The sequence below is a fragment of the Corynebacterium sp. HMSC034H07 genome (assembly GCF_001815175.1).
Lineage (GTDB): Bacteria > Actinomycetota > Actinomycetes > Mycobacteriales > Mycobacteriaceae > Corynebacterium > Corynebacterium hiratae.
In genome coordinates this window covers 113333-167586 of record NZ_KV819523.1, presented here as the reverse complement: position 1 = coordinate 167586, position 54254 = coordinate 113333, and the positions used below count along the sequence as shown (strand labels likewise).

Annotated in this window: 56 protein-coding genes (2 of these 56 running past the window's edge); 31 read left to right on the top strand and 25 right to left on the bottom strand. The window is 64.5% G+C overall.

Annotated elements, in window-relative coordinates:
- The 6 genes from HMPREF3009_RS05390 to HMPREF3009_RS05365 form a co-directional block, all read left to right on the top strand.
- On the top strand, positions 1-1288 hold the 3' portion of the coding sequence (locus tag HMPREF3009_RS05390; protein ID WP_070511356.1) for an aspartate:alanine exchanger family transporter. The gene continues 305 nt to the left of window position 1, outside the view; only the last 1288 of its 1593 coding nucleotides appear in the window; the start codon falls outside the window, past its left edge; its stop codon occupies positions 1286-1288.
- Between the two features lie 98 nt (positions 1289-1386).
- Positions 1387-1932 carry a hypothetical protein gene (locus HMPREF3009_RS05385; protein WP_046648423.1) on the top strand — a complete coding sequence of 182 codons (546 nt, stop codon included), beginning with the start codon at positions 1387-1389 and terminating at the stop codon, positions 1930-1932.
- Positions 1932-2624 carry a tRNA (adenosine(37)-N6)-threonylcarbamoyltransferase complex dimerization subunit type 1 TsaB gene (gene tsaB / locus HMPREF3009_RS05380; RefSeq protein ID WP_070680546.1) on the top strand — a complete coding sequence of 231 codons (693 nt, stop codon included), beginning with the start codon at positions 1932-1934 and terminating at the stop codon, positions 2622-2624. Before HMPREF3009_RS05385 ends, tsaB begins: the two co-directional genes overlap by 1 nt.
- Positions 2621-3106, top strand: coding sequence for a ribosomal protein S18-alanine N-acetyltransferase (gene rimI, locus HMPREF3009_RS05375; protein WP_046648421.1), 486 nt, complete (start codon positions 2621-2623; stop codon positions 3104-3106). Before tsaB ends, rimI begins: the two co-directional genes overlap by 4 nt.
- Complete coding sequence (gene tsaD / locus HMPREF3009_RS05370; RefSeq protein WP_049157034.1) at positions 3100-4152, top strand: tRNA (adenosine(37)-N6)-threonylcarbamoyltransferase complex transferase subunit TsaD; 1053 nt, start codon at positions 3100-3102, stop codon at positions 4150-4152. Before rimI ends, tsaD begins: the two co-directional genes overlap by 7 nt.
- 78 nt (positions 4153-4230) lie before the next feature.
- Positions 4231-4659 (top strand): hypothetical protein, encoded by a 429-nt coding sequence (locus HMPREF3009_RS05365; RefSeq protein WP_070527889.1) that lies wholly within the window; start codon positions 4231-4233, stop codon positions 4657-4659.
- A gap of 34 nt (positions 4660-4693) precedes the next feature.
- On the opposite strand, the gene HMPREF3009_RS05360 is transcribed toward HMPREF3009_RS05365, so the two are convergent.
- On the bottom strand, positions 4694-5329 hold the full coding sequence (locus HMPREF3009_RS05360) for a response regulator (protein WP_070521553.1): 636 nt from the start codon (positions 5327-5329) through the stop codon (positions 4694-4696).
- Positions 5326-6456, bottom strand: a complete 1131-nt coding sequence (locus HMPREF3009_RS05355) for a sensor histidine kinase (protein ID WP_070521551.1) — start codon at positions 6454-6456, stop codon at positions 5326-5328. The genes HMPREF3009_RS05360 and HMPREF3009_RS05355 overlap by 4 nt, the downstream gene beginning before the upstream one ends.
- Before the next feature lie 112 nt (positions 6457-6568).
- On the opposite strand from HMPREF3009_RS05355, the gene HMPREF3009_RS05350 reads away from it, so the two are divergent.
- From HMPREF3009_RS05350 to groL, 4 genes are all read left to right on the top strand, one after another.
- Complete coding sequence (locus tag HMPREF3009_RS05350; RefSeq protein ID WP_070521548.1) at positions 6569-7174, top strand: ABC transporter ATP-binding protein; 606 nt, start codon at positions 6569-6571, stop codon at positions 7172-7174.
- The gene (locus tag HMPREF3009_RS05345; protein ID WP_070680544.1) at positions 7158-8432 is read left to right on the top strand and encodes an FtsX-like permease family protein; all 1275 of its coding nucleotides are present in this window, start codon (positions 7158-7160) and stop codon (positions 8430-8432) included. The genes HMPREF3009_RS05350 and HMPREF3009_RS05345 overlap by 17 nt, the downstream gene beginning before the upstream one ends.
- A 141-nt stretch (positions 8433-8573) precedes the next feature.
- Complete coding sequence (groES, locus tag HMPREF3009_RS05340; protein WP_167595557.1) at positions 8574-8873, top strand: co-chaperone GroES; 300 nt, start codon at positions 8574-8576, stop codon at positions 8871-8873.
- An 18-nt stretch (positions 8874-8891) separates the two neighbouring features.
- On the top strand, positions 8892-10508 hold the full coding sequence (gene groL / locus HMPREF3009_RS05335; protein ID WP_070680541.1) for a chaperonin GroEL: 1617 nt from the start codon (positions 8892-8894) through the stop codon (positions 10506-10508).
- Between the two features lie 289 nt (positions 10509-10797).
- Here the strand turns inward: groL and HMPREF3009_RS05330 are convergent, their stop codons facing one another.
- Positions 10798-11097: a WhiB family transcriptional regulator gene (locus tag HMPREF3009_RS05330; protein ID WP_046648418.1), complete on the bottom strand. Its 300-nt coding sequence runs from the start codon at positions 11095-11097 to the stop codon at positions 10798-10800.
- 350 nt (positions 11098-11447) lie between these two features.
- Between HMPREF3009_RS05330 and HMPREF3009_RS05325 the strand changes: the two genes are divergently transcribed.
- Positions 11448-12065 carry a sigma-70 family RNA polymerase sigma factor gene (locus HMPREF3009_RS05325; protein ID WP_049157038.1) on the top strand — a complete coding sequence of 206 codons (618 nt, stop codon included), beginning with the start codon at positions 11448-11450 and terminating at the stop codon, positions 12063-12065.
- 92 nt (positions 12066-12157) lie between these two features.
- On the top strand, positions 12158-13000 hold the full coding sequence (locus HMPREF3009_RS05320; protein ID WP_070680539.1) for a hypothetical protein: 843 nt from the start codon (positions 12158-12160) through the stop codon (positions 12998-13000).
- 89 nt (positions 13001-13089) lie between these two features.
- Here HMPREF3009_RS05320 and HMPREF3009_RS05315 read toward each other — a convergent pair whose 3' ends face one another.
- The gene (locus tag HMPREF3009_RS05315; protein WP_046648414.1) at positions 13090-13464 is read right to left on the bottom strand and encodes a DUF5319 domain-containing protein; all 375 of its coding nucleotides are present in this window, start codon (positions 13462-13464) and stop codon (positions 13090-13092) included.
- A gap of 149 nt (positions 13465-13613) precedes the next feature.
- Between HMPREF3009_RS05315 and guaB the strand changes: the two genes are divergently transcribed.
- The gene (guaB, locus tag HMPREF3009_RS05310) at positions 13614-15128 is read left to right on the top strand and encodes an IMP dehydrogenase (RefSeq protein WP_070680537.1); all 1515 of its coding nucleotides are present in this window, start codon (positions 13614-13616) and stop codon (positions 15126-15128) included.
- A gap of 9 nt (positions 15129-15137) precedes the next feature.
- Entirely contained in the window at positions 15138-16334 is a 1197-nt protein-coding gene (locus HMPREF3009_RS05305) for a GuaB3 family IMP dehydrogenase-related protein (RefSeq protein WP_070680532.1), read from the top strand.
- Between the two features lie 62 nt (positions 16335-16396).
- Here the strand turns inward: HMPREF3009_RS05305 and HMPREF3009_RS05300 are convergent, their stop codons facing one another.
- On the bottom strand, positions 16397-17380 hold the full coding sequence (locus HMPREF3009_RS05300) for an EamA family transporter (RefSeq protein WP_232760977.1): 984 nt from the start codon (positions 17378-17380) through the stop codon (positions 16397-16399).
- Between the two features lie 74 nt (positions 17381-17454).
- On the opposite strand from HMPREF3009_RS05300, the gene HMPREF3009_RS05295 reads away from it, so the two are divergent.
- Complete coding sequence (locus HMPREF3009_RS05295) at positions 17455-18381, top strand: LysR family transcriptional regulator (RefSeq protein ID WP_070545947.1); 927 nt, start codon at positions 17455-17457, stop codon at positions 18379-18381.
- A gap of 24 nt (positions 18382-18405) precedes the next feature.
- Positions 18406-19974: a glutamine-hydrolyzing GMP synthase gene (gene guaA, locus HMPREF3009_RS05290; RefSeq protein ID WP_010189455.1), complete on the top strand. Its 1569-nt coding sequence runs from the start codon at positions 18406-18408 to the stop codon at positions 19972-19974.
- A gap of 548 nt (positions 19975-20522) precedes the next feature.
- On the opposite strand, the gene HMPREF3009_RS05285 is transcribed toward guaA, so the two are convergent.
- The 3 genes from HMPREF3009_RS05285 to HMPREF3009_RS05275 are packed head-to-tail and all read right to left on the bottom strand — an operon-like array spanning position 20523 to position 23845.
- A complete protein-coding gene (locus HMPREF3009_RS05285) occupies positions 20523-21692 on the bottom strand; it encodes an HNH endonuclease signature motif containing protein (RefSeq protein WP_070545949.1) in 1170 nt (389 codons plus the stop codon).
- Positions 21693-21725: 33 nt separating this feature from the next.
- On the bottom strand, positions 21726-22778 hold the full coding sequence (locus HMPREF3009_RS05280; protein WP_070680526.1) for a threonine aldolase family protein: 1053 nt from the start codon (positions 22776-22778) through the stop codon (positions 21726-21728).
- Positions 22779-22789: 11 nt separating this feature from the next.
- The gene (locus HMPREF3009_RS05275; protein ID WP_070680524.1) at positions 22790-23845 is read right to left on the bottom strand and encodes a PspC domain-containing protein; all 1056 of its coding nucleotides are present in this window, start codon (positions 23843-23845) and stop codon (positions 22790-22792) included.
- Positions 23846-23958: 113 nt separating this feature from the next.
- Here HMPREF3009_RS05275 and HMPREF3009_RS05270 point away from each other — a divergent pair, with 113 nt between their 5' ends.
- Together HMPREF3009_RS05270 and HMPREF3009_RS05265 are read left to right on the top strand one after the other, a co-directional pair.
- Positions 23959-25107, top strand: coding sequence for an ATP-binding protein (locus HMPREF3009_RS05270; RefSeq protein ID WP_193394660.1), 1149 nt, complete (start codon positions 23959-23961; stop codon positions 25105-25107).
- Between the two features lie 2 nt (positions 25108-25109).
- The gene (locus HMPREF3009_RS05265) at positions 25110-25763 is read left to right on the top strand and encodes a response regulator (protein WP_070680521.1); all 654 of its coding nucleotides are present in this window, start codon (positions 25110-25112) and stop codon (positions 25761-25763) included.
- A 25-nt stretch (positions 25764-25788) separates the two neighbouring features.
- Here HMPREF3009_RS05265 and HMPREF3009_RS05260 read toward each other — a convergent pair whose 3' ends face one another.
- Entirely contained in the window at positions 25789-26199 is a 411-nt protein-coding gene (locus tag HMPREF3009_RS05260; RefSeq protein WP_070680519.1) for a hypothetical protein, read from the bottom strand.
- A 59-nt stretch (positions 26200-26258) separates the two neighbouring features.
- On the opposite strand from HMPREF3009_RS05260, the gene HMPREF3009_RS05255 reads away from it, so the two are divergent.
- Positions 26259-26942, top strand: a complete 684-nt coding sequence (locus HMPREF3009_RS05255; RefSeq protein WP_070680515.1) for a hypothetical protein — start codon at positions 26259-26261, stop codon at positions 26940-26942.
- The gene (locus tag HMPREF3009_RS05250) at positions 26939-28483 is read left to right on the top strand and encodes a DNA polymerase Y family protein (RefSeq protein WP_070680512.1); all 1545 of its coding nucleotides are present in this window, start codon (positions 26939-26941) and stop codon (positions 28481-28483) included. The genes HMPREF3009_RS05255 and HMPREF3009_RS05250 overlap by 4 nt, the downstream gene beginning before the upstream one ends.
- Positions 28484-28488: 5 nt before the next feature.
- Here the strand turns inward: HMPREF3009_RS05250 and HMPREF3009_RS05245 are convergent, their stop codons facing one another.
- Positions 28489-29142, bottom strand: coding sequence for an AMIN-like domain-containing (lipo)protein (locus HMPREF3009_RS05245; RefSeq protein ID WP_083312713.1), 654 nt, complete (start codon positions 29140-29142; stop codon positions 28489-28491).
- 98 nt (positions 29143-29240) lie between these two features.
- Between HMPREF3009_RS05245 and HMPREF3009_RS05240 the strand changes: the two genes are divergently transcribed.
- Complete coding sequence (locus HMPREF3009_RS05240; RefSeq protein ID WP_070680508.1) at positions 29241-30125, top strand: sucrase ferredoxin; 885 nt, start codon at positions 29241-29243, stop codon at positions 30123-30125.
- 18 nt (positions 30126-30143) lie between these two features.
- On the opposite strand, the gene HMPREF3009_RS05235 is transcribed toward HMPREF3009_RS05240, so the two are convergent.
- Genes HMPREF3009_RS05235 through HMPREF3009_RS05225 form a run of 3 tightly spaced genes read right to left on the bottom strand, consistent with a single transcriptional unit; the run spans position 30144 to position 32867 of the window.
- Positions 30144-30824, bottom strand: coding sequence for a methionine ABC transporter permease (locus HMPREF3009_RS05235; protein ID WP_046648398.1), 681 nt, complete (start codon positions 30822-30824; stop codon positions 30144-30146).
- On the bottom strand, positions 30821-31960 hold the full coding sequence (locus tag HMPREF3009_RS05230; protein WP_369816107.1) for a methionine ABC transporter ATP-binding protein: 1140 nt from the start codon (positions 31958-31960) through the stop codon (positions 30821-30823). Before HMPREF3009_RS05230 ends, HMPREF3009_RS05235 begins: the two co-directional genes overlap by 4 nt.
- A 16-nt stretch (positions 31961-31976) precedes the next feature.
- On the bottom strand, positions 31977-32867 hold the full coding sequence (locus HMPREF3009_RS05225; protein WP_049157071.1) for a MetQ/NlpA family ABC transporter substrate-binding protein: 891 nt from the start codon (positions 32865-32867) through the stop codon (positions 31977-31979).
- Between the two features lie 165 nt (positions 32868-33032).
- On the opposite strand from HMPREF3009_RS05225, the gene HMPREF3009_RS05220 reads away from it, so the two are divergent.
- Positions 33033-36170 (top strand): error-prone DNA polymerase, encoded by a 3138-nt coding sequence (locus HMPREF3009_RS05220; protein WP_070680504.1) that lies wholly within the window; start codon positions 33033-33035, stop codon positions 36168-36170.
- A 5-nt stretch (positions 36171-36175) separates the two neighbouring features.
- On the opposite strand, the gene HMPREF3009_RS05215 is transcribed toward HMPREF3009_RS05220, so the two are convergent.
- Positions 36176-36646, bottom strand: a complete 471-nt coding sequence (locus HMPREF3009_RS05215) for a hypothetical protein (protein ID WP_070680499.1) — start codon at positions 36644-36646, stop codon at positions 36176-36178.
- Between the two features lie 7 nt (positions 36647-36653).
- Positions 36654-36914 (bottom strand): helix-turn-helix transcriptional regulator, encoded by a 261-nt coding sequence (locus HMPREF3009_RS05210; RefSeq protein WP_039673876.1) that lies wholly within the window; start codon positions 36912-36914, stop codon positions 36654-36656.
- Positions 36915-36972: 58 nt separating this feature from the next.
- Between HMPREF3009_RS05210 and HMPREF3009_RS05205 the strand changes: the two genes are divergently transcribed.
- A complete protein-coding gene (locus HMPREF3009_RS05205; RefSeq protein WP_049157078.1) occupies positions 36973-37422 on the top strand; it encodes a PH domain-containing protein in 450 nt (149 codons plus the stop codon).
- A complete protein-coding gene (locus tag HMPREF3009_RS05200; protein ID WP_232760974.1) occupies positions 37419-38903 on the top strand; it encodes a PH domain-containing protein in 1485 nt (494 codons plus the stop codon). Before HMPREF3009_RS05205 ends, HMPREF3009_RS05200 begins: the two co-directional genes overlap by 4 nt.
- On the opposite strand, the gene HMPREF3009_RS05195 is transcribed toward HMPREF3009_RS05200, so the two are convergent.
- The 5 genes from HMPREF3009_RS05195 to HMPREF3009_RS05175 form a co-directional block, all read right to left on the bottom strand.
- On the bottom strand, positions 38881-39144 hold the full coding sequence (locus HMPREF3009_RS05195; protein ID WP_049157080.1) for a FeoC-like transcriptional regulator: 264 nt from the start codon (positions 39142-39144) through the stop codon (positions 38881-38883). The two genes, HMPREF3009_RS05200 and HMPREF3009_RS05195, sit on opposite strands and share 23 nt — an antisense overlap.
- Positions 39144-41078, bottom strand: coding sequence for a ferrous iron transport protein B (feoB, locus tag HMPREF3009_RS05190; protein WP_070680497.1), 1935 nt, complete (start codon positions 41076-41078; stop codon positions 39144-39146). The genes HMPREF3009_RS05195 and feoB overlap by 1 nt, the downstream gene beginning before the upstream one ends.
- A gap of 3 nt (positions 41079-41081) precedes the next feature.
- Positions 41082-41330 (bottom strand): FeoA family protein, encoded by a 249-nt coding sequence (locus HMPREF3009_RS05185; RefSeq protein ID WP_070680494.1) that lies wholly within the window; start codon positions 41328-41330, stop codon positions 41082-41084.
- Positions 41331-41466: 136 nt separating this feature from the next.
- Positions 41467-43371, bottom strand: coding sequence for a pyruvate kinase (locus HMPREF3009_RS05180; protein ID WP_070680491.1), 1905 nt, complete (start codon positions 43369-43371; stop codon positions 41467-41469).
- Between the two features lie 14 nt (positions 43372-43385).
- On the bottom strand, positions 43386-43856 hold the full coding sequence (locus HMPREF3009_RS05175; protein ID WP_049157085.1) for a tRNA (cytidine(34)-2'-O)-methyltransferase: 471 nt from the start codon (positions 43854-43856) through the stop codon (positions 43386-43388).
- A 24-nt stretch (positions 43857-43880) separates the two neighbouring features.
- Between HMPREF3009_RS05175 and HMPREF3009_RS05170 the strand changes: the two genes are divergently transcribed.
- Entirely contained in the window at positions 43881-44735 is an 855-nt protein-coding gene (locus HMPREF3009_RS05170; RefSeq protein ID WP_049157086.1) for a bifunctional methylenetetrahydrofolate dehydrogenase/methenyltetrahydrofolate cyclohydrolase, read from the top strand.
- Between the two features lie 174 nt (positions 44736-44909).
- Positions 44910-45224 (top strand): DUF3017 domain-containing protein, encoded by a 315-nt coding sequence (locus HMPREF3009_RS05165; protein ID WP_049157087.1) that lies wholly within the window; start codon positions 44910-44912, stop codon positions 45222-45224.
- On the opposite strand, the gene HMPREF3009_RS05160 is transcribed toward HMPREF3009_RS05165, so the two are convergent.
- The 4 genes from HMPREF3009_RS05160 to HMPREF3009_RS05145 all read right to left on the bottom strand — a co-directional run bounded on the left by HMPREF3009_RS05160 (position 45221) and on the right by HMPREF3009_RS05145 (position 49979).
- Positions 45221-46420 (bottom strand): homoserine O-acetyltransferase MetX, encoded by a 1200-nt coding sequence (locus HMPREF3009_RS05160; protein ID WP_232760942.1) that lies wholly within the window; start codon positions 46418-46420, stop codon positions 45221-45223. The two genes, HMPREF3009_RS05165 and HMPREF3009_RS05160, sit on opposite strands and share 4 nt — an antisense overlap.
- Positions 46368-47687, bottom strand: a complete 1320-nt coding sequence (locus HMPREF3009_RS05155) for an O-acetylhomoserine/O-acetylserine sulfhydrylase (protein ID WP_046648383.1) — start codon at positions 47685-47687, stop codon at positions 46368-46370. The genes HMPREF3009_RS05160 and HMPREF3009_RS05155 overlap by 53 nt, the downstream gene beginning before the upstream one ends.
- 98 nt (positions 47688-47785) lie before the next feature.
- Positions 47786-48388, bottom strand: coding sequence for an MBL fold metallo-hydrolase (locus HMPREF3009_RS05150; RefSeq protein WP_046648498.1), 603 nt, complete (start codon positions 48386-48388; stop codon positions 47786-47788).
- A gap of 10 nt (positions 48389-48398) precedes the next feature.
- Positions 48399-49979 (bottom strand): redoxin domain-containing protein, encoded by a 1581-nt coding sequence (locus tag HMPREF3009_RS05145; protein WP_070680489.1) that lies wholly within the window; start codon positions 49977-49979, stop codon positions 48399-48401.
- Positions 49980-50148: 169 nt separating this feature from the next.
- Here HMPREF3009_RS05145 and HMPREF3009_RS05140 point away from each other — a divergent pair, with 169 nt between their 5' ends.
- From HMPREF3009_RS05140 to HMPREF3009_RS05130, 3 genes are read left to right on the top strand one after another with little or no spacing between them, the layout of a single operon-like run.
- Positions 50149-50355 (top strand): hypothetical protein, encoded by a 207-nt coding sequence (locus HMPREF3009_RS05140; protein WP_049157090.1) that lies wholly within the window; start codon positions 50149-50151, stop codon positions 50353-50355.
- 7 nt (positions 50356-50362) lie between these two features.
- The gene (locus HMPREF3009_RS05135) at positions 50363-50971 is read left to right on the top strand and encodes a sigma-70 family RNA polymerase sigma factor (RefSeq protein WP_070680486.1); all 609 of its coding nucleotides are present in this window, start codon (positions 50363-50365) and stop codon (positions 50969-50971) included.
- Positions 50968-51600: an anti-sigma factor gene (locus tag HMPREF3009_RS05130; RefSeq protein WP_070680483.1), complete on the top strand. Its 633-nt coding sequence runs from the start codon at positions 50968-50970 to the stop codon at positions 51598-51600. The genes HMPREF3009_RS05135 and HMPREF3009_RS05130 overlap by 4 nt, the downstream gene beginning before the upstream one ends.
- Before the next feature lie 43 nt (positions 51601-51643).
- On the opposite strand, the gene HMPREF3009_RS05125 is transcribed toward HMPREF3009_RS05130, so the two are convergent.
- On the bottom strand, positions 51644-52945 hold the full coding sequence (locus tag HMPREF3009_RS05125; protein WP_070680480.1) for a MocR-like pyridoxine biosynthesis transcription factor PdxR: 1302 nt from the start codon (positions 52943-52945) through the stop codon (positions 51644-51646).
- 81 nt (positions 52946-53026) lie between these two features.
- On the opposite strand from HMPREF3009_RS05125, the gene pdxS reads away from it, so the two are divergent.
- Entirely contained in the window at positions 53027-53929 is a 903-nt protein-coding gene (gene pdxS / locus HMPREF3009_RS05120) for a pyridoxal 5'-phosphate synthase lyase subunit PdxS (RefSeq protein WP_049157099.1), read from the top strand.
- A 5-nt stretch (positions 53930-53934) separates the two neighbouring features.
- Positions 53935-54254, top strand: partial view of a pyridoxal 5'-phosphate synthase glutaminase subunit PdxT gene (pdxT, locus tag HMPREF3009_RS05115; RefSeq protein ID WP_070680478.1) — the 5' end (the start) only. The gene runs 469 nt beyond the window's last position; 320 of the gene's 789 nt are visible here — the first part of the coding sequence; its start codon is at positions 53935-53937; the stop codon falls past the right edge of the window.

Genomic DNA, 54254 nt, shown 5'->3' with positions numbered 1-54254 from the left:
GCTGGCAACCCTAGCGATGCGCCTCTTTGATCTGGACCCCGCGATCAGCGTGGGCACGCTGGCAGGTTCGCTGAGCTCGACGCCCGGTATGGCCGCGGTCGTCGAGGCCCTGGGCGGCGATAGCACCCCGGTGGTGGGCTATTCCTTGGCCTACCCTGGCTGCATTATCGGAACCATCCTGGTGGCCGCCATCGGCGCGAAGGCGCTGCGCGTGAATCACGTTGAGGACGCCCGCGCCGAGGGCATGATTGCGGAGCCGCTGGAGTGGCGGGCGGTGCGCCTGACCCGCGACTTTGACGCAACGGTAGGGGAGCTGCAGGAGGTGACTGGCGAGCGCGTCATCGCTACCCGCCACGTCAACAATCCCCACAACCACAACCTGGCCTACCCGGAGCTGCCACTGCGCGCCGGCATGGAGCTCTTGCTCAACGGCACGGCACCAGCGCTCGATAGTGCGATTTCCCAGCTGGGTGAGGAGATCCACCTCAACCTCCACGAGGAAGATGGCCTGGTCTACCGCCGCCTGACCGTGTCCAGCCCACGTGTTGCGGGCTATCAGCTCAAGGACTTGGACACTGTCAAGGAAGGCTTCCTCATCGCGCGCGTGCGCCGCGGTGACTCCGACGTCGTGCCGAACGAGGAAACCGTCCTGCACTACTCGGACCGTGTGCGCGTCATCACCGCGCCGGGCAGGCTTGACGACGTCCGCCGTTTCCTCGGCGACTCCGAAGCCAAACTCGGCAACGTCGATCTCTTCCCCTTTGCCCTCGGCCTCTTCATTGGTCTGCTCTTCGGTGCTATCCCGATTCCGCTGCCAGGCGGCACGACGCTGTCCTTCGGCTTCGGTGGCGGCCCCATCGTCGTCGGCCTCATCCTGGGCGCGCTGGGCCGCTCGGGCCCGATTAACTGGCAGCTTCCTTTCCACGCCAAGCAGACTATCTCCACGCTGGGCTTGACCTTGTTCCTGGCGGGCGTGGGAACGTCGGCTGGCGGCCAGTTCCGCGACGCCTTGTCGGATCCGACCTCCCTGAAGTATATGGGCGTGGGTATTGTGCTGTCGCTGGTCTCCGCCATCGGCATCGTCGCGGTATCCATGCTGGTGCTGCGCCTGAAGTTTGATGAGTCGATGGGCATCGCCGCAGGCATGACCACGAACCCGGCGATCATGGCCTACCTCAACCCCCAGACCGGCACCCAGCTGGCAGAGCGCGGCTATGCCACCGTGTACCCCACGGCGATGATCGGCAAGATCCTCATGTGTCAGGTCCTTGCCCTGTTGATCGTCTGATCCTTTTCTCGGCACCGGAAGGGCCGGTCAGGGTCGCTGCAGGGCGGTCACGTAGGATATCCCCGTACTGAACTCCCTAATATTAGGAGCACATCCCCATGAATAAAATCGGCCAATTCATCACGACCGTTGTCATCGGCGGCTTTGCCATCGTCCTTGGCTTGCTCATCGCGCTGTCCATGACCCGTTCGCCGGAGGAGCCTTCCTCGACGTTGGGTGAAACCTTGGACACGTACCCGAAGAACCTGAGCTTCTCCGCGCTCTTGGTCCCCGACGTCTACGGCCAGGATTGGATTGCCGGTCTCGTCGTCTGCCCGGGTGCTACGGAGCAGCAGCTTGGGGAAGGCGGCGTGGATGTCGCCGGTATCGACTTTGTCGACGGCAAGGTGGCGGAGGATGAGAACTACTTTGTCACCGTCAGCGTCAATCAGGAGTACCAGGTGGAGAAGCTGAACCGCTCCCAGGTGGACCTCTGCTCCGGCGTCCTCGAGCAGGTGGAGATGGCCAAGGCCCAGGGCCAGGACGCTCCGCCGCTGCGCGGCATCCAGCCGGGCGAGCCGCTGCAGTTCCTGCGCGGTGATGACCAGATGTTGCAGCAGGGCGCTGACAATGAGGACGCTCCTGCCTGGCAGTTCGTGGGCTAATGAAGGTCCTCGCACTCGATACCGCCACCACGGATCTGGTCACGGGCATCGTTGACACCGACACTGGCGACAGCATCGACCGCGTCATCAGCGGTACGCGCGCCCACAATGAGCAGCTCATCCCTACCATCGAGGAGCTGCTTGCCGACGCCTCCCTGACCTACCCAGATCTCTCCGCCATCGTCGTGGGCACGGGGCCTGGGCCGTTTACCGGCCTGCGCGTGGGCATGGCCACCGCCTCCGCGTTGGGCGTGGCCCTCCACCTGCCCGTGCATGGCGTGTGCACCTTGGATGCCATCGCGCATGGTCGAATGGGGGAGTGGCTGGTGGCCATCGACGCTCGCCGCAAAGAGGTCTACTGGGCCACCTATGACGAAGGGGAGCGCCGTAGCGGCCCGAACGTATCGAAGCCGGAATCCCTCGATCTGAGCACCGCCGGACTTTCGAGTCCGGAGACCGCGCGCCTCGTGTTCCCAGAGTCCATCGCCCCGCGTTTGCCGGAAGGTATCGCTGACCTTCCCCGCGAGTGGGCCACACCGCGCGCCGCGGGTTTGGTGGCCTGCGCTGATCTGTCCGCTGAACCCGCGCCACTCGTCCCGCTCTACCTTCGCCGTCCCGATGCCGTGGAGCCACAGGCCAAGCCGCGCTCGGCCGCGCTCGTCGGCGGCATCGAGGACACTCCCGAATCATGAGGCTGCGCCCACTGACCCCCGCGGACGCGCCGCGCTGCGCCGAGCTGGAAAAGGTACTCTTCCCCGGCGAACACCCATGGCCGGCGCATGCCTTCGAGCAGGAAATCGCGGCGGGCCACACCACCTACTGGGCGGTTGACGCAAGCGACGACCACAACGACAACCGCGCGGAAGTTCTCGGTTACGCCGGCGTGGGACGGATGGGGCCCGCTGCCTGGCCGGAGTACGAAATCCACACCATCGGTGTCGACCCTGCCGCCCAACGGCAGGGCATCGCGCGGCTGATGATGGACGCCATCGTCGAGCTTGCAGATTCCCACGACGCGCCCATCTTCCTCGAAGTGCGCGTGGGCAACGATCCGGCCATCCGCCTCTACGAGGCCTATGATTTTGTCATCAACGGCCTGCGCCGCAACTACTATCAGCCCTCCGGCGCGGACGCCCACACCATGTACCGACCACGAAAGAGTGAGAGATGTTAATCCTCGGCATCGAGTCCTCCTGCGACGAAACCGGCGTGGGCATCATCGAGCTGTCTGAGAACGGACACATGGAGATCCGCGCCGACGTCGTCGCCTCCTCCATGGAACAGCACGCGCGCTTCGGCGGCGTGGTTCCGGAGATTGCCTCCCGCGCCCACCTCGAAGCCATGCCGCAGGTGATGAAGGCGGCGTTGGAGGAGGCAGGCGTCGAGAAGCCAGATGCAGTGGCTGCCACCGTGGGGCCCGGACTGGCCGGCGCGCTCCTCGTCGGGGCGTCGGCAGCCAAGGCCTTTGCTTCCGCGTGGGGCGTGCCTTTCTACGGCGTCAACCACCTCGGCGGGCACGTCGCGGTGGCCAACCTGGAGGGCGAGGAGCTGCCGCACTCGGTGGCCCTGCTCGTTTCCGGCGGTCACACCCAGCTGCTTGAGGTCGAGGCCGTGGGCAAACCCATGAAGGAGCTGGGAACCACGCTTGACGACGCCGCCGGCGAAGCCTACGACAAAGTCTCCCGCCTCCTAGGGTTGGGGTATCCGGGAGGGCCGGTCATCGATAAGCTGGCCGCCCAAGGAAAGCCCACCATCGACCTGCCGCGAGGTTTGTCCAAGGCCGAAGACCTGCGCGGGCCCAACCGCCACAATTTCTCCTTCTCGGGACTCAAGACGGCGGTGGCACGCCACGTGGAAAAGGCCGAGCGCGAGGGCACCACGGTCCAGGTTGAGGACCTGTGTGCTTCCTTCCAGGAGGCGGTGGCCGATGTGCTCACCGCCAAGGCCGTGCGCGCCTGCCAGGACACCGGCGCCAAGGTACTGCTGCTCGGCGGCGGCGTGGCGGCGAATTCGCGTCTGCGCGCCTTGGCGGCGAAGCGCTGCGAATCTGCAGGCATCGAGCTGCGCGTGCCGCGCTTCAAGCTGTGCACCGACAACGGCGTGATGATCGCGGCGGTGGCCGCCCAGCTCATCCACGAAGGCGCAGAACCCTCCGGCCTGGCATGCGGGACCGATACACAGCTTGAGGTGGAAGTGCCGCTCGTGGCTGCTGCGCGCTAGCGGATGCGCAACCCCCAGGGTGCAGGTAGTGTGATGAACGATAATTGCCTCGCTCGCACATAAGGAGCTCACACCGCTATGACCACTGGATTCCTCGTTAACCCCGATCTGTCCCGCCGCACCATCGAGTTTGAGCTCGAGCACGCAAATCAATTCCTCGGCGGCACCACCGAGGATCGTGTCTCTGTGGCCTTCCAGGATGATGGCCAGACCTACGCGGCGCTGTTTAACCCGAACGCCAAGGCTGAAGGCGCCGACCCGAACCCGGTGGCATCACTGGCGCGCAATGCAGCTGCGACCGGCAATTCCGCCTTCTTGCAGGACCCAATCCGTTCCATCTGCGGTCCGGTTATCTTCGTTGCTGCCGACGGTGACGACAAGAACATCGACGAGGTCGCCGAGGCCGTGGAGCACGGCATCCGCGCGGTGAAGAACTACCACGAGGACAACCCGGAGGAGTACCAGCTGTGGCGCGCGGCTGTGCTGAACTCCCACCGGCAGGTCTAATTCCAGCCCTTGTTTGTAGGGCCTCAGCGCTTTTCTAGCGCTCGGTGTGGCGCAGCCATGCCAATACGGCCTTCACCCGCCGGTTGGAGTCCTCGGGTCGAAACCCGAGCTTTATAAATACATTGGAGACATGCTTGCTTACTGCTCCGGAGGTAAGGACGAGCGTGTCTTCAATGTCTTTATTGCTCAATCCTTGGGCCATAAGCCCCAGTACCTCCCGCTCGCGAGCGGTGAGCCGGGCTAGACCAGTGTGCCTTGCAGAAAGCAGCGCCGTGACCACCTCTGGGTCCACCACGGTGCCGCCGCGGGCGACATCGTCAAGCGTGCGCACGAATTCTTCAACATCAGAAACGCGCTCCTTGAGTAGGTACCCGAATCCGCCGTGCTCCAGGAGGCGGTCGAGATAGCTTGCCGCTACGTATTGGCTCAGCACCACCACGGGTTGGGTGGGGTCGGCTGCCCGCAGATCGTGCACGGCTTGAAGCCCGTCATCGGTCATCGTGGGCGGCATGCGCACATCGCTGATAATGAGGTCGAAGTCTTCCTGCACTGCGATGGCGCGCAGTGCTTCGGCATCTGTGACCGCCGTGACGCTATGACCGAGAGCACCGAGTAGTTGCTCCAGACCCGCGCGCAGGAGCGCGGAATCTTCTGCGAGTAGTAACTTCATTCCGCCTCCTTCAGCGGTAGTTTGACCAGCAGCTGGCCGCCGCCTTTACCCGTAGCATTGGTGCTATCAGCACCAAAGGTTACTGTGCCGCCGAGTGCAGCAGCACGCTCACGCAGCCCGGCGAGGCCCGTGCCCGAACCCACAGCTGCACTCTCACCGTCCGGCTCTTTGGCCGTGGGGCCCATGCCATTATCTACGATTTCTAGGCGCAGCATATCCCTAAAAGCGACCGTTACCACGGCTTCGGTGGCTGCGCCGTGTTTAGAGGCGTTTGTGAGCGCCTCGGCGACTGCATGATAGGCCAGCAGTGCTGTGGTCTCGTCTATCGAGCTCTCAGCGCCCTCTACGCGAAGTGTGGTCTCAAGCCCGGAATGGGCGAGTAACTCGTCGAGGGCGGGGATAAGCCCGTCGTCGAAAAGCACCTGCGGCGCAATGCCACGCACTGTCGCCCGCAATGAAGCCAGAGCCAAAGAGGCATTATGTTCTGCGTCAGTCAAGGCCTGCTGTGCCTGGGGCGGGGCTTGTAGTTTTGCCGCGGCCAAGTTGAGCTTGAGCGCAGTGAGGTACTGCTGCGGGCCATCGTGCAGTTCGCGTTCGATGCGGCGGCGCTCGCCGGAGAAGGCATCGATAAGCGTGGCACGCGAGGCCGCCATTTCCTCGGCCGAAGGACTCAATGCCAGTCGGGTCAGCGAGACCGACGCTGAGACCAAGAGGCGGTTGAGACCTACCAGTAACAACACAAGCAACAGAGCAGCCAGCCAGCAGGTTAAGAAAATAAGCGGTCGGTTGGAGGTGGACCACTCGCCAACGGAGAACTCGGCCTTAGGTACGAATGGCGCTATCGCTAGCACACCCGCTGTGAAACCCAGGGCCGTCCACGCGGTAAAGCATGCAGTCGAAATCAATAACTGCAACACGAGGTGATAGAACTGCTGCCAATCAAACCATCGATCTGCGCGCCGGGGTGGAATTTCCACGCCCATCCACTGCGCGCCCAACCGGCCGACAAGTTCCGCGGCGCGACCCACCAACGGGATCCACGGCAGCATCAGCACCGAAATCACCAAGGTTGGGATACACAGCATGCCGAGGAGGAGGCTCCACGCACAGGCTTTGAAGGTTCGCATAGTCTTCGACCCTATCCGCCATGCCGGTGGAAGGGCAGTGGAGCTAGCTCCACCATTTTCCGGGCAGCCCGCCCCATGTCATTGTCGTGCGTGGCCGAGTGGAATCAAAGGCATGTTAAAAGCAGAAAATCTTAGTAAGCGCTACGGCCGCCGCACCGTGCTTAATCGCGTCAATGTGTCTATCGCCCCAGGCGAATTCGTTGCCATCATGGGGCCATCGGGAAGCGGCAAAACCACGCTCCTGAACCTGTTATCCGGGCTCGATAAGCCCACTTCCGGCCGAGTCAACGCGCCGGGGCGCAAGCAGCGTGCATTTGTATTCCAAGACTACAACCTGCTGGAATCCCTCAACGCGCAACGCAATGCCACCTTGACGGCGCGCTTTTCCGGCCGGCGCCCTGCACGCGGCCGTGTGGCAGAGGTCTTCGATTCGCTCGGTCTCGCTGGATTGGAGAGCCGCCTGCCCGCACAGCTTTCTGGTGGGCAGCAGCAACGCGTGGCTGTCGCCCGGGCATTGCTGGCCCAAGCGCCCTATATCTTCGCTGACGAGCCCACGGGCGCGCTTGACGACGCCACCGCTTCCACCGTCCTTTCCCACCTTCACGCCGTTGCCCGCGATGGAGCCAGCGTGATCATGGTGACTCACTCGCACCTTGCCGCCGAGGCGGCCGACCGGGTCATTTCCTTGGAGGAGGTGGCCCATGCTGGTGTGGCTTAAGGACTTACAGTCCAATTGGCTATCGTGGCTGGCCGTAGCGCTGACCCTGGTGGTGTCTTCCACCTCGTGCACCCTAGCGCTAGCCATGCTGGTCGCTTCCCCCGGAGCCGAAGAAAACCCCGCTGGGCCTCTGGGCGGCACAGTGCTGGGCATGTCACTGTGCGTGGTAGTGCTGGTGACGCTCTCGCAGATGCGCCTTATCATCGCTGAGCGCGAGCCGGTCTACCGTTCCTGGCGCATGGTGGGCATGCCTGGGTGGATGATCCTGATTTTCATTCTGGGCCAAGTCGCGGTGGTCAGCGCGGCCGCCGGATTTCTTGGTGTGCTGCCGGCCCGTCCACTGCTCGCGCCGTGCGTGCGCGCCCTGCGCAGCGACGGCATCCCTTTGCCAGACATTGCGATTACAGGCCAGGTCGTTGGTATTGCGATAGTTGTCTGCATGTCCGCGGCCCTAGTCGGAGCGCTGCCTCCACTGCGCCGAGTCTTTCGGCCGCACGCCACCGCACACCCGGCGTGGCTCATGGTGAAATTCCTGCTCGCGTCCGTTGCTGTCGGCAGTACGGTCTATGGATGCCTACACATCGATGATCCCGGCGACCTCCTCTCGGCCGAGATGGGCTTGGTCATCCTTGTCGCGCTCTTTTTGACCTGGCTTATGCCCGTCCTGGATCAATGGACCCGCGCGGCCGGCATCGCTGGGGCTAATGTGCGCGTGCGCCGAAGCTTTTCCACCCCGCACATCGTGCCGTGGGTGCTCGTCGGCGGCTTTATCGTCGCCGTCGGCTCGGGCCTGCGCTTTGGGAACGACGCAGGCGCCGGAGGCACCCTGTCCTCGTGGCAGGCCTTCCTCGCCCTTTTGGGTCCAGTCTTCGCACCTAGCATCGTGGGCGCCGTGCTTACCTCGCTGCTTATGCACGGGCGCATCGCGGCCGATATTCGTGGCCTCACCTTGGCGGGCGCCGCCCCCTCGGCCTGGGCGCGCGTGCAAGTGGGGGAGGCGGCGTGCCTCACCCTGACTGCGGCCGGCGTGGTCTGGGCGCTGTGTTTGGCGACGCTCCTGCCCCTCCAGCACCTGCTCACCCCACAGGCTTCCTTCGGTCGAACGCTGGTAGAGGAGTTGTGGTGGCCGTCCTTCGCCGTAATATTCGGCGCAATGTTTATTGCCCTGGGCGTCGTCAAGCTGGCGTTGGCCGGCTTTGTACACACCCGAGCCGCGTCGTTCGCGGAGGGCGAACGGGTTAGCGGCCCGGGCTGTTGAGGGCTAGCAGTCGCGAGGGTAGAGTGCTAGGCAGGTTGTTTTGACCCACAGTTGTTCACCCGCGACGACGGCTGTGCTGGGCTACCCACAACCGGCACACGCGCGTCCACGTGGACGCGCATTAAGAACACTTTGGAGGAAATCATCATGGCAAACATCAAGCCGCTGGAGGACAAGGTCCTCGTCCAGATCGTTGAAGCTGAGACCACCACTGCGTCCGGCCTGGTTATCCCGGACTCCGCCAAGGAGAAGCCGCAGGAGGCCACCGTCGTAGCCGTTGGCCCGGGCCGCACCAACGATAAGGGCGAGGTTGTCCCGGTTGGCGTTAACGAGGGTGACACCGTCATCTTCTCCAAGTACGGCGGCACCGAGCTGAAGTACGACGGCCAGGAGTACCTCCTGCTGTCCGCTCGTGACCTGCTCGCTGTCATCGAGAAGTAAAAGTAGGCGATTAACCCTATGCCAAAACTGATTGCATTTGACCAGGAGGCCCGCGAGGGCATCCAGCGCGGTGTAGACACGCTTGCCGACGCCGTCAAGGTCCCCCTCGGCCCCCGCGGCCGCAACGTCGTGCTGTCCAAGGCCTTCGGTGGCCCGACCGTCACGAATGACGGCGTCACCATCGCCCGCGACATTGACCTCGACGATCCTTTTGAGAACCTCGGCGCCCAGCTGGTGAAGTCCGTGGCCGTCAAGACCAACGACATCGCCGGCGACGGCACCACCACCGCCACCTTGCTGGCCCAGGCACTCGTCTTCGAAGGCCTGCGCAACGTTGCTGCCGGCGCTAACCCGGTGGAGCTCAACAAGGGCATCGCCGCGGCGGCTGAGAAGGTCGTCGAGGAGCTCAAGAAGCGCGCCACCCCGGTGAACTCCTCCGCGGAGATCTCCCAGGTTGCCACCGTGTCCTCCCGCGATGCGGAGGTCGGCGAGATGGTTGCCGGCGCGATGGACAAGGTGGGCAAGGACGGCGTCGTGACCGTCGAGGAGTCCCAGACCATCGAGTCCACCGTGGACGTTACTGAGGGTATTTCCTTCGACAAGGGCTACCTCTCCCCGTACTTCGCAACGGAGGAGGAGACCTACAACGCCGTGCTTGACGACGCCGCAATTCTCCTCGTCCGCAACAAGATCTCCTCCCTGCCGGACTTCCTGCCGCTGTTGGAGAAGATCGCGGAGTCCTCGCGCCCGACGCTGATCATCGCTGAGGACATCGAGGGCGAGCCGCTGCAGGCACTCGTCGTGAACTCCATCCGCAAGGTCCTCAAGGTCGCCGCCGTGAAGTCCCCGTACTTCGGCGAGCGTCGCAAGGGCTTCATGGATGACCTGGCTGTTGTCACCGGTGCTACGGTCGTCGACCCGGAGGTTGGCATCAACCTCAAGGAGGTCGGCCCGGAGGTTCTCGGCTCCGCACGTCGCGTCACCGTGTCCAAGGAGGACACCGTGATCGTGGATGGTGCAGGTACTGCAGAGGCCGTCGAGGAGCGCCGCGAGCAGCTGCGTCGCGAGATCGAGCGCACCGACTCCACCTGGGATAAGGAGAAGCTCGAGGAGCGTTTGGCCAAGCTTTCCGGTGGCGTTGCCGTCATCCGCGTTGGTGCCGCTACCGAGACCGAGGTCAACGAGCGCAAGCTGCGCGTCGAGGACGCCATCAACGCCGCCCGCGCGGCCGTTGAAGAGGGCGTTATCGCTGGCGGCGGCTCCGCGCTGGTTCAGATCTCCCAGGAGCTCGAGGCCTTCGCCGAGGGCTTCGAGGGCGAGGCCAAGGTAGGTGTGCTGGCCGTAGCCCGCGCGCTAACCCGCCCGGCCTACTGGATCGCTGAGAACGCCGGCTTGGATGGTTCCGTCGTCGTCGCCCGCGTTGCCGAGCAGGCCAACGGTGAAGGCTTCAACGCCGCCACCCTGGAATACGGCAACCTGCTGGAGCAGGGCATCATCGACCCGGTGAAGGTCACCCACTCCGCAGTTGTTAACGCCGCCTCCGTGGCCCGCATGGTGCTCACCACCGAGGCTTCCGTGGTGGAGAAGCCCGCCGAGGAGGAACCGGCACAGGCAGGCCACGCGCACGCCCACTAAAAGCGCGGGGAAACAACGTTTCTCCGGGAATAGCAAAGAGCTACAAGAAAAGGCCCGTCGCCCAAGCCCCGTACGTGGGGAAGGGGCTGCGGGCCTTTGTCCTGCATTCACCGGTGACTCACCGGTGAGTAACTGTTCTACGGAGCTAGCCGTGCGATCCCCTGGGATGTGGGCACGGAGTCCGGGGGTTGCCTCGACGCGAAGACTGTCGGTACGAGCGGGAAATGATGCTACCTAAAGAAACCACGCGTCTGGCCCCGTTACGGCTACGAAGCGTGAAGCGAGGGGCTTAGGCGCTGACGGTGGCGTGAGCGTCGCGCGAGCGCAGAGCTACGACGCGCTCAGATTCACTCATGCCACCCCACACGCCGTAGGGCTCGCCGGAGGCCAGGGCATGTTCGCGGCACATTTCGATGACTGGGCAGGTGTGGCAGATCGCCTTGGCGCGGCTTTCGCGCTGAGCGCGGGCGCGCCCGCGCTCGCCGTCCGGGTGGTAGAACACGTCAGAGTTTTCTCCACGGCATGCCCCGTGGAGCTGCCAATCCCAAAAGTCCGCATTCGGCCCGGGGAGCAGGAAGGACTGAGACACGTTCGATTCTCCTTAATCAAAGATAGAGCGCCCGGGTGCGCATCGTGCTGTGGGCAAGCCTTTGCACGGGGTGGCGCCCTGAGCACCGGGGCGAGGTGAGACGAGATAGAAGTGTGTCCTCCTTGGGTAAACGGCGCGTTACGCAATGCTGACATGTAGGTGTAGCAGGCCGAAAACTCTCACTTTTACCCTTGATGACCTGCACCTACATCTAAGATGAACGGTGTATGAACTTTTCTCATATCTGCCAAAGAGTGGGGAATAGGCCCGTCGTTTCGGGTTTCAACCAAAGGTTGTGACATGATATTCGTGCAGAATATGAACTAATACACCAAGCAGAACAAGCAAGGATGGCAGTGGCTACTCAAGCTACAGACGCGAGCGGCTCCTCAGCGGCGTCGAAGCGCGACAGCGATAAGGAATTAGCGGACCTCGTTCCGCTCGCTGTCGACGGTAGCCGCCGCGCCCTACAGCGCATCATGCGTATTATTCACCCGCAGGTCCTGCGCTATTGCCGCGCCCGCATCGGCGGCCACCGTCAGCCCACGGCGGAGGATGTGGCGCAGGAAATCTGCTTGGCGGTGGCGACGTCGATTGGCACGTACAAGGACAAGGGCCGCCCGTTTATGGCCTACGTGTATGGCATCGCTGCCCACAAGGTGACCGACGCCCACCGCGCCCTCAGCCGCGATCAGACCCACCCCACGGACGACGTCCCAGAAGACGCCGCTGAGGACGCTACCCCCGAAGAATCCGCTCTGGTCATGGACGGTAGTAACAGAGTGCGGGCCATGCTCGATACGTTAAGTGACAAGGCCCGGGACATTATCATTTTGCGTGTGTTCGTGGGGCTGTCGGCAGAGGAGACCGCAGAAATTGTGGAGTCCACCCCTGGCGCAGTCCGCGTGGCACAGCATCGTGCACTGGCGCAATTGCGCAAATCCCTCGACTCGCACGAGACGCAATGAACCAGCAGTGGGGCTAGCACAAGCTAGCAGTGAGCCATCGGCACTTGGCACCGATAAGTTAAGAATTTCTCTATCAAGGAAGGGAGGACATCGTGGCAAAGAAGGACCAGCCTCAGCAGGGCGTCGCTGAGCAGCTGCAGCCTTTGGTTGATGATGATGCATTCCTCACCACTCTCTCCGAAGGAACGGATCCCTCCGATGGCGGTGATGAGCTGGCAGAGCTCCTGCTGGAGTTGCGCGGGGACGTCGAAAAGCAGATGCCCCCGGCCCCGCTCATTGAAGGCGCGGACGAAGAGCCGGAGGTTATTTCCCTGGATGCGGCACGTCGCCGTCGTCGGGGCAAGCCATTCATTCACGGCCTCATCGGCGCGGCCGCAGCTACGTTGCTGATCGCAGGTAGCGGAGCGGTGGTCGTCAACGCCGGCCCGGGATCGCCGCTTTATGGCGTGAATCAGTCGCTCTTCGGCACGAACAATGAGGATGTGTCCGTAGTGGAGCTCGCTGGAACGCTCGACGAAATGGAAAAGCGTTCCGCACAGGGAGACATGGACGGCACCCGCCAGTTGCTCGAAGAAGCCCGGAAGATGGTGGACCAGGCCAAGCGGGAACGCGAGGCAGAAGCGCCGCGTACGACGAGGCAGCAGCCCCGCGCCACGGTGACGCAGACGCAGACCGTGGAAAAGCCCGTTCCGGTGGAAGAGGAGCAGCCGCCGCAGGAGCCGGCAACCGTCACGCAGACCCAGACTGCAGTGTCCACCGTTGTGGTCACCCAGACGGTGTCGGCCGGTAACCCGCTGAACCCTCCAGCGCCTACTTACCCGGAGCCGAGCCAGCCGGGTGGTGGCGAGCAGCCAACGCCTCCGCAGGGCGATAACTCTGACGGGGATGGTACTGGGGATAACGGCCAACTCCCGCCGCCGCAGTTCCAGCAATAAAACGCACAGAACCTCTCCTTCCCACAGCGGGGAGGAGAGGTTCTTTCGTTGTGTAAGGCGCGGTACTTAATCCGCGCCAACCGCGCGCGTTAGTAGCGCGAATCCATGCCGTCGAGGTAGCCCACCGCATAATCCCACGGGACATAGCGCATGGGGTCCGGCTCCGCGCCCGGCTCGTGGACGGGGGCGAGCTGGCCTGCCAGCGTGGCCTGCATGTTGGAGGCCATAATGTCCCACTCGTAGAAGTGGTTTTCCTCGCAGTCCTCGCAGAAAAAGAAGATGCCGTCGATGCCGCGCGGGCTGAGAACGCGCGCGAACTCTTGGACCATGGCCAGATCGTGGATGACGGCGAGACGGTCCTCTTCGGACAGCGGCTCGACGTGGTCCTCTTCCTCGAGGAAGGAAGCTGGGTCGTTGGGATCGTCCGCGAAAGGATCGCGGGGCATGTTGGCGAAAAAGTTCACGTCTGCGAGCCTATTAACTCCGTGCGCGCATAGCAATTCTCTCTCGACACCGATTCGTCCACCCACGGCTACCACTACGGGGCGTCCACGCACTACAGTGAGGGCTACCGCATAAAACTATCTGGTCAGTTTAGGAGAGCCCCACCCTCATGAGCCACGTCCACACCGGCGGAGACAACCCCGACAAGATTGCACTCTACGGCCTTACTTTTGATGATGTCCTGCTGTTGCCGGCAGAATCCAACGTCGTTCCCTCCGAGGTGGATACCTCGGCGCAGTTCACCCGCAACATTCGCCTCGGCGTGCCGCTGGCATCCGCCGCGATGGACACCGTGACCGAGGCCCGCATGGCCATCGGTATGGCCCGTCAGGGCGGCATTGGCGTCCTGCACCGCAACCTCTCTGCTGAGGATCAGGCGCAGCAGGTGGAAATTGTGAAGCGCTCCGAGTCCGGCATGGTGACCGACCCGGTCACCGCCACCCCGGACATGACTATCGACGAGGTGGACACGCTGTGCGCGCGGTTCCGGATTTCGGGTCTGCCGGTCGTCGATAAGCAGGGCACCCTCGTGGGTATCTGCACCAACCGTGACATGCGCTTCGAGCCGGATTTCTCCCGCAAGGTCTCCGAGATTATGACCCCGATGCCGCTGGTTGTGGCCAAGGAAGGCGTCAGCAAGGAGGAGGCGCTGGCGCTGCTGTCCGCCAACAAGGTGGAGAAGCTGCCCATCGTCAACGATGAGAACAAGCTCGTCGGCCTCATCACCGTCAAGGACTTTGTCAAGACTGAACAGTTCCCCAACGCCTCCAAGGATGCTTCCGGGCGCCTGCTCGTGGCCGCCGGCATTGGCACCGGTGAGGAGTCCTACCAGCGCGCAGGCCAGCTTGTCGACGCCGGCGTAGACGTCCTCGTCGTCGACTCCGCCCACGCCCACAACAACCGCGTGCTGGCGATGGTCTCCCGCGTGCAGAAGGACTTCGGCGACCGCATTGACGTCATCGGCGGCAACCTGGCCACCCGTGAAGCAGCCCGCGACATGATTGAGGCTGGCGCCGACGCCATCAAGGTCGGCATCGGACCGGGCTCCATTTGCACCACGCGCGTCGTGGCGGGCGTCGGTGCCCCGCAGATCACCGCCATCATGGAGGCCGCCGCCGTGGCAGGCCCGGCAGGTGTGCCGGTTATCGGCGATGGCGGTATGCAGTACTCCGGTGACGTCGCCAAGGCCTTGGCAGCCGGCGCCGATGCCGTCATGCTGGGCTCCATGCTGGCCGGCACCACGGAGGCGCCGGGTGACATCGTCGTGGTCCAGGGCAAGCAGTACAAGCGTTACCGTGGAATGGGCTCCATGGGTGCCATGCAGGGCCGCGGCCTGACGGGTGAGAAGCGCTCCTACTCCAAGGACCGTTACTTCCAGGCCGACGTCAAGAGCGAGGACAAGCTAGTGCCGGAGGGCGTCGAGGGACGCGTGCCATTCCGCGGTGATATCGATGCCATCGTCCACCAGATTGTGGGCGGCCTGCGAGCCTCGATGGGCTACACCGGCTCCGCCACCTTGGCTGAGCTCAAGACCAAGCAGTTTGTCCAGATCACCGCTGCGGGCCTCAAGGAGTCTCACCCGCACCACCTTCAGCAGATCGTCGAAGCTCCGAACTACCGCTAAGGACTAACAATGCGCGATTACGTAGAAATCGGCGTCGGCCGCGAGGCACGCCGCACCTATGACCTGAACCAGATCTCCCTGGTGCCGACTCGCCGCACCCGTTCCTCCAAGGATGTGGACACCTCGTGGCACATCGATGCCTACACTTTTGACGTGCCATTCGTCTCGGCGCCGACCGATGCGCTGGCCACTCCCGAGTTCGTTATCGAGATGGGCAAGCAGGGCGGCCTTGGCGTCATCAACGCAGAGGGCTTGTGGGGCCGTCACGAGGATCTGGAGGGCGCGATTGCCCGCGTGACGGAGAACTTCGGCGACCTGTCCACGCTGCAGGAGCTGCACGCAGCACCCCTGAATGAGGAGTTGCTGGCAGAGCGCATCGCGCAGGTGCGCGATTCCGGCGTGACCGTGGCCGTGCGCGTCTCCCCGCAGCACGCCCGCGAGCTGGCGCCCGTGGTTATTAAGGCCGGCGCGGAGTTGCTGTTCATCCACGGCACTTTGATTTCCGCCGAGCACGTGCAGACTGGCGGCGAGCCGCTCAACTTGAAGGAGTTCATCGGCTCGCTGGATACCCCGGTGATTGCCGGTGGCGTGGCGGATTACACCACTGCGCTGCACCTGATGCGCGCGGGTGCTGCGGGCATTATCGTTGGCTCCGGAGTGAACACCAACCCGGAGACCGTCGGCATCGATATCCCCATGGCGACGACCATCGCGGATGTTGCGGCCGCACGCCGCGACTACCTGGATGAGACCGAGGGCCGCTACGTGCACGTGCTTGCCGACGGCGACATCTTCACCTCCGCCGACATCGCCAAGGCCATTGCCTGTGGCGCCGATGGTGTCGTTCTAGGGCCAGTGCTGGCCCGCGCGGCGGAGGCCGGCGGCAAGGGCTGGTACTGGCCGTCCACGGCCGGCCACCCGCGTTTCCCGCGCGGCCTCATCGAGCCGATTGGCGTGGCCGATGCCCTCCTGGGCACCGGCACTTCTGGCGCCGATGCTTTTGACGCCGCTGCTTCTGGCAACGCAGCTTCTGGCACCGCCGAGGATGCCTCAGCGGGTGCGCCTTCGTTGGAGGTCGTGCTCCACGGCCCGTCCAACGAACCGCTGGGTGAGCTCAACCTGGTTGGCGGGCTGAAGCGCGCCATGGCAAAGTGCGGCTACACGGATCTGAAGTCCTTCCAGAAGGTTGGGCTAGCCGTTCGCTAGTCCTGCAGGCGCAGCTTCCCCCGTTGGGGCGCTGCGCCGCTCAGCCTGACTCGGGACGGAGTTTACTTCGCTGCCTCGGCGTCCTTTGTGCTGAGCACTGGACTCACTGCTGGATCAGAGCTGCGATTGCGTGGCTTGTGAAACCACAGCAGCCGGGGCTTCTTCAGGCGGCGTGGGCGCAGTGCCACCTTGCGGAAAACCACGCGCCCGCGCGCCGGCGCCATGGTTTGGAGCACCGAGGCCACCACCACCAGCCCGATAGCTGCCAGCTTGAGCTGAGACACGTTCTGGGAGAGCAGGATCCAGCCAAAGAGTGCGGCGAAGACGGGTTCCAGGGCGATCAGGATGGAAAAGACGTTGGGGGCGAGCCTGCGCAGCGCAATGAATTCCAACGAATAGGGGATGAGCGAGGCCAGCATGCCCGTGCCCAGAGCGAGTAGCAGCAGCGAAGGATCGCTGGCCAACGCTACCGCCCCACGCCCGCCCACTGGCAGGAGCACGAGGCCACCGATGAGGAAGGCCACGGCCAAACCGTCTTGGTCGCTAAAGAGCGCGCCGGCCTTCTTGCTGGCCAGGATGTAGGCAGCCCACATCGCCCCGGCACACAGCAAGAAGAACACGCCACGCAGGTCGAGGGGGTCTCCGTTGAAGGAGTCCAGCCCCATCAGGCCCATGCCGAGAAGGGCGAGGGCGACGCAGGTGGCGTCGCGAAGCGAGCGGGAGAGGCACGCCGCCAGCAGCAGCGGGCCGAGGAACTCGATGGTGACCGCAGGGCCCAGCGCAACGAGCTCGATGCCGGCGTAGAAGAAGCCGTTCATCAGGCCCAGCGTGAGGCCGAAAATGGTGGCGGAGATCCATTTCTCACGGCTCCATGTGTGCACGCGCGGTCGCGCAATGGCGAGCAGAATCACGGCGGCGAAAAGCAGACGCAGCGAGGCAGTGCCCCACGGGCCGCCAATGGGGAAAAGCTGGATGGCGAGGCTCGCTCCCAACTGGAGCGAAATGCACGAGCCGATGACGCACAAAACTGCAAACGGATTGGTCATGCAGTCCATTGTGGGGCGGGAAGAACTGTTAGTCTATCTACAGTTTTTAACACGTACCTGTTAGGGATTCTGTCATGTTGGATCTGCATCGTCTGCGCATTCTCTACGAGCTGCAACGCCTCGGCACCGTCACCGCGGTGGCGGAATCGCTGCGCTATACGCACTCGGCTATCTCCCAACAACTGGCGCAGTGTGAAAAGGATGTAGGCGTGGCGCTGTATGAAAAGGTCGGCCGGCGCGTGCGTTTGACGGAGCAGGGGGAAATCCTTGCGTCTTATGCTGAGCGGATGCTCGCGTTGGCGGATGAGGCGGAGTCGCAGGTCATCGCATCAACCAATGCGGTGCGTGGCACGATTAAGGTCACGACGTTTCAAACCATCATGTCCTCGCTGGTCCCGCGGGCGCTCACGGAGCTGGCCAGGGAGTACCCGGACCTGCGCGTGCAGATCATCCAGCGCGAAGCCGATGGCGCGATGGAGCTGCTGGAGCGCCGGGAGGTGGACCTCATCCTGGGTGAGGAGTACGAGTCGGACATGCCCGCCACGGATGAGCACACCCATCGGGAGCTGCTTCTCGACGACCCCCTCCGCCTCATCACCCCACTCACCGGCCCCTGGAGCGAGTTGCGATTGGAGGATTTTGCAGCGTTCGATGACGAAATCCCTTTTGCCATGGACCCGGAGGAGTTTTTGTTGGGGAGGTTCGTCCACCGGCTGTGCCGCAGGCATGGGTTTAACCCCAGTGTGCTCTATGAAACCCCGGACCCGTTCCTGCACGCGCACCTGGTGCGTACGGGCCACGCGGTGGCGGTGATCTCGGACCTTTTTCTCGAAGAGATCGAAGGCGTGCGTGTGGTTGCCTTGCCTGGTAATCCCACCCGCACGCTCTACACCGCGGTTCGCGCTGGGCGCGAGGGACACCCTGCGCTGCGGGCGTTTCGGGCGGCGTTGAGCAAGGCAGCTGCCACCGCGAAAGATTATGGGCCACTCCCTGCGGTCTAGGGTGCGGGTTCTTGCGTTAAACTGATGACCGTGACTAACCCAAATACAACCCCGCGTCCTGTCCTCGTGGTGGACTTTGGCGCCCAGTACGCGCAGCTCATCGCCCGGCGCGTGCGTGAGGCCAACATCTACTCCGAGGTTGTCCCCAATTCCGCCTCCGTGGAGGACATCAAGGCCAAGAACCCGGCCGCGCTGATCCTTTCCGGTGGCCCGTCTTCCGTATACGCGGACGGCGCCCCTGCGCTGAAGCCGGAGCTGCTCGAGCTCGGCATCCCGGTCTTTGGTATCTGCTACGGCTTCCAGTCCATGACCCAAGCCCTGGGCGGCACCGTGGCCTCCACTGGTGCCCGCGAGTACGGCCGCACGGACATGACCGTGTCCGGCGGCGTGCTGCACAAGGGCCTGGAGGACACCCACAAGGTGTGGATGTCGCACGGCGATTCGGTCTCTGAAGCCCCGGAGGGCTTTGAGGTCACCGCCTCTTCCGAGGGCGCTCCCGTGGCCGCCTTCGAGTGCCTGTCCAAGAAGATGGCCGGCGTGCAGTACCACCCGGAAGTTCTCCACTCGCCGCACGGCCAAGAGGTGCTCACGCGCTTCCTGACTGAGGTCGCAGGCCTGGAGCAGAATTGGACCGCAGAGAACATCGCGGAGCAGCTCATTAACGATGTGCGCGAGCAGATCGGCGAGGAAGGCCGCGCAATCTGCGGCCTGTCCGGTGGCGTGGATTCCGCCGTGGCCGCAGCCCTCGTGCAGCGCGCAATCGGTGACCGTTTGACCTGTGTCTTCGTCGACCACGGTCTGCTGCGCGCGGGTGAGCGTGAGCAGGTGGAGAAGGACTTCGTGGCGTCGACTGGCGCGAAGCTCATCACCGCTGATGAGCGCGAGGCCTTCCTCAACAAGCTGGCCGGTGTGACCGAGCCGGAGGCCAAGCGCAAGGCCATCGGTGCGGAGTTCATCCGTTCCTTCGAGCGCGCCGTCGACCAGGCTCTGGACGGCCAGGATGCTGCGTTCCTGGTGCAGGGCACGCTGTACCCGGACGTCGTGGAGTCCGGTGGCGGTGACGGTACCGCGAACATTAAGTCCCACCACAACGTGGGCGGCCTGCCTGACGACGTCGAGTTCGAGCTCGTCGAGCCACTGCGTCTGCTCTTCAAGGATGAGGTGCGCGCGGTTGGCCGCGAGCTGGGCCTGCCGGAGGAAATCGTGGCGCGCCAGCCCTTCCCGGGCCCGGGCCTGGGTATCCGCATCATCGGTGAGGTCACCGAGGAGCGCCTCGAGACGCTGCGTCAGGCGGACCTCATCGCGCGTACCGAGCTGACCAACGCTGGTCTGGACGGCGAGATTTGGCAGTGCCCGGTGGTGCTGCTTGCCGACGTCCGTTCCGTCGGCGTCCAGGGCGACGGCCGCACCTATGGCCACCCGATCGTCCTGCGCCCGGTGTCCTCCGAGGACGCCATGACCGCCGACTGGACGCGCCTGCCGTACGACGTGCTGGAGAAGATTTCCACCCGCATCACCAACGAGGTTAAGGAAGTCAACCGCGTGGTGCTCGACGTGACGTCGAAGCCGCCGGGAACCATCGAGTGGGAGTAAGCGCAGCCGAAAGGCACTGGGACACGCACTGTAGCAGTGCAGTGGAGTATCTCAGTGAGATAGCTCGGTGGTAGAAAGCGGGCAGCGAAGCAAACTCCCAGACGCTGTGTAGCGCGGCCGCGCCTTGAATTAACAGGGCGCGGCCGCGTTCCCCGTTTTCGATCCCCGGCACTCAGCTCCGCGGAATGGGGGCAGATGGCGCGGTGCCAGGCTCCTGCGTACCCTCCAGGGGGTGGTCGCGACAGGCGCCAGTCTGGATGGCGTTAGCGTGCCCGTTGCCAGTATCGACGGCGTTAGTACGCACGGCACAAGGACGCATACCTCTATATCGCGCGCGCGAGTAGCCGCACGCCGAGCAAATTTTCTCAGCGAGCGGCTGGTTAAAGCGGCTGTGTGCCGTAGGGTGTCTCCGGCTGGTGGGGCTGCGGAGCGGCAGCCTGCGACCGGTTGGTTCGGCGGAGCGGTGACCCGCGAGCCGCTGAACCATTGAGCCGGCGGGGGGGGGCTTCCACCGTGAGATCAGGGCGAAGTCTACGGACTAAAAGCACTCATGAACTCGGTGGCGGGTCCGGAGGTTCGCCGGAGTTATGCGGTGGCGCGCCGGAGACAGGGGCTGGTGTCCCACGCGGCGTGGTGCGTGGGTCGGGCGGGCCGGATGCCGGCGGATCCGTGGATGCGCGAGCTGGCCCCGGAGCGGAGCGCGGCGGGTGGGCCGGGCTTTCAATGGGAATCGGCGGCCCCGCCCACGGCGGCAGGTAGTGCACGCGGCCATCGATGCGGTCGAGGCGCCCGCGGCCGGTGGGCTTTTCTGGATCATCGTCATTGACCGCATTGTGGTATGCACACAGCGGCACCAAGTTGGCCATGTTTGTCGGCCCGCCGTCCTGGAAACGGGTGAGGTGGTGGATCTGGGAGTCGTCGGCAGGCGCGTTGCAACCCGGCCACGCGCACGTCGGGTGCTCCGCTGACAGCGCGAGGCGCTGCTTGGTGTTGGCGAAACGGCTCGCCATGTACAGGTTCACGGGGCCGTGGTGGGGATGGACGAGGGTGATGAGGCCGACGTCGGCAAGCTTTTCGCGCACGAACTCCGCACCCGTCATCGTGGCCCCATTGGTCAGCTGTAGTTCAATCTCTTCGCCATCACCGTCGACTATGCGGTCGAGTTCATCCAATCGCACGATGACGTTGGACTGCAGCTTCTGGCCGGAGCCACCCCCGCCGCGGAACACGGTATGCGCCGCGGTGAGCAAGTCCTTGTCAGTGGTCTTAAGCACGGCCAGCAGCTTAGAAATATTGAGCGAGGAATCCGTAATGCTCAGCGTGTGGTTGCGGCCCGCGCGCCGCGTCACTCGCACGCCTGGGGCGGGGTCCTTGGGCGGGCGCCATTCTTTGAGCTTTGCCTTCGCCACCATGGGGATTTTCTCCCGCGGGGTGGCAGCTAGTAGCTGGCGCAGCTCCCAGGCCCTGCGGGCTTTGAGCTTGGAACAATAGCGCTCGATATCGAGGAGCGTGAACACGTCGTGGCCCGTGCGGCGGGCCTTGCGCTGCCGGGAGCGGAACATCGTGTCCCCGAAATACACCGCGTGCAGCCCTAGGAGCTTCTCCGCGAAATCCGGCCGCGCACCCATCTCAACCAGCTGAGCGCGTGTGACACCGGCGCATTGCTCGACCACGTCGAGCCCGCGCGCTAGTGCTTGAATGTAACCCCCCAGTTGCATAGCCCACAGCCTAAACCAGGCCGGGGAACCTCGCTACTTGAGCGCAGAAATCGCAGCGCAGAGCTTATCGACGTCCCTCTCTTCCGTCGACCACGCCGTACAGAATCGCACCACGCGCAGGCCTTCGTGTTCTTCGAAGAACTGGCACACGAAGTCTTGCGAGAGCTTCTCTTCCTGCTCGCGGGTCAACAGCGCGAATTGCTGGTTGGTGGGGGAGTCAAAGAGCATGTCGATGCCTGCGGCACGAAATGCCTCGGCGATGCGCTGGGCTTGGGCATTGGCGCGGGCGCAGATCTGCTCGTAGAGGGTCGTTGCTGCCGTCCTGGTTACCTCATCGCCTGGTGCGCTGAAGAGGGAGGCGAATTGCGCACCGAGCAACCAGCCCTTGGCCAGCAGGCCACCGTTTTGCTTCATCGCATTGCGAAAGCGCGGCGCACCCGCGGGGAAGACGATGGCTTCGCCGAAGAGGGCGCCGCATTTGGTGCCGCCGATGGTGAAGACGTCGACAAGCGCGGCCAGGTCCGGCAGGGTGATATCCGAGGCGGACAGGCCGTAGCCGAGGCGGGCGCCGTCGACAAACAGGCCCAGATCGTACTCGTCGCAGACCTCGCGCAGGGCCACGAGTTCGTCGCGGGAATAGGCGGTGCCGAACTCGGTGGGCTGCGTGATGTAGACCAGTGCGGGCTCCGGCATGTGCTCTTCCACCCCGGAGGCGCGGTACTCATCCATGCAGGCGCGAACCTGCGCGGCGGTGATTTTTCCCAGCTGGTTCGGCAACGTGATGACCTTGTGCCCGGTGTGCTCGATGGCGCCCGTCTCATGGGTGGCGATGTGCCCGCTATCCGCCGCGATAACGCCTTCCCAGGGGCGCAGGCGGTGGGCGATGATGGTGGCGTTGGCCTGCGTGCCACCGACCATGAAATGCACCTCAGCGTTCGACGCCTGGCAGGCAGTGCGGATGCGCTCAGCGGCCGTGGCGCACAGCTCGTCGGCGCCATAGCCGGCATAAGCCCCACCCGCCCCCGCGATGGCATCAAGGACGCGGGGGTGGGCTGAGCGGTGGTAGTCGTTGCCGAAGTGAATCATGGGTGGCCAGTTTAGCCGGTGACGGTGAGCTCGCCGATACCTTGGTCGATGCGGATATCTAGCAGCGCATCATCGTCATGGCGGTTGGTGCAGTTGCTTTCTCCTAAGCCGCTGTCACAGGTGAGTGATACAGGGACGTCCTTCGGGAGGATGACCTCGACGCTGCCGATGCCGACGTCGATGGTGACATCGTGCTTTTCCTTGAGGTCTTCGATTTGGCTCAAGTCCACCGTTGAGGTGCCAATACCTAGGTCATAGTATTCCTGGAGCTCATCTTCATGGGTGGGCGCGATGTGCTGAGAACCGACATTGAAGCGGGCGCTGAAGCCGGATTCTTCGTCGGCCTCGATGACGAAGGTGACTCCAAAGAAGGCAATCGCCAGGGCAGCCCCCACAGCGCCGAGAGCAATCGCGGCCTCAGCCCACTGCGAACCGCGCTTCTTTTTCGGTTCTTCCCGCGGGCCCGGCTCCGGCAGGTCCCAGGCATCGGGCACCACGCCGAGTGGATCCCAGGACGGCGGGGTCGTGCGCCCCGGTGGGAAGGGGTGTCCGTCTGCTGGGGTATAAGGGTTGAGGTTGACCGGTTCCTCGCGCACCGGCTGTTCGGCAGCCAACAGCCCGCTGGGCGGTAGCGGTTCGCGTTGGTGAAGGGCGTACCACGCCAGCGCCAACAGGCCGAAGGTCAGCGCAGCGGGCGGAAGGCCGGCGAGGAATTGTCCGCTGAGGAACAGCGGGCCGGAGCCAAACGTCAGAAGGACGCCGATAATCAGCACCCAGCCGAGCTCTTGTTCCTCCTTGACGCCATCCTTGCCCATGGCCGCATCGAGCGGGCAGTAGGGCGAACCGAAGCGCGGCATGAGCGCCCACGCGAGGAGGTAGGCGGCGATGCCGCCGCCGAAGGCGAGTGCTGCGACCACGAAGGCCACGCGCACAATCGTGGGGTCAAGCTGGTAGCGCACCGCGATGCCTTCGCAGACACCAGCGATGTGCGCGTCACCGCCCTGTTTCTTGGGAAGGCGGACGGGGCGGGTCGTCCACATCTGGTTGAGTGTGCTGTTCTTCGTCATGCTTTTATGGTGCCGTGTGGGGCCTCGCGGCGGTATCGGTAATCGCCCTGATTTTTTGACCTCAGGGTTGTCCCTGATGTGCCCGAGGGGTGGCGCGTGGGACTATGGCTAGTATGACTTCGCCCTATGTCCCCGCCGAGAACGCGGCGCCCTATCCCGTGATGTCGCGCCCCCAATCTGGCCGCGTGGTCGCCGGCGTGGCGGCGGGGCTGGCGCAGAATCTGGGGGTTTCGGCGCTCTCCGTGCGCATCGCCTTGACCGCGTTGACCCTGCTGGGTGGGGTGGGGGCGATGGCCTATGCCGGGCTGTGGATTTTCACGCCCGCGCTTGACGACGCCCCCTCCACCCGCCGCAGCCCCCTCTCCCTCGTGCTGGTGTTCCTGGCGCTGGCGGGGAGTGCGGTGGGTGTGTTGGGGGTTTCGGGGGCGTCGCTAAGCGTGGCGGTGCCATTGGCGGTGGTGGCCATCGGCGCGGTGCTGGCGTGGTTGGCGTATGACCGCGGGCTGAACACGCCGGTGGGCCTGGTTGCTGTGGCGGCCGGTGCCGTCCTGGTCATCGGTGGCGTCGTGGTGGCGGCGGTGACGTGGGAGAGCGGATCGGGTTCGGCGATCCTGGCCACGGCGCTGACGCTGGTGGGCTTTGGCGCGCTGGTGGTGCCGCTGGTGCTGAAGCTCTGGCGCTCGCTGTCGCAGGAGCAGGCGGCCAAGGCGGTCTCGGAGGAGCGCGCCGAGATTGCCGCCCGCCTGCACGATTCGGTGCTGCAGACGCTGGCGCTGATTCAGAAGCGGGCGGGGGATTCGCGCGAGGTGACGCGTTTGGCGCGCGCCCAAGAACGCGAGCTGCGTGCCTGGCTTTTCGACGCTCCCTCCGCCGCCCCCACCACCTGTTTCGGTGCCCTCGAAGCAGCGTGCGGGGAGGTGGAAGATCTCTTCGACATGCGGGTATCTGCGGTGACGGTGGGTGAAGACACGGAGCTGACGGAGTCCGCGAAGTTGCTTATCCAGGCCGCGCGTGAGGCCATGGTGAATGCCGGCAAGCATGCGGGTGTGGACGTGGTGGATGTTTATGCGGAGTTGTTGGCGGGCGAGCTGAGTATCTTTGTGCGCGACCGCGGGGTGGGTTTCGACGTGGAGGATATTCCCGCTGATAGGCATGGGATTCGTGACAGTATTCGCGCGCGCGTAGAAGGATCTGGTGGGCGCGTGCGGATTTCCTCGACCCCGGGGGAGGGCACCGAGGTGGAGCTCGCGGTAGCGTTATGAGCATGGTGAAGGTCTTTTTGGTTGATGATCACTCCGTCTTTCGCGCGGGCGTTCGCGCGGAGCTGGCGGCGTCCTCGGAGATTGAGATCGTGGGCGATGCCGGGACCGTTGCGGAGGCGCTGGAGGGCATTGCGCGTACCTCCCCGGACGTGGTGCTTCTCGACGTCCACATGCCCGACGGCGGTGGCCTCGCCGTTATTAACGCGACGGCTAATCAGCCGGCGCGGCCGGTGTTTTTGGCGCTGAGCGTGTCGGATGCGGCGGAGGACGTGATTGCGCTGATTCGGGCGGGCGCGCGCGGGTATGTGACGAAGAATATTTCCGGCCCGGATCTGGCCGAGGCGGTGGTGCAGGTGCACAGCGGGGATGCGTATTTCTCGCCGCGCCTGGCGGGTTTTGTCCTCGACGCTTTTGCTTCCGGTTCGCCCGCGCCGGAGCCGGAGGAGGGACAAGACCCGGCGGTGGATGCGCTCACGCGGCGCGAGCTAGAGGTCTTGCGGTTGCTTGCGCGCGGCTATACGTACCGCGAGATTGGCAAGCAGCTGTTTATTTCGGTGAAGACGGTGGAAACACACGCCTCCAATATTTTGCGCAAGACCCAGCAGTCCAACCGCCATCAGCTCACGCGCTGGGCCACCTCGCGCGACCTGGCTTAAACAGCCTGGCCTAGGCGGGTTGGGTTTAGGCAGGGGGTGCGTAGGCGAGCTTGCGGGAGCCGTCGACGTGGGGAAAGAGCAGGAAGGCCGCGCCTGAAACGAGCACCCACACCAGCGCGCTGCCCCAGGCAGGCAGCGCGAGGAGTGGGGAGAACATGACCATCAACCACAGCACCATAAGCGGGATGAGCTGTGCCGCGTTGGGCAGCATGGTGACGTTGTGGCGCTGGGCATAATCACGCAGGTCCGCGCGGTAGGGGTGTAGGAGTACGAGCGCGCAGGCCGCGAGGAGGAAGAGCAGGCTGAGCCCCAGCGCGAGACCGAAGTGGATGCGGCTGGTACCCACCGCCACGGCGGCACCAGCCAACAGTGAGGAACCGAGTCGCACCCACAGCGGAGTGGGGATTGGGGTGGTGTGCGTGCGGAGGGGATTCATGGCGCCTAACGCTACCAGCGCAATTGCGCGCGTCCGGAGAGAGGTTCATAATAGGAGCCATGAATCAAACAGGTGTTCGTGTGGTGGGCGGATCGCAGGCCGAGCAAATTGCGGTCCTGCGCGCCCAGATTCAACGCCTGGAAACCCCGGATGTTGCTGCGCAGGTGCAGCCGGAGGTGGAGCTTCTCGGCGTCCCCGAAGGGCTATCTGAGCTGCTCCCGGGCGGTGGCCTTCCCCGCAAGCGAGCAACCGTCTGTGCGGAATGTGCCGCTCTCGTGGTGGAGCTGATATCCCATGTTAGCGCGGCGGGCGGACACGTTGCGGTGGTGGGTTGGCCCGATCTCTCACTCGCACAGGTGGTTGAGGATGGAGATATCTCCCGGGTCATCGCGGTGCCCGAACCGGGCGCGGAACCCTGGGCGGTAACTAGCGTGCTGTGTGAGGGGCTGGACCTGGTGGTGCACAAAGGCACAGGCGAGCTGAGCCCCACGCGGGCGCGCCCCGTGCTGGCGAAAGTGCGGGCAGGGCAGGCGGCCCTGCTCACCGTGGGAACCCGGCTGCCAGGAACGGCGATGGAGATAGGTGCGGAGGTCGTCGCGGTGCATGGCTTGGGCCGGGGCAGCGGGCGTATTTGGGGAGTTGATATAGGGGTGCGGGTGGCGTCGGCAAGCATGCGCCCGCGCCGTGGAGTGCTCACGTGTGGGCAGCGTCTGGACGCGCGCCCACGCCTGGAGGTCGTGTGAGGGTCGCGGCGCTGTGGTTCCCGGATTGGCCTATCCAGGCGCTGCAGGACGCCGACAGGGCAGCGTGCGCTATCGCCGCCCAGCACCGCGTGGCGGTCTGCAACGCGGCGGCGCGCCGGGCGGGGGTGCGCCGCGGGATGCGCGTGCGCCAAGCCCAAGCTCTCCTACCGGAGCTGCGCGTGGAGGAGGTCAACCCGGACCGGGACGGGGTGGTTTTCGCGGAGATCGCCGCGGGGCTGGATGCGGTGGCCTCCTCGGTGGAGGTGCTGCGTCCGGGCCTGGTCATTGTGGATGCGGGCGCGGCCGGGCGTTTCCACGGCAGTGAGGCAAAAGCAGTGGAGATGCTTGTCGACGCCACCGCCAGATCCCATCTCGACGCCACCGTCGGCGTCGCCGATGAGATCGCCACCGCGCTGATTGCCGCGCGGCACCACAACCTGGGTGCGGTAGTCCCGGCAGGCGGCTCGCGCGACTTTCTGGCTCAGCAGCCGGTGGGAGTATTGGCCGCGGAAGTGGCGCTGGGGTGTGCGGCGGACGTGGTGCATGCCTTGGAGCAGCTGGGCGTGCGCACGTTAGGGGAGCTGGCGAGTTTGCCGCTGCGCCAAGTCACCACCCGTTTCGGCGAGGCCGGACGGCGGTGCCACGCGGTGGCCGCGGCCGCACCGGATCGGCGCGTGGCGCCGGAGCTTGCACGCCCGGACCTGGGCGTGGAGCAGGGCTTCGAAGAACCCTTAGAGCGCGTAGACGCCGCGGCCTTTGCCGCGCGCCAGCTCGCGGCGCGCCTGCATGTGGTGCTCGATGAGGCCGGCGTGGTGTGTCTGCGGCTGCGCGTTGCCGCGGAGTTCGAGGGCGGCGAGCGTTTGGAGCGGATCTGGCGTACCCAGGAAGCGCTCAGCGAGGCCGCCACGGCGGACCGCGTGCGCTGGCAGCTCGATGGCTGGCTGAGTGCTGCGTGGGCGGGGAGTGCGCCGGGTGAGGGAGGAGGCGTCGTCAAGCTGGCGTTGGAGCCGGTGGAGGTCGCCCCGCCGGGGGATGGACTCCTGTGGGGCGCAGGCGAATCCGCGGAGCAGGCCAAGCGTGTCATCGCGCGGGTGCAATCCCAGCTGGGGGTGGACCGCGTGCTGCAGCCTCGCCCGGCGGGCGGGCGTGGGGTGGCCGAGCGCATCGAGTACGTCCCCTATGGCGAGCAGCGCGATCCGCAGCCGGAGGGCACCTGGCCGGGGCGCATCCCGGCGCCGCTCCCGGCGAGCCTGGCGCACCCGGCCGCGCGGATTCGGCTTATCGACGTCTCCTCGAAGGAGGTCATCGTCACCGCCGAGGCCCTCCTTTCCGGGGAGCCGGCGGGTCTGGGATGGGGGTGCCACCGCTACCGGGTGACCGGTTGGGCCGGCCCGTGGCCCGTAGACACCGGGTGGTGGGAAGCAGGCGCGGCGCAGCGCTGCGCGCGTCTGCAAGTCGTCGGAGAAAACGAGAAAGGCCAGCGCGCCTGGCTCCTCGTGTGGGCAGGCGGGCGCTGGTCTGTGGAGGCAACCTATGCCTGAACGGCTTAATTCAAGATGTCGATGACCAGGCGCGTCGGCCCCGTGAGCACCTGAACCGAGTACGGGTGGCGTTCATTAAGCCCGATAACGAACTGCGAGCGAGCCTCGAAGGTACCGCCGCTGACCACCTGGGTTACCAGCCCGCCGGCGCCGTTTACGGTGCCGATATTCGGGTCTTCCATATCGAGCTGGAAGGGATAAGCAGTGCCGTCGATGCTGACGTCGAGCGCGGTGGAACCCTTGAAAGGAATCGGGTTGCCGGAGCCCTGCTGGGCGGGGGCATCGGTGTAATCAATGAACCAGCCCGGTGAACCGTTCCCGACGAATTCGAAGACCACGCGGTCAAAACCTTCATGCTTGCCCACGCGGACATCGGTCACCACCAGCTCCGAGGGAGCCGGTGGGCGGAGGGTTTTCATCTCCATGTTGGCGTCGCCCAGCGGAGTCAGCCCAGCCGGTGCGGCGGGGGAGGGGGCAGCAGGAGTGACTGTGGCAGTGGAGGTGGAGGCGCCGGACAAGGTAGCGTCGAGAGTCTTCGTGGGGCCGTCGGTACCGCCGTCCGAGGAGGAAGACGGAGCGCATCCCTGAAGCACGAGCGCACCCGAGACAACGAGTGCGGCCACGGGGGCGGCTGTGCGCAAGAGATTGTGTTTCGGCATAACTCCGAGGGTAGCGGTACCGCGAGACATTCTATGCATTGAAGTAAACATCGTAACCACATTGTTGTGAAAGGAGTGATACCAGTTAAGATGGCGCCATGACCTTCTGCTCCGATGTCCAGGTCGAGCCCCTGGCTGGTACCGCTAAACAAGAATCTGTTTATGTCCTTTTTGAGTGGCCTACGGCCTGGTCTCGCGACGTGCTGGATGGTCGTACTTTTGGCCCAGGCCTCACCGAGAAGCTCAAGGCCAAGCTCAAAGGCGTGGCGGGCCTGCAGCTCATTCGCCGCCCCGGGCGCGCCGGGCACGAGCGGGGGACGGGGCACTTCCGTTGTTTCGTCGTGTGGGCACGCGAGGGGTTAGTGCAGGATTACGTCCTGAACGGCCCGGAGGACATCCTCGATCTGGATCTGGAGCACCCCACCGGCACGTGCCTGCCGCTGGTGCTCGTGTGCACCCACGCCAAGCGCGATGCCTGCTGCGCAATCAAGGGCCGCCCGCTTGCTGCCTCCCTGGCATGCGAATTTGAGGAGACCGTGTGGGAAACCTCCCACACCAAGGGGCACCGCTTCGCGCCGTCGGTGCTGCTGATGCCGTGGGGCTATTCCTTTGGCCGCCTCAACGTGGAAGCTGGCCGCGAGCTCGTGGGCAAGGCGCTGCACGGCGAGTATTTCTACCCCGCCAACCGCGGTTCCGGCCTCACCATGCCCCAAGGCCAGGTGGCGGAGCTCGCGGTGGCGCGCCAGCTTCTCGACGCCTCCGAGACCCTCCACTACGGCGACCTCACCGTCGACGCGGCGGAGAACCCCGCGGCGGAGAACCCCGCCGCAAAGAATAGCGTCGTTGTGCGCCACCGCGATGGCCGCGCATGGGACGTAGAACTCGAAGAAAAAGAGGCCTCCGGCGTCGTCTCTTCTTGTGGAGACGAGCCGAAGACCTCTCGTTTCTATGCCGCGCGCCGCGTCGAAAAGCGCAGCGTATAGAGCACGGGGTCGGCGCGGCTAGCGGCGCATAATCTTGGCCGAGAGCCAGTTGCCAAAGAACTGCGCTGCCTGCACCAGCACGATGATGATAAGCGTAGCCACCACGGTGACCTCCCACTCGAAGGCGCGGTAGCCGTAGACGATGGCGAAGTCACCCAAGCCACCGCCGCCGACGTAGCCGGCCATCGCGGACATGTCGACGATGCCGATGAACAGGAAGGTGTAGCCCAGCACCAGCGGGCCCAGCGCCTCCGGAATGATGACCGTGGTGATGATCTTCCACGGCGAAGCGCCCATCGCGCGGGCTGCTTCAATCACGCCCGGGTCCAGCGCCACGAGATTCTGCTCCACGATGCGCGCCACCGCGAACGTGGCCGCAATAACCATGACGAACGTGGCCGGTTCACGGCCGATAGAGCTGCCCAGCACCGCCACCGTCAGCGGCTGGACAAAGGCCAGCAAGATGATGAAGGGAATCGGGCGAACAAAGTTCACCAGGATGTTGATGATGAAGTAGATGGGCTTGTTCTGCAGGATGCCGCCCGGGCGGGTGGTGTAGAGCAGGATGCCGAGAACCAAGCCGATGATGCCGGCGATCACCAGGGTGGTGGCGACCATGATGAGGGTGTCCTTGACGGCGTCGACAAGCGTGCCGCCCAGTCGATCCCAATTGGCCTGCGCGAGGTAGGTGACGTTCATCGTTGGATCTCCTCAATGTCGGTGGTGCGTTGCATATGTGCGTAGAAGTCTTCGATGGCGGCATCCGGGCCGTTGAGGCGCACGGTGATCTTGCCGAAGGAATGCTTCTGCAGGGTGGTGATGCCGCCGTGGACCACGGCGATGGACACTCCCTCGTCCGCGAGCTTGCCGGCGGCGCCGAAGAAGCCCGACTTTTCCGTCAGGTTGATGGTGAACAAACGTCCTTCGTGGGCCAGCAGGTCATCGGCCTCCACGACGTCCGGGGTGTTGCGCAGCGAGGTGGCCACGAACTTCTCCGCCACCTTGGTCTGCGGATTGGAAAAGACCTCGTAGACGCTGCCGGCCTCAATGACGCGGCCGTTTTCCATAACGGCCACCTTGTCGGCGATGGAGCGCACGACGTCCATCTCGTGGGTAATGACCACGATGGTGATGCCGAGATCGCGGTTGACCTTGCGCAGCAGGTCGAGCACCTCGTGGGTGGTGGTGGGGTCCAGCGCCGAGGTGGCCTCATCCGCCAGCAGCAGGGAAGGGTTATTAGCCAGGGCTCGGGCGATGCCGACGCGCTGCTTCTGGCCGCCGGAGAGCTGCTCCGGGTAGTTATCGCCCTTGTCCGCCAGGCCGACGAATTCCAGCAGTTCCTGGACGCGCTTTTTACGCTCCTGCTTCTCGACGCCCTGCAGCTTCAGCGGGTATTCAATATTGCCCGCCGCGGTGCGCGAGGACATGAGGTTGAACTGTTGGAAGATCATGCCGATGTTGCGGCGGATGCCGCGCAGCTTGGATTCGGGGAGGGGGACGACATCGGTGCCGTCGAGAAGCAGCTGCCCCGAGGTCGGCTTATCCAGACCGTTGATCATGCGCACCAGCGTGGACTTACCCGCGCCGGAGAAACCGATGATGCCGATGATTTCGCCGGGCTCGACGGTCAGGGAGACATTATCGAGTGCGGTGGTGGTGGTTTTCTTGTTTTTAAAGACTTTGGTGATGTTGCGGAATTCAATCCGGGTGCCCCGGTGGGCGCCTTGTTGTTCAGTCACGTGGGTTTCCTTTGTACGTGTCCGTGTAGTGAGTGAGGAGGGAGTAACGGGCAAAATCCCCCGGGTCACGCAATCAAGCGTGAGCGCGGGGGACATGTGGATTACGCGGGGCTTAGACCTGCTCTTCGAGGCGGTCCAGGATTTCCTGGAGCTCTTCCTGGGAGCGGTCGACGGCCACGGCGGTGTCGCCGGAGGACTTCAGGACGGCCTCGGTGACCTTCGGGTCCTTCCACAGCTTGGCCAGCTCGTGAAGGGCCTCGTTGTCGGCGTCGTCGGCGCGCACGGCCCAGACGTTGATGTAGGGCTCAGCCTCGGCGGAGTCTGGGTCGTCCTGAGCGACGGCGGACTTCGGGTCAATGCCGGCGCGCTCGAGGAAGGAGTTGTTGATGACAGCCGGCTTGCCCTCGCCGTAGGCGGCCGGGGTCTGGGCAGCATCTACCGGGGTGACCTTAACCTTGGACTTGTCCTCATCGATGTCTAGCGGGGTGGGGGTCAGCGGGCTGTTCTCCTTGAGAGTGACCAGGCCTTCCTGAACCAGCAGGCCGATGGCGCGGCCCTGGTTAGTGGAGTCGTTCGGGATGGCGACTTCCTGGCCCTCGATGCCAGCGAGATCCTTGTGGTCCTTCCAGTAGATGGCCAGCGGGTAGATCTCGGTGGAGGCCAGCGGGACCAGATCGGTGCCGTTGCCCTTGTTGTACTCAGCCAGGAACTTCAGGTGCTGGAACTTGTTGGTGCTCAGCTGGCCCTGGTCCAGAGCCTGGTTCGGAGTGTTGTAGTCGGCGAAGTTCTCCAGCTTGACGTCGTAGCCGGCTTCCTTGGCCAGGTCCTGGAAGACGGCCCACTCTTCCATGTTGGCGTCAGTGGTGCCGATGGTGATGGTGGAGTCCTTGGTGATGGCCTCGCCGGAATCCTTGGACTCAGCGGAGTCCGAGGAGCAAGCAACCAGGCCGGTTGCGGCGATGACGGCTGCCGAGGTGGCAGCAAGTACGCGACGGATGCTCATGGTGGGTTCCTAGTGTCCCTTCTTGGTTTGTGCGGCAAGTCGTGTCACCGCAGGATTTGTGCGCTGCACGAAAAACTAGCAACGATTGAACCGCTTTGTCTATTCGGAGAATTGTTCAACGAAAACCTTGACTGGAACCTGTGTTCGAATATAGTGTGTGGGGCTATGAGATTCAATGGGGGTGAGGCGCTGCCGTGGTCCCGGGTGGAGAGGATTCTCTCTGGTCGCCCGGGGCCCGTCCCGGTCTCGGTGGACCACCTACCGCAGGCCACGGACGCGCCGAAGTTGGGGCATTCCGCCGTGCCTTTCGCCGAGCTGCATGCGGTGAGCTCCTATAGCTTTCTGTGTGGCGCTTCCGAGCCGGAGGGGCTCGTGGCGCGCGCCGTCGAACTGGGCCTGCGGGGGATTGCGCTGGTAGATCGGGATGGATTCTATGGTCTTATGAAGTTTGCGGAGGCCGCCGCCAAAGTTGGCCTGCCTGCGGTCTTCGGGGCGGAGCTCAGTCTCGACCCAGCTCCGCTGACCGTCCTGGCGCGCACCCCGGAGGGCTATCGGCGTCTATCTCGGCTTATCTCCCGCGCTCACATGGAGGCGGGGGAGAAGGGGGTCGTGTCCTATCCTTCTTTGGTGGAGATTGGTGCGCAGTTGCAGGATGAGTGCCTCTTCCTGGTGGGCTGGGAATGGGTAGAGCATTTCGATCTTTTGGTCGAGGGAATAAAAATAGACAGCATGGTTCTGGAGTATGCATGTACCCAGCTCCCGGAGGACGCGGACCACCACCTACTGTTGGATTCCTTGCCGGTTTCGCGCGCCATTGCCACTGCGCGCCCGGCTGCCGCCACGCGTGAACACGCGCGGTTGGCTGGAGCCAAACAAGCCCTGTCCAGACGCCTCGCGCTTGCCGACGCCTCCCCCAGCTCCCACCCCATGGGCTCGTCCTGGCTGCGCTCCGGGGAACAAATGGCGCGCCTGCTGCCTGAGCGCCCCGAGCTCATTGCCGAAACCGTCCGCGTCCTCGAGGACTGCAGCTTCACGTGGGAGGCGCTGGCCCCGAACCTGCCTGATTTCGACGTGCCGGAAGGCTATACCGAGATGTCCTGGCTGGAGCACCTTACCTTTGAGCGCGCTGCCGAACGTTATGCCACGCGCCCAGAGGAGATTCGGGAGCGGGCGTGGGAGCAGATGCGGTATGAGCTGGGTGTCGTCAAGCAGCTGGGCTTTCCCGGCTACTTCCTTATCGTGTGTGATCTCGTGGACTTTTGTAAACGGGAGAACATCCTGTGCCAGGGGCGCGGCTCGGCGGCGAATTCGGCGGTGTGCTTCGCGCTAGGGATTACGAACACGGAGCCGATTTCCGCGGGACTGCTCTTTGAGCGCTTCCTCTCCCCGGACCGTGATGGCCCGCCGGATATCGACATCGATATTGAATCCGGCCGGCGCGAGGAAGTCATCCAGTACGTCTACGCCAAGCACGGCCGCGAGAAGGCGGCGCAGGTGGCCAACGTGATTACGTACCGCCGCAAAGGGGCGTTGCGGGATGCCGCCCGCGCGTTGGGCTACCCGCAGGGCTCGGCCGATGCCTGGTCGAAGGGCATTGCGCTCGCGCCTTCGGACGTTGAATGCTTGGCCGAGCAGTTTCTGGGTCAGCCGCGCCACCTGGGCATTCACTCCGGCGGCATGGTGCTGTGCGACCGGCCGATTGCGGATGTTGTGCCCGTGGAGTGGGCGCGCATGGAGAATCGTTCGGTGCTGCAATGGGATAAGGATGATTGCGCCGCGGCCGGGCTGGTGAAGTTCGACCTGCTGGGCCTGGGCATGCTCGAAGCGCTGCACCACATGATGGACTTGGTGGAGGAGAGCACCGGCCGGGTGGTCAACCTGTGGGAGCTGGACCTGGCTGACCCGGAAGTCTATGACATGCTCTGCCGCGCGGATGCAGTGGGCGTGTTCCAGGTGGAATCACGCGCGCAGCTGAGCACGCTGCCGAGGCTCAAGCCGCGGGTCTTCTTCGATCTCGTGGTGGAGGTCGCGCTCATCCGGCCGGGCCCCATCCAGGGCGGCTCGGTGCACCCCTACCTGCGCCGCCGCGATGGCAAGGAGCCGGTGACCTATGACCACCCGGTGCTGGAGAAGTCCCTGGGCAAGACACTGGGGATTCCGCTCTTTCAGGAGCAGCTCATGCAGATTGCGGTTGATGCCGCCGGGTTCAGCGGCGCGGAGGCGGATGACCTGCGGCGCGCGATGGGCTCGAAGCGCTCGCCGGCCAAGATGGCAGCGCTCAAGCAGCGCTTTTATGAGGGCTTGGAGGAAACCAACGGGATCGTCGGGGAGGTGGCGGATAAGTTGTGGGCCAAGATTGTGGCCTTCGCTGCTTATGGCTTCCCGGAGTCCCACTCGCAGTCTTTTGCTTCCTTGGTGTACTTTTCGGCGTGGTTTAAGCGCTATTACCCGGCGCAGTTTTGCGTGGGCCTGCTGCGCGCGCAGCCGATGGGTTTCTACTCGCCGCAGTCGCTTATTCAGGATGCCCGCCGCCACGGGGTGGAGGTGCTGCCGGTCAGCGTCAACGAGTCGGGCCGCGAGGCGCGCGTGGTGGTGGGCTCGGACGGTCAGGCGCGTATCCGCTTGGGGCTTAACCTCATCAAGGGGTTGGGTGATAAGGCCGCCGATCGCATTGAAGCGGCCGCGCCGTTTGGCGACGTCCCCGATCTCTCCCGCCGCGCCGACCTCACCGTCGATCACGTGGAGGCCCTCGCCGTGGCGGGGGCCTTGGACGTCTTTGGGGGGGATCGCCGCCAGGCACTGTGGCAGGCGGGCGTGGCCGCAACAGAACGGGCAGGGATGCTGCCGGGGCTGTCTGCGATTGAAGCGCCGTCTTTGCCGGGGATGAGCGCCTTTGAGCTCATGGCGGCGGACGTGGCGAGCACCGGCGTGACCCACAACCAGCAACCGATGGAGCAGGTCCGCGGGGAGTTGCAGGCCCGCGGCATCCTATCCGCGGCGGATTTGCCGGCAGTGGAGGATGGCACCCGCGTGCGCATCGCCGGGGTGGTCACGCACCGCCAGCGCCCGCAGACAGCGGGCGGGGTGGTCTTTTTTGGTTTGGAGGATGAGACCGGGTTGATGAACGTGATGGTTACGCCCGGCCTGTGGGCTCGGGATAAGGTCACCGCGCGAACAGCGCCCGCGCTCATCGTGCGCGGCATCGTGCAGAACGCCTCCGGGGCGGTCACGGTTGCCGCGGACCGGCTGGAGCCGCTGGCCTTCGGTGAGGCCCTTTCGCGCGGCTCGCGGGATTTCCGCTAAGCGGCTTATTCCTTAGAGATGAGCTCGTCGCGGTTCATCTTTCCGGCCAGGGAGCGTGCCACGGAGAAGGGCACCCACACCATGAGCAGCAGGATGATCTTGAGGTAGAGCTGGGATACGAATACTCCATCCATGATGGGCATGGTTCGGGCACCCCAGGCGATAAGGCCAGTCACTGGCAGCAAGATGACGAGTGCTGCGAGGGAGAATTTGAGGCCGTCGTCGCGGGCCTCAAGGTGCTGCTGCATCTGATACTCATCAAGTTCCGTCGTGGGCAGGTCAGCGGCACCAATCGTTGCGCGCAGGCGAGCGGTCATCAACGCGCACAGCAAAGTTCCAAGGGCGGCCACCATGAGTGAGGTAAAGGCGCTCCAGAACTGCAGGGGAATGGAAGCGATGATGAGGGCGGTGGACAGGTCGGTCAGGGTGATGTAGCGCTTGCGGGTCTTAACGGAATCGGGAATAGAGGCGGACATGTGTGGTTTAGTCCTTTCGGTAGATTTCGGAGGACATGGGGGTGAATTCGGTCCGGGAGAACACGGCTTCCACGGGTAGATTGAAAACTTCGCAGATGTTGAAGGCGAGGTCCAAGCTGGGGGAGTGGTCGCCGCGCTCGAGAGCGCCGATGGTTTGGGGGTTGACCCCGATGGCGTCGGCAAGCTGTGCGCGCGTCATGTCCCGTTCAACGCGGAGCACGCGGACCCGGTTAAATAGTGGGCGGGTTGGCTTTTTCTTTGGGGACATGCACCACAGTGTTGTATAAACCCAACGACTTGTCAAGGGTTCGTGTTAAAGTGGCGGCATGAATCCCGTATCCCCGTCACTCACTAAAGCCCGCTACATCTCGCGCTTGAGCTGGGACGTCATCCTCGCCGCCCTGGCGGCCGCGGCGGCATATTTCTGGTGGGACTGGCTCTATTGGGTCGCCGGAGCGCTCGTTGTGTGGGCGCTCTATCAGCTCTGGCTCATCCCCGCGCAGGTCAAAAACCTAGGCTGGCAGGAAACCGCCGACGAATTGCTCGTCACCCGCGGCAAAATCTGGCACACTTTCACCGTCGTGCCCTATGGCCGCATCCAATTCGTCGACGTTACGGCCGGCCCCATCGAGCGCGCGATGGGGCTGAAGAAGGTGAAGTTGCACACGGCGTCGCCCAGCAGCGACGCCACCATCCCCGGCCTGCCTGCCGCGGACGCCGATGCCCTGCGCGAGCGCCTCGCCGTCAAGGCTCGCGAGAGGATGAGTGGGCTGTGAAGGACCGCGCGCTTATCGACGCCGACGGCTACATTCGCGTCCACCGCCTCACCCCGCTGCTGCGCTTTTGGTCGCTGATTTTAGCGCTGGTGGCCATTTTTGCGGTGAACATCAACGCCGCCATGATTTCGGACGTGGTGTCTTACCTGCAGAGCGGCAACCTCGGCGAGGTCGGCCGCGGTACCCTGCTGGGTATCGGCGCCTTCGTGCTGGTGTGCGCAGTGATTTGGCTGGTCTCCGGAATCTGGTGGCGCAAGCTGGGCTACAAGCTCACCGAGGATGAAATCGCGCTGCGCCACGGCGTCATCTCCACGTCCTTCCGCTCCGCGCGCTATGAGCGCATCCAGGCGGTGGACGTCGTGGAATCCATCATCGCGCGCTTGTTGGGTTTGGCCACGGTTCGGGTGGAGACCGCCGGCGGTACCTCGTCGGTGATCAAGATTGAGTACCTGCCCAAAGCGAAAGCAGAAGAGCTGCGCGCGGAGTTGCTGCGGCGCACGAATAAGAACCCTGCCAGTGAGCCGGCGCCGGAAGCGGAGGAAGCCGCCGCGCTGATCCCGGAGATTCCCATACTGCGCACGATTGCCGCTGAGGCGCTGCGCCTGCCCACGCTCCTCGCGGCCCTCGTTATTGGGGGCTTGCTCTTCATCCCGGGTATGTGGACCGCGCTGCTGCCCATCATCGTGGGCTTTGTTGGAAGCGTCTGGGGCTTGGTGGACTCTTCCTGGAAATTCACCGCGCTTCACGACGCCCCCACCAACGCCCTCAACGTCTCTTACGGTCTTGCCGACCGCCGCCGCCAAACCATCCGCATTAGCCGCATCCACGGCGTGCGGGTAAGCCAGCCCTTCTTATGGCGGCGCTTCGGCTGGTACGAGGTGCACGTCTCTGTAGCTGGTTATGGCGCGAAGGGCAGCGGTAAGCAGTCCGGTTCCACTCGCATCCTGCCGGTGGGTACCCGCGAGCAGGCGCTGGAGCTTTTAGAGCTCATCTCCGATCTGGATCGTGCGCAGATTGAGGATTTCGCGCGCCCCGAGGGGCATACCCAGCCCACCTATACCTCCCCGCGCCGCGCCACTTGGGTTAGCCCCATCGACCGCAAGCAGCAGTCGGTCACACTGGTGGATTCACCCCAACCCGTGACCATCGTGCACCGCGGCCGCATCAACCGCCGCGTCATGGTGATCGGTACCCCGCATATCCAGGAGCTCACGCTGAAGGTGGGGCCCTTTAGCCACCTTGCAGGCGTGCGCACTGTGCGCTTTGACCTCGTGGCGGGGCCAGTAAAGATGGCTGGTCAAGACCTCACGCCTGCCGACGCCTCCGAGCTCCTCACCCGCCTGCGCTCCCGCCGCCTGCCTGCCATGGAGTCAGCGCTAAGTCCCATGGACTCATCCGTCAACATCTCACAGGTTGAGCCGCGGCAGAACCCACGTGAAGACTCCCGTGACAGCGCGGTTAGGGGCAGCGACGAAGCTTAAGCAGAACCGGCCCACGCGTGCTGCTGGGGCCGGCACACGCCGAGGCCGCCGAACAGGACCCGCATCCGCCCGCGGGGCAGGAGCCGAGTGGCTCCATATCGAGTACCCCGCTGGCGGTGAGGTGATCCAGGATGAGGTCCACCGTGCCGGGCTCCAGCCCGGTCTGTGCCGCGATGGCCGCCCGCGAGCGCACGCCGGATTCGATGGCTTCCTGCACGGCCTGGATGGGGGAGGCGGGCATTAGATAAACACCTTCAGAATCTGGAAGGCCGCTACAGCCAGCACCCACGCTGTGGCCAGCTGGACGCCGAAGCCGAAGAGCGTCCAGCGCCAGCCAATCTCTCGCCGCTGCGCGGCAATCGTGGCCACGCAGGGCGTGTAGGCCAGCAGGAAGAGCATGTAGGCCCACACCGCGGCGAGGGGATGACCGTCAGAAGCCTGCTCGAAGTCCGCGCGCACGTGATCGCTGAGCGCGCTATGGGATTGTTCCTCCGCGGAGGCGTCGGTGACATCCTCGACCGCGTAGGTCTGCGCCCACGTGGAAATCAGCGCCTCCTTGGCCACAAAACCGGTCACCAGCGGGCCCGCCAGGGACCACGAGTCGAAGCCAGCCGGGGCAAAGGCTGGAGCGATGGCGTGCGCGACCGCCCCATAGGCGGAATCCTCCGGCGCCGGCGGCTCACCCCACGAAGAATCCTGCGCCGCATCCCCAACCGGGATGGCCATGAGCAGCCACACCACGACCACGGTGCTCACGATGATGCCGCCGGCCGTCTGCAAGAAGCCCTTCAAGCGCGTCCACATCACGCTCAGTGCCAGGCGCACGGTGGGCAGCTGGTACGTCGGCAAGTCAATAACCAGCGCTTCCTCAGGCACCGCGCGCCACAGCGTCTTTCGCAGCGCCAAACCCACCAGCACGAGCAGCGCGATGGAAATGACGTACATGATGAACACCACGCTGCCGGCGTGCCCCGGGAAAAACGTGGCCGAAAGCATGACGAAGACCACCAAGCGCGCCGAGCACGAGGTAAACGGAATGAGCAGCGCGGTCATGATGCGATGCCGCGGGCTGCCCAGCACGCGCGTGGCCGAGATCGCCGGCACGTTGCAGCCAAAGCCCACGACAATGGGGATGAAAGCCTTGCCCGGCAGACCGATGGCCCGCATGAGACGGTCCGTGACCACCGCGGCACGCGCCATGTAGCCGGAATCCTCCAACACCGCCAAGCACAAGAACATCAGCGCCATGAGCGGGGCGAAGGTGAGGACCATGCCGACGCCGCCGATGAGGCCGTCGACAAGCAGGCCCGTGATGAGAGGGTGGCCTAAGCCGATGGCTTCTAGCCCCGCCCGCGCCCAGTCACTCAAGGGGCCCGAGACCAGTGCCTCCAGGCCATCCTGGAGGGGAGCGGCCACCGTGGTGGTGATCTGGAAGACCACCCACATCACGGCCAGAAACAGCAGCGGCCCCACTACCGGGTGAAGGGCCACCGCATCGAGGCGGTGGGAGAGGGGCGTGGCGTGCTCGACCTCGCTCACCGAGGCCTTCGCCGCCGCATCCAACTCCGCGAAGCGGGCCTCCAAACCTGCGTCCTCGCGCAGCTGCACGGGCTCAGCCGCCAGAGAATCAACAACAACCTCTCGCAGCTTCTCGACGCCCTCCCGCTTACGCCCATCAACCACCACCACCGGGATGGAGGTGGATTCAGCGAGCGCAACGGGATCCACTGTTTGGCCCTGGTTGAGGGCCACGTCGGTCTTCGTCAGCGCGATGATGAGGCGGTAGGGCTGCTCCGCTAACTGGAGCGCCACGTTGAGGCCGCGCGCTACGGCGCTGGCATCGACGACCACGACGACGGCGTCGGGGCGCTCATCTGCGGGGCAATCGATGAGCATGGCGCGGGTGAGCGCCTCATCGGGGCTGAGCGGGTCGAGCGAGTAGGTGCCGGGAAAATCGATGAGATCGGCGGTTGCTTCACCGATCTTCCACGCACCGCGGCTGACCTCAACGGTGGTACCCGGCCAGTTGCCGGTTTGTGCCTTCGCGCCGGTTAGGGCGTTAAACAGTGTGGACTTGCCGGAATTGGGGGAGCCGACGAGCGCGATGATGGGAGCGCCAAGAGGGGCTACCGCGCCGCCCGGATCGCCGTGGCAGCTGGGTTTCGTGGTGGCCATGGTTTAGACCTCGATGGCTTGTAGCGTCGCTTTATCGATGGCGTAGCGGCAGCTGCCGACCGAGACAACGCGCGCGCCACCGGCCACGCGCGGGCCCATGGTCAACGTGGCGCCGGGGCGGATTCCTAGCTCGCCGAGGCGCACCGCTAGGGCGGTGTCGCAGGTGCAGGAAATGCACTCTTTCCCCAAGGTGATGGTGCATCCCATGGGGATAGCGTCGGCGGTTTGTCGTGGGCACTGAGATAACTTCACGGCGAGCCCTCTTCCTTAAATAAGCACTACCGAATAAGCATTACCTTTATAGGTTACCCTTAGTAAACATAGGTCCGTCTAGGTTTGTAGCTATCTCTTAGGTGATCCTCACCACGCGGCGCAGGTGCGCGGCGCATTAAGCGTTTGGAGTGGACCAGCTGCTCACCTGGCGCAGCCTCTGGCGATTCTTCAGCCGCGATTGGCCTAGCTTGCGGGACATGCGGTCCAGAATCTGGATGGCCTCCGTGATGTGCGGCCCCTTGTTGAGCATCACGCACTCCGCGCGCAGGGCATAGCCAGCGTCCGTGATTTCCGCGCGGGAGGGAAGCCCCGTCTTGGCTAGGGTCTCCAGAACCTGCGTGGCCATGATGACCGGGATGTGGGCCGCCTCCGCGACCTTCATGATGCGCCCCGGCACCTGGACCATCTCCTCGAATCCCAACTCCACGGCCAAGTCACCGCGCGCAATCATGATGCCGAACTTGGCGTGCCGCATGCCCTCCAGCAGCACGCTTCCCAGCTGTTCATAGGCGGGAACCGTTTCAATCTTGAGCACGATGCCCAGGTCACGCACGCGCTGCGCCATCTCCTCGGACTCCTGCTCGGCGGCAATCGCCTCGAGCGTGTCATAGAGGAAAGCCACATCAGCCGGCGTGCGGATGAAGGAGACCGCCGCGATATCGCAGTGCGTGGCCACAAAACGAAGTGCTTCGATGTCTTCCTCGGTGAGGCTGGGCAGCGGGACGTCGGTATCCGGCAGGTTGATTCCCTTATAGGCGGCCAGGTTGGTGCCGGTCGGTCCCGCATGCTCCACGGTGACGACGGCCTCGTGCGCCGCACCATTCTCCCGCACCTCGCGGACGCGGCCGGCGATGGCGCCATCATCGAAAATCACCCGGTGCCCCACTTTGAGCGCGCCAACCACCTCCGGCAGCGTGCACCCAATCGTGGTCACCTCGCCCTCGACGATGCGCGCCGGCTCCTGCGAAGTGCTCAGCACCAACTCCTCGCCGCGGTGCAGGCGAATCTTCTGCTCCAGTGCCGGAACCCCATGCACCTGCGTGGTGTCCCCGCCGTGGCTCAACACCGTTTCCTCGGCGAGGTAGCAGTTGCGATCACCGTGCAGCACCGCCACGCCTGCTTCCGCGCTCTCCACGGTGAACACACGCGAGCGCCCGCGCGCTTCCGTGAAGCGCACTTCGCTGCCGGGGTGCAGGCGCGCCAACCACTCGTCATCCACCTCCAGCGCTACCGCCGGGCGGGCCGCGCTTGGCGACGCCTCCCCCGCCACCCCGTGGGCGCGGGTAGAGGAGGGGGCGTCGTGAAGCACGAGCGTTGCTGGGCTCAGCAGCTCGCCCGCAGCGCTGCGCTCGCCGCGCACGCGAATGACCTGCGGACCCGGCTCGATGCTGCCGGTGCGGACCTTGGGGCCAGCAATATCGCAGGAAATCAGAATCTCGCGCCCCACCTCTTCAGCGGCGCGGTGGACGTGTTCCACCATCTTTGTCCACGCCGCCTGGTCATCGTGCGCACAGTTGATGCGGGCTAACTCCATGCCCGCGCGGGCGAAACCGAGGACCAGTTCATAATCCTCCGCGGCCTCAGCAGGAAGAGTCACCATGATGCGCGCGTGCGTGTCCTCCTGGGTAGGGCCGAGGAGGGCTTCGGTGTTGGCGTCGAGGATATCGTCCGCGTCAGCATAAGCCGTGGCGATGGGCTGCACAGGATAGGTTGGCGCGTGGCCATCGAAGGCGTCGAGCACGTTGCGCGCGGCGTGGAGGCGCTCAAGCACTGCGGGCTCCGGGTGGCTGAGGCTCGTGGCGCCCAACGCCGTGAGGCCTTCCTGGAGTTCGACGGCGTCTTGGGAGCGCAATTCCATGTAGCGCACGAGGTTGACCGCGCCGGGGCGGTGGATGGGATCCACGCGCGCGATCTGCGTGGCGTGGGCGGCAGACGAAGCTTCGACGCGGGTGATGAGGGAATCAAGCAGTGGGCGCAGGCTAGGCAAGGTGTCTCCTTCGGTGTGAAAGTTCACCCACATTGTGCCGCGACTTGTTAGACCGCGCCACGGAAGCCGAGCTGCCGCCAGGCCTCATACACGGCTGTCGACGCCGCGTTGGATAGATTCATCGAGCGTCGCGCTGGCATCATGGGGATGCGCACGCGCTCCGTTACCCGCGGGTGAAAGGCGTGTTCCTCCGGCAGGCCCGTGGGTTCGGTGCCGAAAAGCAGGACATCGCCCTCCTGGTATTCCACGTCGGTGAACCACTTGTCCGTGTGGGTGGTGAAAGCGAAAACGCGCGCGCCGGGCAAGCTGTCCATGCAGGCGTCGAAATCCTTGTGGATCGTGAGGTCCGCTAAGTCGTGGTAGTCCAAGCCCGCGCGCTTGAGGTGTTTGTCCTCGAAGTTGAAGCCGAGCGGCTCGATGAGGTGCAGGCTCGCGCCCGTGACGGCGGCGGTGCGGATGGCATTGCCGGTGTTGGTAGGGATCACGGGGTTGTCGAAGACGATGTGCAAGCTGCTCATAGGCATCAGTCTAGGATGGTGTGCATGAGCGCTACCAAACTAGATGGCAACTTGTACCGCGACGAGATTTTTGAGGACCTGGCCCAGCGCGTGGCCGCCCTCAAAGAGAAGGGGATTACCCCGGGCCTGGCTACGGTCTTGGTGGGCGATGATCCGGGTTCGCATTCCTACGTGAAGATGAAGCACCGCGATTGCGAGAAGCTCGGTATCAACTCGATTCGCAAGGACCTGCCGGGAGATATCTCCCAGGAGGAGCTGGAGCGCGTCATCGAGGAACTCAACAATGATGACGCCTGCACTGGCTACATCGTGCAGCTGCCGCTGCCGAAGCACCTGGATGAAAACCGCGTGCTCGAGCTCATCGATCCGGCCAAGGACGCTGATGGCCTGCACCCGATCAACCTGGGCAAGCTGGTGCTCAACGAGGAAGCCCCGCTGCCCTGCACTCCGAATGGCTGCATCCACCTGCTGCGCCGCTTTGGGGTAGAGCTCGATGGCGCCAAGGTCGTGGTTATTGGCCGCGGCGTGACCGTGGGCCGCCCGATTGGTCTGATGCTCACCCGCCGCAGCGAAAACTCCACGGTGACGCTGTGCCACACTGGCACCAAGGACCTCGCTGCGGAGACCCGTGAGGCCGATGTCATTATCGCGGCAGCCGGCAAGGCACACATGCTCACCGCCGACATGGTCAAGGAAGGTGCTGCGGTTCTCGACGTCGGCGTGTCCCGCGTTGACGGCAAACTCGCCGGCGACGTGGCCGAGGACGTCTGGGAGAAGGCCGGCTACGTCTCCCCGAACCCGGGCGGCGTGGGCCCGCTGACGCGCGCATTCCTGGTCAGCAATATCGTCGAGCGCGCCGAAAAGCTTGCCGCTCACTAACGGCGCAACACGAACGCCCAAGTAATGAGCATGTCCCCACAATCAGACGAAAACCCGCAACGCAGAGAGCGACGAACCCCCCGGCGCCCAGCTCAGGGCCCTGTTCAAGGCCAGCCTCGAAGCCAGAATGGAAGCCAGACTGAAAGCCAAGCCCGCGGGAAAACCACGCCACCGGTGTCCCTGTCGAACCCGCACGATGCGCACCTGAAGCCCTCGGCGCTGCCGCCGGCTCTCCAGTGGCTGGCCATCGGCCTGTTCGTCGTGGCGGTTGTGGTGTCGGGTTTCTATGCCGTGTTCGAGCACTGGCGCCGCGCCACGCTGCTGCTGGGCGGGGCGCTGGTGTGGCTCACGGTGGTCCGCTTGACCTGCGACTCCTCGCGGGTCGGCGTGCTCGCGGTGCGCTCCCGGCGCTTCGATGCCTGCTTTACAGGCATCTTGGGCGCGGCGATGGTGTTCATGGCCTTCTCCATCGACGCGCTGGGCTCTTAGATGTAATATTCATCGCCCACGTACGCAGGGCCCACATCGAGGCCATTCGGCGCGGAGAGCAGCAGGAAGTTGCGCAGGATGCGGTTCATCTGCCGGGTCTCCGTCAGGAAGGCGTCGTGGCCCACGGGGGAGACAATCTTGGCCATCGCCAGCAGGTGGTTGACGTTGCGGGAGATGTGCTCCTGCTGGTGATAGGGGTAGAGGATATCCGTGTCCACGCCCACGACCATCGTCGGCACCTGGGATGCCGCCAACGCTTTGATGAGCCCGCCGCGCCCGCGGCCGACGTCATGCCGGTTCAACGCCTCCGTGAGCACCACGTAGGAACCCGCATCGAAGCGCTCGGTGAGTTTCGCCCCCTGGTAATCCAGGTAGGAGTTCACCGCGAAACGCTGATTGAGCTGGCGGTGCGGCCCCAAGGGATTCTCGCCTTGCTGTGCGGTAGCGCCGAAGCGCTCGTCGATCTCCTGCTCGCCGCGATACGTCAAATGCGCGATGCGGCGCGCCGCTGCCAGACCATCCCGCGGAGTCTTGTCCGTGAGGTAGTAATTTCCGCCATGCCAAAACGGGTCGCGCTCGATGGCGGAAATCTGCGCGGATTGGATGCCAATCTGCCAGCCCGAAGCCCGAGCAGACACCGCAATTACGCACACCGCGGACACGCTTTCCGGGTGCAGCAAGCTCCACTCCAGCGTGCGCGCGCCGCCCATCGAGCCGCCGAGTACCGCGTGCACGCGGGAAATACCCAGCTGCGTCAAGCAGTCGTGCTCAGCCTCCACCAAGTCCCGAATCGACAGCGCCGGGAAGCGCCCGCCCCACGGCTTTCCATCCGGGTGCAGCGACTTCGGCCCCGTCGAGCCATTGCAGCCGCCCAGCGCATTGGTCGCGATAACGCACCAGCGCGTGGTGTCCAAAGCCTTGCCAGGCCCCACCAGGTCGGACCACCAGTCCGCCACATTGGAATCCCCGGTCAGCGCGTGCTCAACCACCAAGACATTGTTGACGCCGTCCGGGTCGCCGGCGAAAGCGCCCCAGCGTTGGTAGGCCACGTGGGCGTCGGCAAGCACGGCGCCTGCTTCCGTGGTGAAATCACCGATGGGGACGACGGTGAGCTCGCCTTCGGGCGCGAGTTCCGGGATGGCGCTAACCAATGGCCGCGAACCCACGCTCGAGGTCGGCGATGATGTCGTTGACATCCTCGATGCCCACCGACAGGCGCACCGTGGCCTGCGTAATGCCCGCGGCCTTGAGCGCTGCCTCGTCGGACTGGGAGTGCGTGGTGGTCGCCGGGTGCACCACCAATGAGCGAGTATCGCCGATGTTGGCCAGGTTCGAGTGCAGCTTCAGCGCATCGATAAACGCCCACGCCTCCTCGCGGCCGCCGTCGATGTCGAAGGAGAGCACGGAGCCGGTGTAGGCGTAACCGAGCTTCTCCTTGGTGGCCTTGTACGGCGAGGAGTCCAAGCCGGCGTAATTGACGGTGGTGACCTTGGCGTGGGACTCCAGGTACTCTGCCACGGCCTGGGCGTTGGCATTGTGCTTCTCGACGCGCAACTGCAACGTCTCGATGCCATTCAGCGTCAGCCAGGCGTTGAAGGGGGAGATGGCGGCACCGGTATCGCGCAGCAGGCCCGCACGCGCCTTGATGGCGAAGGCCGGTGCGCCCAGGTCGGCGTACTTGAGGCCATGGTAAGCCTCGTCCGGGGTGACGAAGTAGGGGAAGACGGGCTCGCCGTCACGCTCGATGGTCCAGTCGAAGGAGCCGCCGTCGATGATGGCACCACCGATGGCGGAGCCATTGCCGGTATAGAACTTGGTGGTGGAAACCACGACGATGTCCGCGCCCAGCTCCAGCGGGCGGGCGAGCGCGCCGGTGGCGATGGTGTTATCCACGATGAGCGGGACCTGGTTCTTGTGAGCTACCTCGGCGATGGCAGGGATGTCGAGAACATCGGCGACTGGGTTGCCGAAGGTCTCGCCGTAAAAAGCCTTCGTGTTTGGCTGGACGGCGTCCTGCCAGGAGGCCGGGTCATCCGGGTTCTCGACGAGGGTGACGTCAATGCCGAGGCGCTTCAAGGTCACGGTAAAGAGCGTGGAGGTGCCGCCGTAGAGGCGCGGGGAGGTCACGATATGGTCGCCGGCGGAGGCCAGGTTCAGGATGGCCGCGGTTTCGGCGGCCTGGCCGGAGGCGAAAGCTACGGCGGCGACGCCGCCCTCGAGGGAAGCGAGGCGCTCCTCGAGTGCGTCCTGGGTGGGGTTGGTCAGGCGGGTATAAATCGGGCCGGCATCCGAGAGGTTGAAGCGGTTGGCGGCGTGCTCGGCGTCGTTGAAGACATACGAGGTGGTTTGGTAAATCGGAACGTTGCGTGCGTTGGTGGAGCCGTCCAGGTTCTGTCCGGCGTGGAGGGCGCGGGTCGCGAACGACCACTCGTTGACTTCGGAATTATCGTATTTGGTGCTCATGCCACAAAGGCTAGACCAAGCGGTTCAGTGCCGTTAGTGGCTTTGTGGAAACCGCAGGCAAGACCGAGAATAAAAATAGACCGAGCGGTTGGTTCGGCTTAAACGTCGATGCTTTCACCAACCCGCAGGCGCCGATAGCCGCTCACGCCGGCGCGTTGGAGCATGCCGTCGGTGTTTTGCTTGCCGGCGTCGGAAAGCACGGCGTCATGGATGGGCACCGTCAGCCGCGCGCCGATGCGCATGGCGTAATCCGCGGCGTCCGCCCCGCGCACCCACGGCCCGGCGATGGGGAGTAGGAGGACATTTACCGTGCGTCCCTTCGGGACGCACCATTGGTCCCCGGGGTGCAGCACACCATTAAAGAAATAGCCCAGGTTCTCGGGGCGCGGAATGCTGGGGTGGATTTCCTCGTGAAGCCCGCCCACCGCGTGAATCTCAAGGCCCAGAACCGTGAACGTCTCTCCAGCATGCACGATGGTGCCGGAGCCGAGGGCGTCGATGGCTTCCTGCGTTCCCCACACTGGCAGGCCGCTTGCACGCACGGCATCGACGTCGAGGTGATCGCCGTGCGCGTGCGTGAGCAGCACCGCCTCAGCGCCTTCCAGGCAGCTGAGGTCTGAAAGGGGGCCGGGGTCGATGACGATGCGCCCCTGGGGAGCCTCGACAGCCACGGCGGATTGCCCATGCAGAGAAACCTTCATGATCCCCACGCTAGCCAAAAGTAAAGGAATACAGCGAGAGGCCTTCGCTTACTTCCAGCTCGATTGTTTCGGTGTGATTGTCCGGTTCCCTGACGAGATCCACCGTGCCGTCCTCGGTGATGTCGAAGGTGCGGACCGAACCATTCGCGCGGTGCACGCGAACCGTTCCTTGCCCTGATGCCACGAGCTGTACCCAGGCGGCGCGATAATTCAGTCGCAGCCGCGCGTTAGGTCCGGCGGTGATGGGCTGGTCGGCCAAAGTCCACGTCCCGCCCAGCGAATACTGACCTAACGGCGGCTCGCTCGTGGTGAACTGGTGCGTGCCGTCGTGGTAATCGGGGTTGGTGAAATACTGTGCGCGTGCGGTGCCGAGGTAGGTCTCCGGCGAGCGCGGAGCGCTGTGAGCATCGGCGGCTTCAATGGGCTCAGGCAGTTCTATGCTGGGGTCGCGCTCGAGGAGAAGCTCACGAATGAGGCGCTCGGTCTCGGCGTAGTCGCCCTCGCCGTGGTGGGATTGGCGCAACATGCCGTGCTTGTCGACGAGATAGTGCGCCGGCCAGTACCGATTCCCAAAGTTCTTCCACGTGGCGAAGTCATTATCCTGTGCCACTGGATACTCGATTCCCTGCTCGCGGGCCGCACGGCGCACGTTGTCGGCCTCGTGCTCGAAAGCGTATTCCGGCGCGTGGATTCCGATGATGTCGAAGCCGTAGTCCTTGTAATGCGCATAGAGCTTGGTCAGGTGCGTGTTGTTGCGCTGGCAGTTGATGCAGGCATAGGCCCAAAAATCGATGAGCGTGACCTTGCCGGAGGTCCGCGGATCGACGGGCGCATCCGTGTTGAACCAGCCGGTCAGCCCCGCGAACGCGGGCACGGGGGTTCCTTCGGCTGTGAGGGTGGCCTGTTCAACGGGCGTGGCGTCGGTGTTGATACTGGGGAGCTTCTGCTGCAGCCACGCGGGCGCGCCGAGTGAGATGGCGCCGGCCATGGCGATCACCACAATTCCCGCGGTGACGCGTACCTCGCGTTGGTGGGAGCGGAAAGCATCGACGCGTTTGCCCACCTCGTTGCCGCCTAAGGCGAAAGCCAGCAGCGGGATCGCCACGCCGAGGGCGAAGGAGAGACAGAGGAGGAGGATGTGGGCGTCGACAGTCCCGGTGGCGCCCGCCACGGAGATTGCGGCCAGTGCTGGGCCCGCGCAGGGAACGAAGACAGCCCCCATGGCTAGGCCAACGACGAAGCCGCCCTTGTCGCGGGCTGTGGCTTGCAAGCCGCCAGCTTTCGGGAGCTTCTGGAAAGGCCACTCGAGGGCTTCCTGAACGCGAGGGAACACCATTCCCAGGCCCACGAGAACGAGCAGCGCGATTCCCACTTTCCACAGGACGTCGGCCGGGAGGCCCAAGGCATTGAGCAGCGTTGTGGCAAACAGCGTGACGAGGCTGAAACTTGTGACGAGTCCGCCGACGACCTGCCATGGCCGCCACCGTGAGCCGCCGCTGACTGCGAGGACCAGCGGCAAGACCGGCAAGATGCAGGGCGAGATGCCGGTGATAAGGCCACCGGTAAACCCGATGAATAGCGTAGATAACATCCTGTGCTCCTTCGCTTGTGATGCGGTGTGCGTATGCAACTAGTTCGGAACACGAGTGAAAAGCGGATTGCTTTTAAATCCGTCCAATCCGCATCGCAGGGTGGCTCCGAATGGTCAGATACAGGGTCCGGAAAGGCCGGACCCGAAGACCTGAAGAAGGAGTACCGAAATGAAGAAGCTTGTTACCGCCGCCGCTGCACTTGCCGTAGCCGCCAGTGGGCTGGTTGCCTGCAACGACAAGAAGGAAGAAGTGGACATGAAGCCCAGCTCTGAGATGATGGCCCCGAGCTCGGACGCCATGGAGTCGGATTCCATGATGACAGAGGAAATGAAGAGCGATGAGATGATGGCGCCAAGCGAAGAAATGACCAAGTAAAAGTGCCATGTCCGCCCCGCTGCTGGAGGTAAGCTCTACACCCGTGTCTGCGATGTCACCTGATGAACATGCGCGGCTGAACGACCTGCTCGTTCAGACCGCTGCGGCAGACAAGCATGCCTTCAGCGCGCTATACGACGCCCTCGCGCCCACCGTGTACAGCGTGTGCCTGAGCGTTCTGCGCAATCCCGCCTTAGCCGAAGAGGTTGCCCAAGATGTCTTCGTTGAGGTGTGGACTTCCGCTGCGAAATTTGACCCGCAGCGGGGAAACGCGCGGTCGTGGGTGGGCAGGTTGGCGCATGGGAGGGCCGTCGATAAGCTGCGTAGCCACGTTGCTGCAGTGCAACGCGATAACCGCGACGCGCTGTTGGACCAGGCTACCTACACCGAGCCTCTTGAAGATGAGGCCCTAGGACATGTCGAAGCGCAGCGCCTGCGCCGGGCTATCGACGAGATTGGGGAGCCGCATTCCACCGCGGTAGCCCTCGCATTTTTCAATGGCTTGACGCATGCTGAACTGGCAGAATCAACGGGAGTACCGCTGGGTACGGCGAAGACGCGTGTGCGCGACGGCGTTAAGAAGCTAAAAGCGATTCTCGGAAAGGAGGGAAGATGAGCAATACGCATGAGTTTTCTGATGAGACTTTCGACGACTTCCTCGATTCCCTCCCCGACGTGCATCCGCCAGCGCGAATGAAAGATGCTGTCTTTGCGGAAATTGACGGTGGCGAAGCTGCTGAGGTCATCGAGCTTCCACGCCGCCGCTGGCGGGCCTTCGTAGCGGTGCCGGCTGCCGCCGCAGTGCTCGTCGCAGGCGTGGTAGCCGCGCCGCAGCTCTTGCAGTTGGGTCAGCAAGATGCACCGGATAGCGCGCAAGTAGAGGCTGAATCGCCGGGCGAAAAATCCATGCACGACATCATGGGCGCAGAGGACCTTATGCAGGGCAATGCCGATGCCTCGGGCGCGCAACTGGATATCGTTTCCTCCGCCTCGATGGCGAAATCCGGCGCGATGGTCGATGGTCAGCCGCAGCTCGCCGACGGCATGGGCGCCCAAGTGTGGGCAGTTGGTGCCGATGGTGAGATGGCTTCGGCGGGGGTTATCGGCCAGGACCCACACGATGGGGTGTGGATGCCCTTCGACGGCGCAGCGGTCAAGGTCATGGTTACCGAGGAACCTGCGGGTGGCAGCGAGCAACCCACCGGTCGTACCCTCGCCACCGTTACTTTGGCCAGCGCTAGCTAGCCCGGTATGCGATAGGGCAGCTATGCGCCAGGCCAGCTACGTGTCAGCTAGTTAAGGCCTGCTTGACCAGCTCCAGCGCGGCGGCGAGCTCAACATCGCTCAAATGCCCGAAGCCCAAGACCACGCCTTCCTCGGCGGCCACGCCGCCCCAGTAGTCGCTGAGCGGGGTGAGCGTTAGCCCTAGGGAGGCGGCGCGGTCGACCACGGCGTTATCGCACAGCAACACCGCATGGAGCCCGCCGTGGATGGGCAGAAGGGTAGCGGGGGCGTCTTCCAGCGCGGCTTGGACGAGGTCGCGGCGGCGCTTGTAGGCGCGGCGCATTCGCCCGGTATGCCGCCGCAGCGCACCGCTGGCCAGGTAGTTCGCCAGTGCCGCTTGGGGAATGGCGCCGACAGGCTGGCCGAAGACCTCCCGCACCCGATCCACCGCCGTGCGTAAGCTCGGGGGCAACACCAGGTAGCCGCAGGCAATCGACGGCGAAATCACCGAGGAAAACGTGCCCAGCAAGACAGTGTGCTCGGGAGCGAGCGCGGTCAGAGCGGGCAAAGGCTGGCCGACGTAGCGCAGCTCGGAATCGAAGTCATCCTCGATGATGAGCACATCGTTGCTGCGTGCCCACTCGACGAGTTCCGCGCGCCGGGCCGCCGGCAGCGAACCACCATAAGGGTGCTGGTGGGATGGCGTGACGATGAGAACGTCGAGATCAACGGTGGGGACGGTGACGCCGTGGGTGTCGGTGGGGACGTCGACAAGCGTGTGGCCCAAAGCTTGGGGAACGCGGCGCAGGCTGGGGTAGCCGGGGGACTCCACGCCCACGCGCAAGTGGCCGCCCAGCGCGCGCAGCAGCACCGAGAGGCCGTCGCGGGCGCCGGCGGTGATGACGACGTAGGCCGGGTCGACGGTGAGCCCGCGCATGTGGCGCAGGTGTGCGGCCACCTCGCGGGGAAGATCGCCGGAAGGATTCACCGCGGCCTTGCGCCACGCCGCCCTCCATTCGGGGGTGATGATTCCGGCCGTATCGGGTAAACCGGGGGTCAACTCCACGCGCGGTGGGGCAGAGCTGGGCCGCGGCGCGGGGTGAGGCTGTGGGGTGCGCCCATGGGGCAGGTGCGGGTTGATGACTGTGCCCGAGCCAACCGACGCGGTGAGGTAGCCCTCGGCGGTGAGCTGCTCGTAGGCGGTAACCACGCTGCCTCGGGAAATGCCCAGATCGCGCGCCAGTGAACGCGTCGACGGCACCTGCTCGCCGGGCAGCAAAATGCCCGCCGCGACTTGGGTGCGGAGGGCTTCGGCAATCTGCACCGGCAACGCGCGCCTATCAGATGGATCGAGGCGGAAAGACACGACCCCATCATAAGTGGTCTAATTCAACACTCTAAAAATGGCTCTTGTCTTGGACCAATTTTCTGGGCCACTATGTGAGCCATGACTGAACAGAAGATTGAACAGGGACGCGCCACCACGCGCGTCAAGCGTGGACTGGCTGACATGCTCAAGGGCGGCGTCATCATGGATGTAGTCACCCCGGAGCAGGCCCGAATTGCTGAGGACGCAGGTGCGTCCGCCGTCATGGCGCTCGAGCGCGTGCCGGCCGATATCCGCGCCCAGGGCGGCGTGGCCCGCATGTCTGACCCGGACCTCATTGAGGGCATCGTCAACGCTGTGGACATTCCGGTGATGGCGAAGGCCCGCATCGGCCACTTCGTGGAGGCGCAGATTCTCGGCGAGCTGGGCGTAGATTTCATCGACGAGTCCGAGGTGCTCAGCCCGGCCGACTACGTCAACCACATCAACAAGTGGGACTTCGACGTGCCGTTCGTGTGCGGCGCGACGAACCTGGGCGAGGCCCTGCGTCGCATCACCGAGGGTGCGGCCATGATCCGCTCCAAGGGTGAGGCCGGCACTGGCGACGTCTCCGAGGCCGTCAAGCACCTGCGCACCATCAAGGGTGAAATCGCGCGCCTCCAGAACCTGGATCGCGATGAGCTCTACGTCGCAGCCAAGGAGTTGCAGGCGCCGTATGACCTGGTTGCTGAGGTTGCGGAGACCGGCAAGCTGCCGGTCGTGCTGTTCGTCGCTGGTGGCGTGGCCACGCCTGCCGACGCCGCCCTCGTCCGCCAGATGGGCGCCGAAGGCGTCTTCGTTGGCTCCGGAATCTTCAAGTCCGGCGAGCCTGCGAAGCGCGCGGAGGCCATCGTTAAGGCGGCCACCCTCTACGACCAGCCGGCCGAGCTGGCCAAGATCAGCCGCGGCCTGGGTGAGGCCATGGTGGGCATCAACGTCAACGATATCCCCGCCCCGCACCGCCTGGCTGAGCGCGGTTGGTAAACGCGGTGCGACCACTCGTCGGCGTGCTCGCGCTGCAGGGCGGGGTGGAGGAACACCTCGCCGTGTTGGAGAGCCTCGGCGCTGAAACGCGCCGGGTGCGCCTGCCGCAGGATCTCGACGGGCTGGACGGAATCATTCTGCCCGGCGGAGAGTCGAGCACCATCGATAAGCTGGCGCGCTCCTTCGGCGTTGCGGAGCCGCTGCGCCGCGCCGTCGAGGGAGGGCTGCCGGTCCTGGCCACCTGCGCGGGGCTCATCTACAGCGCTCGCGAGCTGGAGAACCCCGCGCCGGGCCAGCAGACACTGGGGCTTATCGACGTCACCGT

What these genes read in the sequence shown, in the direction of transcription:
- guaB (WP_070680537.1), top strand. Translation starts at nt 13,614, where the DNA reads ATGAGCCACGTCCACACCGGCGGAGACAACCCCGACAAGATTGCACTC.
- HMPREF3009_RS05155 (WP_046648383.1), bottom strand. Translation starts at nt 47,687, where the DNA reads ATGAGCACCAAATACGATAATTCCGAAGTCAACGAGTGGTCGTTCGCG.
- HMPREF3009_RS05260 (WP_070680519.1), bottom strand. Translation starts at nt 26,199, where the DNA reads ATGAATCCCCTCCGCACGCACACCACCCCAATCCCCACTCCGCTGTGG.
- HMPREF3009_RS05365 (WP_070527889.1), top strand. Translation starts at nt 4,231, where the DNA reads ATGACCACTGGATTCCTCGTTAACCCCGATCTGTCCCGCCGCACCATC.
- tsaD (WP_049157034.1), top strand. Translation starts at nt 3,100, where the DNA reads ATGTTAATCCTCGGCATCGAGTCCTCCTGCGACGAAACCGGCGTGGGC.
- HMPREF3009_RS05265 (WP_070680521.1), top strand. Translation starts at nt 25,110, where the DNA reads ATGGTGAAGGTCTTTTTGGTTGATGATCACTCCGTCTTTCGCGCGGGC.
- HMPREF3009_RS05270 (WP_193394660.1), top strand. Translation starts at nt 23,959, where the DNA reads ATGACTTCGCCCTATGTCCCCGCCGAGAACGCGGCGCCCTATCCCGTG.
- HMPREF3009_RS05295 (WP_070545947.1), top strand. Translation starts at nt 17,455, where the DNA reads ATGTTGGATCTGCATCGTCTGCGCATTCTCTACGAGCTGCAACGCCTC.
- tsaB (WP_070680546.1), top strand. Translation starts at nt 1,932, where the DNA reads ATGAAGGTCCTCGCACTCGATACCGCCACCACGGATCTGGTCACGGGC.
- groL (WP_070680541.1), top strand. Translation starts at nt 8,892, where the DNA reads ATGCCAAAACTGATTGCATTTGACCAGGAGGCCCGCGAGGGCATCCAG.
- HMPREF3009_RS05345 (WP_070680544.1), top strand. Translation starts at nt 7,158, where the DNA reads ATGCTGGTGTGGCTTAAGGACTTACAGTCCAATTGGCTATCGTGGCTG.
- rimI (WP_046648421.1), top strand. Translation starts at nt 2,621, where the DNA reads ATGAGGCTGCGCCCACTGACCCCCGCGGACGCGCCGCGCTGCGCCGAG.
- HMPREF3009_RS05350 (WP_070521548.1), top strand. Translation starts at nt 6,569, where the DNA reads ATGTTAAAAGCAGAAAATCTTAGTAAGCGCTACGGCCGCCGCACCGTG.
- HMPREF3009_RS05150 (WP_046648498.1), bottom strand. Translation starts at nt 48,388, where the DNA reads ATGAAGGTTTCTCTGCATGGGCAATCCGCCGTGGCTGTCGAGGCTCCC.
- HMPREF3009_RS05360 (WP_070521553.1), bottom strand. Translation starts at nt 5,329, where the DNA reads ATGAAGTTACTACTCGCAGAAGATTCCGCGCTCCTGCGCGCGGGTCTG.
- HMPREF3009_RS05140 (WP_049157090.1), top strand. Translation starts at nt 50,149, where the DNA reads ATGAAGAAGCTTGTTACCGCCGCCGCTGCACTTGCCGTAGCCGCCAGT.
- HMPREF3009_RS05235 (WP_046648398.1), bottom strand. Translation starts at nt 30,824, where the DNA reads ATGAACGTCACCTACCTCGCGCAGGCCAATTGGGATCGACTGGGCGGC.
- HMPREF3009_RS05245 (WP_083312713.1), bottom strand. Translation starts at nt 29,142, where the DNA reads ATGCCGAAACACAATCTCTTGCGCACAGCCGCCCCCGTGGCCGCACTC.
- HMPREF3009_RS05195 (WP_049157080.1), bottom strand. Translation starts at nt 39,144, where the DNA reads ATGCCCGCCTCCCCCATCCAGGCCGTGCAGGAAGCCATCGAATCCGGC.
- HMPREF3009_RS05325 (WP_049157038.1), top strand. Translation starts at nt 11,448, where the DNA reads ATGGCAGTGGCTACTCAAGCTACAGACGCGAGCGGCTCCTCAGCGGCG.
- HMPREF3009_RS05230 (WP_369816107.1), bottom strand. Translation starts at nt 31,960, where the DNA reads ATGTCCCCCGCGCTCACGCTTGATTGCGTGACCCGGGGGATTTTGCCC.
- HMPREF3009_RS05300 (WP_232760977.1), bottom strand. Translation starts at nt 17,380, where the DNA reads ATGACCAATCCGTTTGCAGTTTTGTGCGTCATCGGCTCGTGCATTTCG.
- HMPREF3009_RS05170 (WP_049157086.1), top strand. Translation starts at nt 43,881, where the DNA reads ATGAGCGCTACCAAACTAGATGGCAACTTGTACCGCGACGAGATTTTT.
- guaA (WP_010189455.1), top strand. Translation starts at nt 18,406, where the DNA reads ATGACCGTGACTAACCCAAATACAACCCCGCGTCCTGTCCTCGTGGTG.
- HMPREF3009_RS05130 (WP_070680483.1), top strand. Translation starts at nt 50,968, where the DNA reads ATGAGCAATACGCATGAGTTTTCTGATGAGACTTTCGACGACTTCCTC.
- HMPREF3009_RS05240 (WP_070680508.1), top strand. Translation starts at nt 29,241, where the DNA reads ATGACCTTCTGCTCCGATGTCCAGGTCGAGCCCCTGGCTGGTACCGCT.
- HMPREF3009_RS05280 (WP_070680526.1), bottom strand. Translation starts at nt 22,778, where the DNA reads ATGATTCACTTCGGCAACGACTACCACCGCTCAGCCCACCCCCGCGTC.
- HMPREF3009_RS05135 (WP_070680486.1), top strand. Translation starts at nt 50,363, where the DNA reads ATGTCCGCCCCGCTGCTGGAGGTAAGCTCTACACCCGTGTCTGCGATG.
- HMPREF3009_RS05205 (WP_049157078.1), top strand. Translation starts at nt 36,973, where the DNA reads ATGAATCCCGTATCCCCGTCACTCACTAAAGCCCGCTACATCTCGCGC.
- HMPREF3009_RS05355 (WP_070521551.1), bottom strand. Translation starts at nt 6,456, where the DNA reads ATGCGAACCTTCAAAGCCTGTGCGTGGAGCCTCCTCCTCGGCATGCTG.
- HMPREF3009_RS05210 (WP_039673876.1), bottom strand. Translation starts at nt 36,914, where the DNA reads ATGTCCCCAAAGAAAAAGCCAACCCGCCCACTATTTAACCGGGTCCGC.
- HMPREF3009_RS05215 (WP_070680499.1), bottom strand. Translation starts at nt 36,646, where the DNA reads ATGTCCGCCTCTATTCCCGATTCCGTTAAGACCCGCAAGCGCTACATC.
- pdxS (WP_049157099.1), top strand. Translation starts at nt 53,027, where the DNA reads ATGACTGAACAGAAGATTGAACAGGGACGCGCCACCACGCGCGTCAAG.
- feoB (WP_070680497.1), bottom strand. Translation starts at nt 41,078, where the DNA reads ATGGCCACCACGAAACCCAGCTGCCACGGCGATCCGGGCGGCGCGGTA.
- HMPREF3009_RS05225 (WP_049157071.1), bottom strand. Translation starts at nt 32,867, where the DNA reads ATGAGCATCCGTCGCGTACTTGCTGCCACCTCGGCAGCCGTCATCGCC.
- HMPREF3009_RS05220 (WP_070680504.1), top strand. Translation starts at nt 33,033, where the DNA reads ATGAGATTCAATGGGGGTGAGGCGCTGCCGTGGTCCCGGGTGGAGAGG.
- HMPREF3009_RS05255 (WP_070680515.1), top strand. Translation starts at nt 26,259, where the DNA reads ATGAATCAAACAGGTGTTCGTGTGGTGGGCGGATCGCAGGCCGAGCAA.
- HMPREF3009_RS05180 (WP_070680491.1), bottom strand. Translation starts at nt 43,371, where the DNA reads ATGTGGGTGAACTTTCACACCGAAGGAGACACCTTGCCTAGCCTGCGC.
- HMPREF3009_RS05175 (WP_049157085.1), bottom strand. Translation starts at nt 43,856, where the DNA reads ATGAGCAGCTTGCACATCGTCTTCGACAACCCCGTGATCCCTACCAAC.
- HMPREF3009_RS05160 (WP_232760942.1), bottom strand. Translation starts at nt 46,420, where the DNA reads ATGTCAACGACATCATCGCCGACCTCGAGCGTGGGTTCGCGGCCATTG.
- HMPREF3009_RS05385 (WP_046648423.1), top strand. Translation starts at nt 1,387, where the DNA reads ATGAATAAAATCGGCCAATTCATCACGACCGTTGTCATCGGCGGCTTT.
- HMPREF3009_RS05285 (WP_070545949.1), bottom strand. Translation starts at nt 21,692, where the DNA reads ATGCAACTGGGGGGTTACATTCAAGCACTAGCGCGCGGGCTCGACGTG.
- HMPREF3009_RS05145 (WP_070680489.1), bottom strand. Translation starts at nt 49,979, where the DNA reads ATGTTATCTACGCTATTCATCGGGTTTACCGGTGGCCTTATCACCGGC.
- HMPREF3009_RS05275 (WP_070680524.1), bottom strand. Translation starts at nt 23,845, where the DNA reads ATGACGAAGAACAGCACACTCAACCAGATGTGGACGACCCGCCCCGTC.
- HMPREF3009_RS05305 (WP_070680532.1), top strand. Translation starts at nt 15,138, where the DNA reads ATGCGCGATTACGTAGAAATCGGCGTCGGCCGCGAGGCACGCCGCACC.